We start from the raw sequence: 57,671 nt of genomic DNA, 5'->3' as shown, positions 1-57,671 counted from the left end.
CACGAACCCACGCCGACACGGCCTGTCCATCCGCCTCGGCAGCGGCCTCAATGATGTCGCGCTCATCCTCGGTGAACCGCACCGGCACCACGGCGTTGCGGCGCTGCCCCGCCTCCAAAGGCGGTCTTCCAGGAGACGGCATACGACGATGATAATCGACTACGCAATTCTCATGCACTTACTTGATTAATCGACTACACTAAAGGGTATGAACGCAGCCGACCAAGACGACCGCGCCGTGGGTCGACTTACCGTGACTGACCTTGCTGGCGTGGTCTATTCGTCGGGCAGGGTGTTTGACGGCCTGTCCACTGGCCGTCTGGACACCGAGAACTTCCTGCGGACCGGCAGCCTTGACGGCGTTGCCTCACGCGCGGACCTAGCGCTGCTGGAAGATCTGCGCGACGCGGCCCAATTCGTGATCGACCACGCCTCCCATCGAATCGACGCCGGATTCGTGCGGGCCATCAACGCCACCATCACCCGCAGCGGAGCCCTGCATCCCGGGCAGCTGCGCACTCAGGACCAGGCCATCGGCGTCACGACACCGTACGGTCGGCACTCCCCCGAAGCCGTCACCGACGACCAGCTCCAAATCCTGCTCGACAACGCGACCCGCAGCCCTGAGGCCGAGGAAAACGCACTCGACCTGTTCATCAACCTCGCCAAAGCACAACCGTTTGAGGACGGCAACAAGCGCACCGCCGTCTTCGTCGCCAACAGCCTGCTCATCGGCGCCGATGCCGGTGTCTTGCTCACCATCCCGGTCGATGACAACGACCCCGGTGTTGCGAGAACGTTCAACGACCTGCTGGCCAAGGCCTACCTCTATGACGAACACGAGGCAGTGAAAACACTGCTACGGCGTGCCGGGCTCACCCGGATCAGTCGATAACCCCAGCGCGCCCGTTCCTTCGCCATGCCGAAGGCCGACGCAGCGACTCACACCAACGGAGACAAGGACACTCACGACAATGCGCACCGACGAAGCCACATCACTACTGACCTTTGAAATCGAGGGGCCGGGATATCCCGGCGGCTACTACACCCCGGCCGAGGAATGGGTGCGAGCAGAGCACGCCGCACGGTGGCTCGCGCTGGCGCTTTATGACTTCGGCGCCATTAGAGGTGACCGTGAGGCTGAAACGAAGCGAAAGGCGCAGGAGTTTGCGCCGCTGATCGAGCAGGTGAGCACGACCCATTCCTGGGTTGAGGGTGGCCACACGGTCACCGTGATCCGCATGGATGCCGCAGCGAGCGACCCCACCAATATGGGGACCATGGACGTTCGCCGGCGGATTCGTCAGCGACAACGAGATCTGAGCAGCGCAACCGCCACAGGAAAGGGTGCCGGCAATGGCTAGTAATGCGATCACGCGCGGGTTGGACCAAGCGGAACGATGGACCCAGCGCTGGCTCCACACCCGCATCGGAATGCTCGTTTTCCTCGCGATCGTTACGGCATGGGCGATAGCGTATGCAGGCACGCTCAAAGGCAACTGGAGTCCAGCGGTCATGATCGCCGCGACGCTAATCCTGATCGGGTTTCTGTGGATAGCCGCCTTGCGGCGTATCTGGCGCTCCACGCGGTGGACGCCTGAACCGCACGAACGTCGATCGTAGGTCTGCACCTCCAGGCTCCCGCATGATCGAACCCATAGTCGAAGACTCGTCGCGCCCGGTGGGCGAGCTGATTGAGGACTTCGACGTGATTGCTGATCAACTGATCCCGTACAGCCAGCTCCCACCACGCCTGGCCGCCTACAGCGAGGTATATCGCTACTGGCGAGATATCGGTGCGCACTCTTCGAAAAGCCTTACCGCACAACCAGGCATCGGCCTCAGCGCCCTGGCCGCGATCACCGATACCGCCCGCCGCGCCATTCGTAGCACAACAGCAAGCCACCCAGACACCGCCGTCGGGGCTGCCGCCAAGCTACTCGACCAGCTCGACACCGAGACCCGCATCATCCTCACTACCCGAGTGTTTCCACTGGACCCCACGCCCACCGCCCAGGTGGCAGCGATCCTCGGCTGCGCCAAAGCCAGCGTGTCGCGCGGGACCCGCCGCGCCGAACGCAAACTCGCCGGCCTGCTTACCCACCCCGAACACGAGGCCCTGCACCGTCACGCCGAGCGGATCGCCCAGCGACTCGGCCCCTACCTACCGGCCCAGGTGGCCGCCGCTGAACTCGCCCAGACCGGTCAGACACTGACCTGCGACACCGCAGCGTTACTGTTGCATACCGCCGGTCCCTACCGTCGCCACCTGCACTGGCTCGAAAACACCGGAACACGCGGCCGCGAACACATCGACACTACCGCCGGACACGCCTTGACCGCGGGTGCGGGAGCGCTGCGGACTACCGAACTGACTGCCCTCTTGGCGGCCGCGGGGATGCACCCTGACGCGATCGACACCTACCTCACCCAGACCTACCGCCACAGCACGATCGCGGGCCACCGCATCACCCACACCGCCGCAACCACAGCCAAGATGGCGGCCGCGGTCCTGCACGCCCACCAACGGCCACTGACCATCGAAGAGGTGCGTGCCGATATCGGCCTTGCTGTCTCACCCGGCTCGGTGGCCACCGTGCTCTCAGACCACAAGGAGTTCGCACGGGCCAGCCGCACCACCTGGGCGCTGCGCGTATGGGAGCTACCCGAGTACACCAGCATCAACGAGGCCATCGCCCGCTACATCGATGCCCATGGCGGTCGTGTCCGTACCACTGAGCTGCTCAACGACCTCCAGGCCACATACCCCGACATCAGCGCACGATCGCTGCGCACCTACCTCGCCACACCCCGATACATCACCCGAGATGGCCACAGCCGCCGGCGCACCGCCGCCGACCCCGCCCCGGCAAGCAGACCCCTCAACCAGGCCCGGGGTGTGTATCGCACCAACACCCAAGTCATCCGGCTTGCCCTCCCCGTCACCCCGGAACTGCAGCGCGGATCCGGACGCAGCATTGCCGTGTCCGTCGCGCGGGCCGCGCACATCGCCCTCGGCGGCCAGCAGAGCTTCACCAATCCCGACCACAGACCCATCACCGTCACCTGGGTGACCAACGCGAGCAACAACGCACGCATCGGCTCGCTGCGCACCCACGCCCAACAGCTCAACGCCGCTGTCGGGGACACGCTGATCCTCACCTTCAACACCCACCGCCGCACGTACACGATCGCCACACTCGACACGAGAGCACCGGCCACCGAACAACTCGCCCAACTCACCGGCCGCGATACACGAGACCCGTACGCTGCCATGACCGCCGCACTGGACAACCCGCAGTCAAGCCCCGAGGACATCCTTCGTCGGCGCGGCGACACGGACGTGGCCGACCTCCTCAAGCGAGCATGCGTGGAAGCTGGCACTCACGCCCACCGAATCGAGCCCTCATGAGACCCACCTCCGACGACGCACCCACAGCACCACTTCCCGACCTCACCGAGTTCTTCACCTGGTCTGCCGCCGATGACCCACACCCGTATGCGCCGCCGGCCACCGACCTCGCTGCCAGCGGTACCGCCCGCAGCGAATCCGTCAGCTCCCAGACATCAGACCGGGGCGCGAGCTTCGACCCAACAACCGCGATCACACCGATCCGACGCCCACCGCGAATGCAGCGCCCCCTGGTGATCCTGTGGTCGATCTTCGCCGTCGTTGCCACCATCGCGGTCGTGCTGTGGGTGATCCTGCTGTGGCCCTCACCCGAGCCGCCGGAGGCCACGAACGCCCCGACCGCCTCCGATGACACCACGACAGCCGCAGCGGAACTGCTGCGCCGCAACCTGCCACCTGGATATCGACCATCGGACTGCACGGCGACCACTGAGCCGCCACCGGCCATCGCTGGCGTGCGCTGCGGGCCACACCCCGCCATCGCCGAGGCAACGACCGCGCACTACACGCTCTATGACGCCACCGCAGACCTCAATGCCGCATTTACCGACGTCACCACCTCCACCACCGCGCAGGTGTGCCCAGGGGCCGACGGCGGCTACCAGTCCCCGGGCGCGTGGCGCCGCAACGCCAACCCCGAAATCATCGCCGGAACCCTACTGTGCGGCACCAACCAGGCCAGCCAACCGATGGTCGCCTGGACCACCACATCGACGCTCGTCCTGGCAACAATCCGCGCCGACACACCCCAGACGCCAACCCTGCAACAGCTCTACACCTGGTGGTCCAGCCACTCCTGACCAGCGGCAGCGCTGCCTCAGACCCGAGCTGCCACTCGTGCCGCGTCGTCCAACAGCCCGCACCCGAGGTAACCGACCTGCGCGGCGTTGAACACCCCTGACTCGCCCACTGCCGGGTCGAGGACCACCGCAGCGTGCACGCCAAGGTTCTCAATCCCGGACTGTAGAACCTGATTGCTGGCCGCTGGGGTCACCACCAGTGCGCTCACGCACAACGAACTCCCATCCTCGGACAAGAGGGCTTCACTAATATGGCCCCGCTCCGTGGATTCGTCCAGCCTGCACCACATCTCGGCCGCTACTCGACACAACCAGAACCGACCCGGCAGATTCGAGCGCAACCGTCCGGCAACCGACAGCTCCAGCGGTAGCCGCGCGGCAATATCAGTATGGGGAAACCCCCGCAAACTATGAAGCACCACGGCCACGCTTCCGAGCATACCTCCTGCAGCAGTCAGCAGAAGTGGCGTCGGCGCAAACGGATCGGGCCGCGCCGAGTTTCCTACTCTGCCCTTGGAGATGGTGTCGAAAACGTGTTCCCACGCCACTATTAATCGACTACACTAATTCTTATGAGTACACCGGATATAGCGGTCCTGCAATTGATTACACTTGAACAAGCCGACGACTGGGCAGGTTTCCGGCTCACGTCAGGGCAGCTCGAACGCCTTTCCGTGGCGATCCCCCAGTCATCGATCCCTGATGCCATAGCAACGATCATCGACGGATTCGACATCAGTGACGACGATGCTGCGTGCCGCGACCCGTTCGATGAAGGGTGTCGCGAATCCCTTGATGACGGGCAGGGCTGGGCCGGGTGCTGTGGGGGATGCGCAGACCGCATGGAGGGGTTGCACAGCGAGGACGAGTGGGGCGATGACTGCCAGCCATCCGAGGACCGCAGCCGGTGTATTACGTGTCGCTGAAAGTCTCCAGTCTCAACAAGACCACCGCCCGATAGACGTACTAGGAGAGAACATGATTGACCGCCTGGCCTATCCGCTGGATTCCGTCGTAAGGAACGGCCACCATGCCCTCATGACCGCCCTATCTGCCTCCGGCCGCGTACTCGCTGCACTCCTGGGCGCGGCCGCGATAACCCTCGCCGGATGTCACAGCCCTTCATCGTGGACGGCGAACACTGCCACTTCCGCCACCTATCCGCCGATGCCGGCCACCGATGTGATCGACGGTCCCTTTCCTGTAGTACGTGTCATCGACGGTGATACCATCGTGGTCGAAATCGACGGTACGCCAACGACTATCCGCCTGATTGGCGTCGACACACCTGAACTCGTTGATCCGCGCAAGCCGGTTCAATGCTTCTCGCGTGAGGCCTCCGAGTACACCAAGGCGATGCTCACCGGCCAGTCGGTTTACCTCGAATACGATCCCAGCCAAGACCGCATCGACCGCTACGGCCGCGGCCTGGCGTATGTCTGGACGACCGCCGGGCAACTGGTCAACCTAGACCTCATTGCCGGCGGCTACGCCAACGAGTACACCTTCAACACACCGCACCGCTACCAGGCGGAATTCCAGGCCGCCGAGTTCGCCGCCGCCGACGAGGCCCGCGGCTTGTGGTCACCTGAGACCTGCCCCGCCTAACCCTCACGGACACGGTATCGGGCGGCTACAACCATCCGAAAGGTGGTAGTCTATACCCATCCACTTAGCGAAAGCTGTTGATCCCCACAGCATCCGAGGAAAGGACTGCACTCCATGGACACTCAGCCTGCCCCGGCCGAACACACGGATGCCCTCCATGCACGCATCCGCACCAGCCAGCTCAACGCGTTCGAAAAGTCGCTACGCGACCACCTGGAAAACCCGCCCACGACGTGGACCGTAGCCAAGAAGTCCGACCGCTGCTGGGCCATAGTCGACGTGCACGGGACGCCACGAACCGCCACCCGCTACACCACGAAACGTGCAGCCATCGAGGCCCACGGCGACCGCCAGCACGACCGGCAATGGCAGGACCGCACCCACTGGTATCTCGGAGAGGTCGACGCCCGGTCCAGACCGCTGGAGCCCGACGAGACAGCCATCGTTGACCGGGTGATCTCCGAGACCAGCCCCGACCTCGAATGGGTCGATCGCAACGGCCTGGCCTGCCGCGCCGAAATGACGTGCGCTGGTGCGGCGGCAATCCACCAATTTGACGGGCGCGGATTCGACGTCTGGGGCTACGACCGTGACGGTCGATACGCACCAGCGTATGACCGAGCGCCGTTGCAAGCCAGCCCATTTCCGGTCCGTGACGACACGGTACCCGCGGTACAACCCGCCAGCCACAGGTGGTGAGCACTGTGACTCACCCACGCCCGCTGGTAGCCTTTCACCCACCACCGCGAGTACGCTATCGGCAAGAAGTCGCGGTGGTGAAACCGCACGTGAAAGGACCGCCGTCCATGTCTGCAACCAAGGCCGTTGCCACCACCGCTGAGGAACGCAAGCGCGCCGGCCTGGCCGCTCGCGAGTTGCAAGCGCAGGCCGACCGTGCGCTGCTGGCACGGATCATGCCAGTCGTCGGCCGCAACATCGCGCAGCGACGCGAGACCCTTGGCTTGTCTCAACGCGCACTCAGTGACCAGGCCAGTGTCGACCGTATCTTCCTGCGCGGCGTGGAAGCCGGCGAACGCACACCCACCGTGGTCTTTCTGGCCAAGATCGCGCCCCCGTTGCAGACCACCGTCGCTGCGCTCACCAGAGGCATCGAGCAGGCCATGGGCATGCCGGCGCACGACTCCTAACCACCGGCGACTCCAGGGAGGGCATCACCGCATGGAACCGTTCGACTCTTCCCCACCAGGCCGAAGCGCCCAGTCACCTCCCGCCGCGGCTCCCTACGTAGCGGCCGTCCGACCGTTCCACGCCATCAGCGCCGACGATCAACAGCCCGTCGCACGCGTACGACTGACCAACGGCCTGACCTACCTGAGCTGGCACCACGTGCGACACGACGACCTGGCGGCGGTCACCCACCGACCGGCAACCTACTGGCTTCACATCGACCGCCACGCCCACGACGTTGTTGCCCGCATCCGCACACTGAGCGCTACTGGTGCGCTGCCGCCGATCGCCTGCTTCACCGAGCTGCGCCATCACATCGACCCCCAGGCCGGGTGGACCCCGGAGATCGCCGCGCTCTCACCCGAGGAGTGGACGGCTGTGCAACACCGCGTCACCGACATTCTGCGCAGCAACTAACCACCACCAAGAATTCGTAGGATCTGAATCCCCCACTCGCCGCCACGAAGCCGCTGAGCCCATCATCTCGGGTCAGTTCGACAGCGGGATAGCAGTGCGCCCGCGTCTCTGGCCGACGGGGGACTCGACCGCGCAGGCACACTGCTATCTGCTCAGAATAGCGAGTCGCTATTGACGTTCGCCCACATACGGTCAAATCCTTTGCGCTGCTTGTCCTCTACCACGGCGGGCGCGACCACCCGGAAGTGCTCACAACCCGGCCCGGCGGGCAGGTGATGACGCACGATACCGCCAGATCCCACGATCCGCTGCCCTGGGCTGTTCGCAAGGTATGCATCCATGGCATCCTCAGGCCCCATAGCGAGCACCGCTTATCTGGGGATAATTCAAATATGTTGATCGAAAATACGTGTCTAGCTGCGTATATTTCTACAGAGACATGTATCCTATTAGGTGTGGACGGCCAGAAAAATACGGAGTTTGGACGGCGTGGCGCAACGATCGATGTGGGATACCGGGGTAAAAATTCACCCCATGGAACTACACGACAATCCCCAGCTTTTGGTGGAGACGTTCGTCGAACAGCATGGCCTCGTCTTAGGGGAAACGCATGGCGATCTGTGTGCGCGGTTAGCAGAGGTTCCCGACCGGTTCGTGGATCAGGGCGAGGACCCTCGGGGTATCACGGTGTCGTGCACGTTACTGGAGACGTTGCTGTTCTCCAGGTGGCGGCGGCAGACCGAGGATTCGACGTTAAAAGCCATCAAGGGCAACGGGTTCGGAATCGTTTTGGTCGACGGAAAGGGAACCCGGATTGGGGTGCGCAAGCATCCCCGCAATTGGGACGGCAGTCTGCTCGAACCGGTGCCGTATGTGCCGGGCGGGGATCAGCTGAGCCTCGAGGAGGAGTTGGGTCATCCTATCGGCGGCGAGGATGGCATTCCGGAGCCGCCGGGTTATCGGCAGTACGTGTTGTGGTGGCCGGGCAGTCTGGGCCTGGGGGGTGCGGTGCTGGCTGCGGGTGTGCTCACCGACAAGGTTCAGGTTCTTTACGCCAGTACGCCGCTGCCGGCGCCGATCATGGAGCAGCGCTCCAAGACGGTCTCCATGAGGGATGTACTCGCCATGGCCGCAGGGCAGGGAACGTCTGGAAGGCGTCGCCGCGACGAGGATTTCGCCGGTATCGACGGAGTCACCGAGGACACGCAGGAGGAAGCACCACCGGAATCGTCGTAGCCCTCATGCACAGTGTTGGGTGCATGAGGGGTCCTCAACCGGGTGATGTTGAATCGAGCGCACGATGATTGAGGTTTTTGGTGCACGGGTCCGGCAGGCCCGTCTTTTGCGACGGATGACGGCAACGTCTGTGGTGGGCCTTGCGGGTTGGAGCAACGCCCGGCAGACGAAGATAGAGAAGTCACCGACCATCGTGTTGTCCTTCGATGAGGTAGCTCGTTTGGCGGAGATTTTCCGTTTCCCTGCAAGGTTTTTCAGTTCAGAGCCGCAGTCTCGGGTATCGGCGGGTGAATTGCTTTTCCGGGCGCCGAAGTCGATGACGGTCGGTGAGCAGGACTTCTTGGCGACGTTCGCCTCGCTGGCCGGCGATTTTCTGGGCGACCTGGATGAGCAGTCGAAACTGCCGCCGGTGAAGATCCCCTCGGTGAGCGATGAGGGTCCGCGCCGGCCCAGTGTTGTCCAGGCCGCGGGGCGGCTGCGTGAGGCGATGGGCCTGGAACCCGATGAGCCGCTGGACGATTTGATGTATGAAGCTGAGCGGCTCGGCGCCCCGGTAATCGTGCGGCGCCGGGCTCCCGGGGAATGGGAGAGTGAGTTCGCGGCTACGGCAGGGCGGGCGCGTGACGAGAAGCACCTGGGCTATTCGAGTTGGGTGGGACGACACCGGGACCGCCCGCTGTTGGTGTTGCGTGAAACGGAGTCGTGGGAACGGACCCGATTCACCGTGGCCCACGAGTTGGGGCATTTGGTACTGCACAGTCGCGCGTACTGTTCGGTCAACTCCAGCGAAGAGCTTGAAGCCAACCGGTTTGCCACCGAGTTGTTGGCGCCGGTCGCGGCGATCGCGCCGGAACTGCCGCGGGTGATGTCGCTGTTGAACCTCAAACCGCTCAAGGACAAGTGGGGATTGTCGCTGGGTTCGCTGATCATGCACATGCGGGACTCTGGCTTGATTGATGCCAGTCGCGCGAAAATGCTGACCACACAACTACATTCGCGGATCAACCCTGAGACGGGTCACACCTGGGGCATGACGGAGCCGGGGTGGAACGAACGCGATCCCGAACGGCCCCGGCTGCTGCGCAAGTGGGTGGAACGCTGCTACGGCGGCGCGTCTGTGCCGATGCTGGCCGCTCGCGAGTCGCTAATCTTCCCACCGGATCTGCTCGATTGGTTTCTGGCGACTCAACGCCCTTCCCCTGGGACTGATCGGCACCCGGTGGCCGCAAGCGTCGGCTCCAGCGGCGCGGGCAGTTCTGCGCCTGAGCTCAGGCCGCAGGTGGTCCGGCTCGACGACTTCCGCCGGGGTAAGACCCCGTGAACACCACGGGAGGCTGCTGAGGGTGGCGCGGGTGCAGCGGTTGCGCTTCCCGGACCGGCCAGACACCTACACGGTGGTCGGCGGCGACCAGCTGCCTGTTGGTCCTGCTCGGGAGTATCTGCGGTTCCTCGCCGACCGGGGCGCATCCCCGAATACCGTGCGGGCCTACGCCTACGGGTTGTCGGCGTGGTGGACGGTGCTCGAACACACCAACACCGCCTGGGATGACTTTCCTACGAGCCTGTTCGGGCAGTTCCTGTCGTATCTGCGCACCGGGGATCTCCCGGGCACTGCCCGCATCGGCGACCCCGAGCCAGGGATGGCCGAGTCGTCGCTGCAGCCGCGGGGCGCTGCGGTGTTGTCGATGTACCGCTATTTCGCCGACGCCCACGATTTGGACCGCCCTTATCGTCGCTTGTTTTCCTCCCATGCCCGGACCTCCCGGCGCCGCTACGCTCCCACTCTGACCGGCATCGGGCCTCAACGTGAGTGTGACGTGCCGCTGCACCGCCGTCGCGCACCCAATCGCACCGAGACACCGGTGCTGTTGCCGGTTCAGGTCAACGCCATCCTGGACGGCTGCAGTGTGCAGTCAGCATCCGGTGAGTGGACGGGCAGCGCGGCGGGTTTGCGCGATCGTTTATTCTTCGCTGTGCTGGCCGAGACCGGGATGCGGATGGGCGAGGCATTATCGCTGCGCCACAACGATTTCCATATCAGCGGCGGCGGCACCCCGTCGATTCTGGTTGCCGGCCGTGATGACCATCCGCACGGTGTCCGCGCCAAGTCCGGTGCGCGGCGCATTTACATCGGTGATGACCTGGTCGCTCTCTACAGTGAGTACGTGTGGCAGCTGGTTGGGTGGGGTGCCGATGTCGCGGTCGCCGACCTGGCGGCGCACTTCGTGTTCGTGAACCTGGCCCGCGGCCAGCGGTATGCACCACTGCGCCCGGAGACCATCTACGACAAGGTCGACACCATCACCGCCTCCCGCGCTGATGTGTTGCCGCAGGACTGGACTCCGCACTGGTTGCGTCACACCCATGCCTCCGCCTTGCTGTTATCCGGCGTGCGTGAGCACGTGGTGATGCGCCGCCTCGGCCACGCCGACGTGCAGACCACCCTGTCGATCTATGGCTGGGTGACCGCCGACGCCGAGATGCGTTCGGTCGCTGAGTGGAAGAACTACGTCGCCGGCTGGAAGGTGAGCCATGACACGACCCCATGACAGTCGCACCGTGGCTGCGGACTCAGCGACGGCCACGGCGTGGACTCGGCAATGGCAGCAGGTGCCTGAACAGTGGCGCACCTTGCGCTACCGCATCGACACCGCGCCCGCCGACATGGTTTTTCTGCGCAACCAGCGCTACCTGAACAGCCCACAGGGACATGACTTCACCCCGACCGACGTGCCGCAACGTTTCTGCCAGGAGATGGCGTGGTGGGTGTGGCTGTGCGGCCAGGAAGGCATCCGCAAAATCGAACCGTCGCTTCTGAAGTGGACAGGCCGCGCCCTCACCGACACGGCCGCCGAATACCAGCAGCATCATCGCTGCGCCCCGGTGAGCATCGCCCACCTGGCAGCCGAGGACATCGTGCGCCACGCCGTGCTGCGGTTCGAGCGCCGCAACACTCGCCTGCCCTCACCGGGGGCAAGACGCCAAGTCACCAGCTTCATCGAGCACCTGCATCTTCATGTGTCTGTGCGCTGCACCGACACACCGTGGTGGGCCCACGACATCTGGGACCTGCGGGCCGACCCCCGAATCCCGCAACGCGAACACGAACCCAGCCACGACAAAGTCGTCAAACTTTCGGCGATCCAACCGCAATGGCTACGCGAGGGTGTGCGGTTCTGGCTGCGCACCTCGCTGACCGGTGAACTGCTGCGATGGTCGTCGGTAGCCGAGCGTGCCCGCGACATGGCCAGGCACTTTGGTCCGTTCCTGGCCGACCGCAACATCACCGACCCGCTGCTCACCGACAACCGCGCCACGCTGCGGCTGCTGTTCACCGAGTTCTCCGATTACCTGAAATCCCCAGCCGCAGCGGTCAAACCAGAGAGGCTGCTGTCAGCGTCCGCGGTGGACACGACTCAGTCGCAAACCCAGGTGTTCTACGCATTCATGGTCGATCACGCTGAGGAGGCGGCCGCTGCGACAGGCGATCCACGGTGGGCGCAGATCACCGACACCTACACCCGGCTGTGGGGTGCGGCGTTTCGGACCCGCCGCGCCAACCGGTACCGGGAACTGACCTGGTTCTCCACCTCGGAACTGCAGCAGATGCTGTGCTACCTCGACGTACTGGCCGCCGATCGCGGCATGCCGGTGGCCATCACCCATCCCGATGCCACCATCTCAGTCGTCGCCGGCCTCGGCGACCCGCAGGCCGCGCGGGTGTGGCTGCTGCAAGCGCTGACCGGGCGGCGGGCCTCGGAGATCCTGATGCTCGACTTCGACCCACTGTCATCGATCCCGGGCCAGGAACGCCCCACCGACTCCGACGATCCCGACGCGTTCGTCGCCAAACTGCGCTACCAGCAGACCAAAGTCGACGGAGTGTTGCCCACCATCCTGGTCGAGCAGGCCGTGGTCAACGTGATCAGTGAGCAGCAAGCCTGGATCCGCCGACGCTACCCCGATCTGAGCCCGAAGTACCTGTTCCTCGGACTGCGCCACCAGCATCAGGGGCAGCGGCCCCGCACCTACCAGTCCTACGGCGTGACACTGAACAGACTCGACAACATCCACGGCCTGACCGATTCGGCCGGGCACCCACTACGGTTCAGCCAAACCCACCGGCTGCGCCACACCCGCGCCACCGAACTACTCAACGACGGCGTGCCGATCCACGTCGTGCAGCGCTACCTCGGGCACGCCTCCCCGGAAATGACACTGCGCTACGCTGCGACACTGGCTGCCACAGCGGAATCAGAGTTCCTGCGGCACAAAAAGATCGGCGCACACGGCACCGACATCGCGATCAGCCCCTCCGATATCTACGACATGACCCAACTCGCAGCGCGCACCGACCGGATCCTACCCAACGGTGTGTGCCTGCTGCCGCCGCTGAAGACCTGCGACAAGGGCAACGCATGTCTGTCATGTGGGCATTTCGCCACCGACACCACCCATCTCAACGAACTCGTCGATCAACGCGCCAAAACCCTGACCCTGATCGATGTGCGCCGCGAACAGTATCGACGACGGAGCGGCCGCGAACTGACCGACGACAACGTGTGGATCCACGAACGACGCCGAGAGATCGCTTCCCTGGACGCCATCATCGAACGCCTCCGCGCCGAGACCGGCGCCGCCGAACACGGCACCAGTGTCGCCGGGGCCGGAACCACCAACCGACTACCCCTGTTGCAGATCAAGACGCGCGGCAGCCACGAATCGGTCCTGCGCAAAGCCGACCCCGGCACCCCCGGATGAGACAACGCCCCCCGCCACCGTCGGACAATGCCCGCCAGGCCCTGGCCAAATACCGCGAGACCGTTTCCGAGGACAAGCGCCGCGACATCGAACAGGCCATCAAACACCTACGCAAAATCAACGCCCCCATCAATATCTCGACCGTCGCCGCCCGCGCCGGCGTGCAACGCAAGACCGTCTACAAACACGACGACCTCGTTGCCGTCATCGACGCCTACCGCCACCACCCCTCAACCCCCGACAACGCCTCCACGACACGCGAGACCAGCATCTTGGCCGCACTGCGCGCCCAACTGGCGGCCAAAGATACCGAAATCCGCACGCTGAGAACCAAGCTCGCCGAACAGGAATCGACGATCGCTCTGCTCTACGGACAACTCGACTCCTACACCACCTGACGACGACAACGAAGGCCCGGACGTCCGAACGTTGCGCCCATCATCGAATCAGGTTGGATGTGTTGATCAATGTTGTATAGTGTTATGTATGCCTGATGAAGATTTTCTAAAGGTCGCTGACGCGGCCGCCTACCTGGGCGTTTCTGCGCAGACCCTTCGGCGTTGGGATCGCGACGGCACACTCAGTGCGGTACGGCGGCCCGGCAGCAATTACCGCTACTACCGCCAAGCCGACCTGGAACCCTTTCGGCTGCAGTACCGACGCGCTGAGGAAGCCGCCGCTCGCGGCGGCGACAGCAGTGTGTTCGCCACCGCGAACGCTGACATCGAAGTCAACGTCGCGCTTCGGGAACCGCAGCGGGACGCTCACCGACAGGTGCGGGAGCATTTCGCCGGCGACAGCAGTCCAGCGATCGTTCAAATCCCTGTCGGCTGCGGCAAGACGGGCATCATGGCCACGCTGCCCTTTGGTATCGCCCGGGGGCGGGTCCTGGTCATCACGCCGAACCTCACCATCCGAAAAGGCGTCGCCGACGCTGTCGACATCACCAGCCCGCAGTGCTTCTGGGCCAAGTGCCGGGTGCTGTCCGACTTCACCGCCGGACCCTGGATGGCCGTGCTAGATGGGCCGAACGCCAACCTCCACGACGCGATCGAAAGCGACTTCGTTGTCTGCAACATCCAGCAGCTGGCCAGCCAGGCCGACCGCTGGCTTCCCCAGTTCCCTGAAGATTTCTTCGACATGATCCTCGTCGACGAAGGCCACCACGCCGCCGCAGAGAGCTGGCAGAAGGTGTTCCGGCGGTTTCCCAACGCGAAGGTCGTCAGCCTGACCGCGACACCGTTTCGCTCCGATCAACAGCAACTTCACGGCGAGGTCGTTTACCGCTATCCGTTCACTCGGGCGATGGTCAACGGCTACATCAAGCAGATCCACTCCCGCAACGTCGCACCTGCCGAGATCTACTTCACCTACGCCGACGACAACCGTCGCCACACCCTTGAAGAGGTCCTTGAGTTGCGCGAAGAGGCGTGGTTTCGCCGCGGCGTCGCTCTGAGCCCTGAATGCAACCGACACATCGTCGAGGCCAGCATCCAGCAATGTGACCGCATGAGGGCGCAATCGGGGATCCAGCACCAAATCATCGCCGCCGCATGCTCCGTCGATCACGCCCGGCAGGTCGCCAGCCTTTACAACGAGTGCAACTACCGAGCCGCCGCGATCCACTCGGACATGGACCCCGACGACCAGGACGCCGTCATCGAGCGGCTGCGGCAAGGCCACCTCGACTGCATCGTGCAGGTCCAGATGCTCGGTGAGGGCTTCGACCATCCGCGCCTCAGCGTCGCGGCAATCTTCAGACCCTTTCGCAGTCTCGCCCCCTACATCCAGTTCGTCGGGCGAGTCATGCGCGTGGTCCAGGAGGGCGCCCCTGAACACCCTGATAACCAGGGCCACATCGTCTCGCATGTCGGGCTGAACAATGACGCTCGCTGGTCTGAATTCCGAGAACTAGATCTCGATGACCAAGCACTCGTTCGCGCATGGGTAGACGGACAAACAGACGGAGATGGAGGTGGGCCACGTGCCCGCCGATTCGACGGCGGAATGCTCGTCGACAGCGAGATCCTCACCCACTTCGTCGAACAGACCTACCTTGACCCCACCGATGATCGCGTACTGGACGAGATGCTCGACAAAGACATCGCGTCTGGACTGAAGTTGGGGGACCTCGTCAGCCGAGACCAGCTTCGCGAACGCCTACTTACACAGCAGGCCGCCGCAGAAGCTCCAGTCCCACAAGCAATCCCGGTCTCTCCGCAACGCGCTCGCCAATCAGCCAAGACCCGTGTCAACGAGCGGACCAAGTCAGTAGCCAATCGCATCCTGGCCGACCTCGACCTGCCGCCCCGCGGTTACCAACTGATGGCAGCAACGCCAGGCAGACGACAGTACAACTCCGTCATCGCAATCCGTCGGCTTGCTTCTGCGATCAACGAGCAAGTCGGCATGCCCAACGGCACTCGCGGTGAATGGTCACGCGAGCAACTGACGGCGATCTTTGACCGCCTCGACGAAATCGCCGATTCCGTCCGGGACTCACTGAGAACCGATCTCGCCCAACACAACTGAGCACAGCGCCTTCCCAGACAGGAGTTAACTTGCCGACCAAAGCGGTACTGCGACACGTCCGTGTCGAAACCCCCCGAACCAACCACCAACGCAAGTGTGCCGCACACAAGAGCGGCAAGAACGCCCACTACATCCTCGCCGGCGACACTCACCTCGTCATCGTCGAAGACGACAAGGAGATCAGGTACTGCCCAGCCGCTGCAACCGAGATCCTCGACCGCATCCAAGCCGACCTGGACCATCTCCGAAAACAATTTGGCGTCCTTGAGCAACCGGCGTCAGAAACTTGAACATCCGAATCGCCGCGTCTCCTGAGGCCGTGTCTCATCCGGCAGATCGGGTCATCTCCAAGTAGCGAGCGAACAGGACATCGAGGCGCTGCGCGGCGGTTGTGAGCTTTCGCGGGGCGCCGAATGCGATGTCCACCTCGCGGTCCAGGGCGTCATGCGCTTTCGTCAGCGCCGGATCCATCGAGAGCGGCTTGTATTGGTCTGCGAGCGAACGATTCGGGTGCAGGTCGCGCGCAGCGAGGATCTTCTGGCCCGCTGTGATGATCCGCTTCCGGGTCGCATCGGACATCTCAGGCAGTGGAAAGTTGTTCCACACGATGGTGTTGGCGAAGGAGGGGTCGGACTTGATTCGTCCCCCGACCGCGAACTGCCACGTCAAGAACATCGACGAGGAGAACATCGCAAAGAGGTAGCCGTCCGGGTCCGCCGCGGTGAACAACTTGATCGACGCAATAGTGTCTTCATCCAGCCGAGAGACCGTCGCGTATCGCCTGTCCCTCGTGAACGACTGGGGTATCCCGAGGTATCCACCCTTGGGCTGGCGGTTCTCACCGAACAGGTGTGGCCACGCCGCGGCGCGCAGTGTGGCCGGGCGTCGGGATGCGGCCCGCAGCGCGCGCACCTCCTCTACACGTCGCTTCAGCTCGGGACTCTTTGTCAGATCCTGGGGTTCCAGGTCGACCATCCAGAGGCACCACCGGCCGATGTCGTTGATCAGCTCCTCACCGCCGATGTACAGCCGCAGGTACTTCGCCACGACCGGATCAGCGGACAGTGATTCGTACTCGTCGCGCTCCTCGATCGTGTACCGCCCCCAGTCCACCGCCTTCGACCCCGAGAGAACCGGGGGCAGGGCAGGCGACAACACCTGCATCCGTTTCGTCACCAGCACGTTGGGGCCGTCAACAAGGTATGGATTGATCCCGACCTCGATGGGCACCTCGTGCGCCGGATCATTCACCTTCGTGTAGTCCCACATCCTCTGCCGGACCCCGCGGTCCCGAGTGAACCCGATCACGACGCAGTGCACAGCCGCCCGACCCGAAGCCTCGGACGTCCACTCGAACGTGCGGTGCGCGAACTTGATCCGCCAGCCGGTGTCAACAACAAGTCCGTAGAACGCGGCGACCGGCTGCCCCTGCGCGATGCTGTTGGTCGCGACGTACGCGAACTCGCCGCGCTTGTCCTGCAGGAAGTCGATGGACTTCGCGTGCCACCCGGTGACGTAATCGAGGTACCCGTCGTAGCGGTCGCCCCAGGTAAGCCTCATATCCTCTACCTGATCGGGACTCTTCTCCTTCTGTCCGGCGAATGGGGGGTTGCCGAACACGTAGACGAGCTCCGCGGCGGGGATCTCCTCGCTCCAGTCCATCCGTAGCGCGTTCCCATGGTGGATGTGCGCGGTGATCTTGATCGGTAGCCGCTTCGGTGCATCTCCGACCGCATCGGCCAGCGCGCGGTTGGCTTGGTGATCGACAAGGAACATCGCCGTCTCGGCGATCTTTGCGGGCCACCAGTTGATTTCGAACCCGTGGAACTGGTCGATCGTCAGCTTCTGGTCCAGCGAGATGTCGAACGATGCAGTGGACTGCTTCTGCTTCTTACGCAGCGCGACAATGACCGCCGTCTCGATGGCTCGCAGCTCGCGGTAGGCGACCACCAAAAAGTTGCCGCATCCACATGCTGGATCAAGAAAAGCCATCTGCGCCAGGCGCGCCTGAAACTTGCGCAGGTCAGACTCGGAGGTGGACTTGTTCCTGATTAGGCGCTGGGCTTCGTCTCGAAGCTGGTCGAGGAACAGGGGCTCGACCACCTTGAGGATGTTCTCCTCGGTGGTGTAATGCTCCCCGCCGGCCCGGCGGGCCTCCTTGGACTTGACGAGCTGAAACATCGCTCCGAAGACGGCCGGTGAAATGCGGTTCCATCGGAATCGGCAGGCGGCTATCAGGGCGTCGCGGAACGCCGCGTCGAAGAACTCCGGTGCGAGCGTGTCTGCGAACAGTGAGCCGTTGACGTGAGGGAACCGCGCAATCAGTCCGTCCAGCGCGCCCCGGCGGCGATCGTCGGCGGTGTTGAGTACGTGGAACAGCGCCGCCATCTGCGACCCGAGGTTGTCCGGTCGTGTCTCCTCCAAGACCCACCGGTAGAACAGGTCTGCCTCCCACAGTCCGGCATCGTCACCGAACAGGAGGAACAGCAGCCGGGTCATCCACATGGAGGTGCGCTGGACCGCCGCGTCCTCGTCCTCCGGGTTGCGGGCGGCCTCTTCGCCCACGCCGGAGTCGGCGTCGGCCCCGAGCATCGCGGTGTACATGCCGGCCATGAGCTTCGACGCCTGAATGGATGCGACCACCTCCTCCCGCTTGGTGACCTCCTCCTGTCCGGCCAGGAACTTCAACAGGTCAAGATGGTCGACGACGTCGTCGATCGTGAAACGCCAGGTCTGGGTCTCGTCGCCAAGCCGCGTGAGCCGGAAGTTCTCGAAGTCGGAGACCAGAACGAACCGCGGCCATTCGTGCTGCCCGATGGAGCCGCCCGCGAGATAGTCATGGACCTGCTCGAACGCGGCGTCCAGATCCCCGCCGAGACTCTTCGCCTCCCCAATCACGACGCTGGACCAGAACAGATCGATGAAGCCGAGGTTCCCGGTGGTGGCGCGGCGGGCGTCACGCTCGAACAGGCTGATTCGCTCGGGGATGACGCCGAAGCACTTCAGGAAGTCGGACCAGAACTGTGCGGCGAACGACTTCTCCGTGTGGCCCGCACTAGTCTTCCTCCACTCATCGATCTGCCCGCGCCAGTGACGGGAGAAGTCTCTGAGCTTGCGCTCAGTGTCGGATCGATCGAAGACGGTGTGCTGTGCGCTGGTCACCCGGCTCACAGTAGATGGCAGCGGATCACGCGGTCTCGGGAAACTGGAATGGGCGACGGGTGGTCGCGTCAACCACACCTCAATCAACCACTAATCGGGAACACCCTCTGCCAAACCTGTTTCCGATCAGGCCAAATCGGATCGGCTTGCCTTTGCGGGATCAACAGCACACAACTGAATCTGACCCCAGATAACCTGCGCACAGACCGCGCCGTCACGCCCCGCCGACCGCCCACGCCCGCCGGTGTGACACGACGGACGTCGTACACCGCGAAACCCGACTCGGTGAAGACCCGCCGAAATTCGTCTTCAACAGCGGTCAAGCCCGCCTCCTGGACCATCTGCGCCACACTGCTACCCGCTATCAACGTCTGACGTTCGTTGAGCCGCCGCGCTGTCGCTTCGATGAGCATCGCCCGCGCCCCGGCCGCCGGCTCCTGACGGTACCGCCCAACCATTGCGGCCCGCCCACGGGCACTCGTCAGGGCAAAAACACAGTACGAACAGCACGACTTCTCCCACGCCACACCGAGATTGGCGGATACGTAGTCATGGCAGGCTTGTCGGTCAAATCCTGCCTCTATCAACGGATACCAACCGGTGCGCTGTGTGGTGTTGTACCTACGGTCCTTCTCGGCTCGACCCTGCTCACCGGACTCGAACCCAATGACATGCCGATACGGTTGCCCCGCTGTGAGTTTCGCAATCACCGGGTCCAAGGCCCACCCTTTGGCATGCATACTGCACTTCCGAGCTCCCCCGAGCTGTGGCAGCGTGCCAGCAGAAAGCATCTCATCGGACAGCCGGTATGCGCCCTCTGCATACAGTTTCTGCGGATCCGTCGAGTCATCCAGCACGACAACACCTTCACCGCCCGCCGTTGTCACCCGCTGGTCCCGGGCGCACTGGACGTAGCGGACGCCAAACTCTCGAAACAGCGGCAGCATCAGGGACTCCACCGCGACCGCAGTAGAGCTGAACTCGTCTCCCACCATCGCCGTGACCACCACCATGTCCTCCACGGCGAAGTCACGGGTCGAGGGTTCCCGCAGCCACCGCAACAGCAGGCACGTTGAATCCAGGCCGAGGCCGTAGGACACGACCACCGACGGTGGGCGCGAAGCGTGCAGGCCGGTTAGTTCCAATTCTGGTGTGGCACAGACAATCATTCGTAGATCAGCTCTCCGCTAGGGTGGTCTATAGCCTACCATTGCTGATAGGCTATAGACCACCGTTACTTACGGCCGTGAGCCCAATCTCCGACACGAGAGGTGATGCCCCGCATGAACTCCAGCGCTTCTGACGACTCCCCGATCGCCTACTGCCTCAACGAGGACCACTGCGACGTACCTATCGCTTACACGCTCACGCCAGCGGGCATGGGGGCGGCGACCCATGCAGCTGCTTGGCTCACTTCGGGAAGGTAGGCCGGGCTCAGGATCGCCTCGATACCCGCCCATCCCAGGCTGGACTGCCTCGTAGAACCTGCACTCCCACGTTTTCTGTTGACGCAACCCATCGAAACGAAAGAAACTACAATGCCTCTCATGAGCCAGCTCCAGCGCCGACCGGTGACCTACACCCCAGAGGAGGCATCATCTCTGGCCATCGCCGCCGCCGGCCTCGCCGGGTTCCCCGACAGCGACTCTGTTCGCGACCTCCTGGCCCGTATGGACCGTGGTGAACTCAACGAAGATCAAGCTGCCGCTGAGGTGGTCGCCCGCTTCACACAGCCGGGATTCAGTGACAGGTGACGTCCTACGACACGTGGGATAGCTACTTCTGGCCTGATGCGCCAGGTGTACTCAAGAACAAATTCGGCATCAAGAACTACCCCGACCTAGCGGTTGCAGAAGCGCATGCCGTCGCGCCCCGCATGCGCGGCATCATCCTCGATGACCCCTCCGCGCTTCCCGAGACCGTCGACCTCGATTACTACCGCCGCGTGCATTACCGCATCTTCCAGGACGTGTACGCGTGGGCCGGCGGTGTTATCTGTAACTAAGACCAAGAACTGAGCTGCCCAACTGTTCAGGACGAGCGCTACATGTGTACGCAGTGGAAGGACGAGTCGGATCGGGCTGCACATGTGTAGGACGTGGGTGGGTTTGTCATGCCCTTGACCCCGCACTCATCAGTCCAGTCGTTGGGTCTCATGCCGACCTCGCATGGCGGTATCACCGCCGGAATTGCCCATGGGTCGGCCAATCACGCCACGTTGACGGCGAGATAATAATTTGCCGTGGGCGGCGACTCCTGTGCTGGAAACGCAGATGGCAGTCGTATAGCCTCAGCGAGGCGCAGGAGTTGCCGATAGCTGGGAAGCGTCTCGATGTAGCCCGCGCTCAGCCCCGGGAGATACTGGTGCCGCTGCGGCAAGGCTGAACGGGGGATTGGGGTGCGTGGGGATCTTCGGAGCTTTCGGGTGTTTGGTCGGCTTGTTGGTGAATGGTGGCGAGAACCGGTCGACTACTCCGCGTACGTGCAGTATTTCGCCAAGCGGTCTATGGCCGGCGCTATTCGGGTGATGATCGGCGCCGGCATCGGCCTGATTTCGATCATCACCGTGGCCGCGTTGTTGCCTGCGGCCGAGCCCGCGTTGACGACACCGAAAGTTGTCGTCATCGTTTTCGCAGTCGTGAACTCCTTCTGGGCGGTGATGTGGTGTGTTCGCCCGTGGCCGACGCGTCGGCAGTCACGAGCGTTCATCGTCACCTCAGATGTCGGTATCGCTGCTGTGGCTCTGACCGGATCGAGTTGGCTCATGGGCCTTTTCGCCCTGAACTGCTTTGCGTTGATATCGGTCTATCTGATGTTCTTCGACGGGCCTAAAGCGCTGACGCTGCACACCATCTTCATCCTCGCGACAACGGTGGCGTTTATCGCGCTGGCAAGCGCGGACCACGCCCTCGGCGGAGCTGTCGCCGGCAGGATCCTCGGGGCCGTGGTCCCGGTGATTGCGACACCGCTGGGGATACAGTTCGGTATCCGCACGCTACGCAATGACGCCAACGAGTCCGCAATCGATCCGTTGACTGGTTTGTTGAATCGTCGCGGCCTTCACTTGCACTTCGGTGATCTGCTTGCCTCCGGTGCAGCGGCGAGCGGGGACGCGGTGGTGGTGATTGTTGTCGACCTTGACCGGTTCAAGGAGGTCAACGACACCTACGGCCACACTGTCGGTGACCGTGTGTTGGTGCGATGCGCCCGGTTGATCACGGCGGCCGCCGGAGGGCGGGCCTTGATCGCTCGCGTGGGCGGCGAGGAGTTCGCCGTCGTCGATATCGCCGTTCCTGGCTGTGGCGCACAGAACGCTGAGGCGATCAGGCGTGCGATCGCGGCGGGAGGCTCGCCGGACGTCACTGCCAGCGTGGGGGTCACTAGCGCCGAGCACACCCAGTTCATCGTTGCCAACGAGCGCCCGCAGCTGGTGCTCGACACGCTTATTGCGCGCGCTGACCACGCGATGTTCCACGCGAAACGCAACGGGGGCAACGCAACCCATCAGGTTGAGTGAATCTCTTTGTCCGTGGGCTACTTAGGTTCAATTCGCGTGATTGAATCGCCACCACCACGGGTGATGCGGTGGGCGGTGGGTGTGGTGTTGAACCAGCGTTTGCAGGATCGGGTGAGCACGCTTTGTTCGGAGTAGCCGAGTTGGTTGCATATTTGGTGCAGGCTCAGCTCGGTATCGAGCAGGAGCCGGTGGGCGGTGTCGCGGCGGGATTGGTCGACGAGTCGAGCGAAGGTGGTGCCTTCGGCGGCCAGTCGGCGTTGCAGCGTTTTGGGGTGCAGTCCGAATTGGCGGGCGGCCACCTCGGCGGTGAGGTTCCCGGTAGGGAGCAGTTGGCGGATGACGCTGCACACGGTGCCCGAAAGGCCGCGGGCGGGGTTGTCAAGGGTGGTGGATAGGTAGTTCAGGGCGAGTTGGTGGGCGAGCGGGTCGTGGCTTAGTGGTTGTTGCAGGTCGGCCGCGCGCATCGTGAATCCTGTGGTCGGTTCGTTGAACTGGGGTGGGCAGCCGAAGTAGCGGCGGTAATCGGATCTGGTGCCCAGCGGTGGATGGGGTAGGTGCACTGCCACGGGCCGGTAGGTGGTGCCCAGGAATAGGTGCAGGACTCGCAGGGTGACACCGAGGGCCAGTTCGACTGCCTGGGCGTGTGGGGGTGTCGGGTTGAGTGTGAAGTCGAATTCGAACCGGCTCAGTTCGGGATCGGGATGGGCGCTGATACGGGTGTGGATCCCGGGACTGTAGGCGCTCATGTAGGTGTCGAGGATCGTGAAGGCGTCAGCGACGGTGGCAGCGGTGCGGGCGGCGACGCCAACCGGGCCGAGGATGTCGATGTTCTGTCGTATTGCGAGTTGGCGGCCGAAGTCGGCCATGTTGAGGATGGTGGCGGCGTCTTCGACCGCGGCGATGGCGTTGCGCAGCGGGATGAATCGATCGCGATGTCCGAGGTCGTCGGGGTCGAGGTTGGCCAGTGCCAGCACGGCATCAGGGTCGCCACCATAGGCGGTGACCAGCGAGGTGAAGCCGGTCAGCGACGACCCCCGGATCAAATGCATGTCCACTACAGTCAATAAGTTGTCCATAAATGTCAAGACAAGGAGGGTGGTGGGCAGCAAAGATGGTCGCGGCCCGGTTCGGCACCAATGGTGCCATGGGCGGCCGGTCCGTGGTGATCGACGCGCCAGCGGTGTGTGACGTTCGGAGGCAAGGGGATGTGGTTGAGGATTCACGGTTCGCGGCGGCGTTGGTCGAATATCGTTGCGGTGGTGGCGTTGTCGGCAGCGATAGCGGCGTGCACTGGTGGCGAGGGATCGTCTGAGTCGGCCGAGGATACGGGTGAGGTGAGTGTGCAGCAGATTCGTGAGATCGCTAAGCAGGCCTACATTTATGGGTATCCGATGGTCGACAACTACCGGGTGCAGTACGCGTATTTCGTCGACGAGCACAGCCCACAGTTTGTGGGGCCGTGGAATCGTCTGCATTCCGATGCCCGGGTGTACACCCCGGCCGATACCACCATTCAGACCCCCAACTCCGACACCCCGTATTCCACGCTCGGTGCGGACCTGCGGGCTGAGCCGCTGGTGCTGACTCTGCCGCCAATCGAGAAGGACCGCTATTACTCGATCCAGTTCATCGACGCCTACACCTACAACTTCGCCTATGTGGGCAGCCGCACCACAGGCAACGGGGGCGGCACTTTCTTGCTGGCCGGTCCCGGCTGGAGCGGTGAAAAGCCCGCGGGCATCGATGAGGTGATCCGGTCGGATTCCGAATTCGCGTTCGCGTTGTATCGCACCCAGTTGTTCGGGCCCGATGACATCGACAATGTGAAGATGGTCCAGGCCGGCTACACGATGGAACCGTTGTCGGCATTTCTGGGCCAACAGGCTCCGCAGGCGGCACCGACGGTTGAGTTCCCGGTCCCGCTGAGCGCCGAGCAGCAACGCACGTCCTCGAAGTTCTTCGAGACGCTGGATTTCATCCTGCGTTATGTGCCGGTGCTGGATTCCGAGAAGGAACTGCGCACCAAGTTCGCGTCCATCGGGATCGGCGCAGACAGTGATCTGACCATCGATAGCCTTAGCCCGGAGAAACGCGACGCGTTCGAGGGCGCGATCACCGACGCGTGGAAGGAATTCGACGGGTTGCAGGCCAAGATCGACGCCGGCAAGGTCAGCTCCAATGACCTGTTCGGCACGCGTCAGATGCTCGGCGACAACTATCTGTACCGGATGGCCGGCGCGGTCAACGGAATCTACGGCAACACCGCGGCCGAATCGATCTACCCGATGTTCCCCAACGACGCCGACGGGCAGCCACTCGATGGCGCCAACACCTACATCTACCGGTTCGCACCGGGCCAGTTGCCACCGGTGCGCGCGTTCTGGTCGCTGACGATGTATCGGATGCCCGAGAGCTTGCTGGTGGCCAACCCGATCAATCGCTACCTGATCAACTCGCCGATGCTGGCCAGTCTCAAGCAGGACCCGGACGGGGGTTACACCATCTACGTGCAGCACGAGTCGCCCGGTGCGGACAGGGAGTCCAATTGGCTACCCGCGCCGGAGGGCTCGTTTCGCCTCGTCGAACGCCTCTACTGGCCCGAGCAGGCCGCGCTCGACGGCACCTGGCATGCACCCAAACCCCAGAAGACCTGACGACGACCAGGCAGTATGTGGCGTCAATGTAAGGCGAACCAACACAGGGACCGACATCGATGTCGACTCCTCATGCTTTTGCTTTTCGCGGTGATTGATTGGAGGTCACACGACCATGCCCGGGATTGCTGAGCTGGCAATGGGTGCCGCGCCGATCGCCGGCGGTGTGTTGCTGGGTGCGGTGGCCGGAAACGTGAAAGGCCCCGACATCCGTGCGGGAATCCTCGCCGATTTCGATCTGCTGGACCGAATTCCCGCTGAGCAGGCCGACCGGCGCGCGGCGATGTCGCAGATGATCGGCCAGCGCATCGACACGCTGGTCGAGGCCGGTGAACGCAGCCGTCAACTGCGCAACGCCGCGGCGTCCTATCAGGGCAACTGGCGCGACATTGTCGTGTTCGTCTGCGCGGTGCTGTTCACCATCGTGTGGTGGCACGTCAACCATCACCGCAGCAACTGGCTACCGGTGATTGTCATGTTGATCGTGCTGTCGGTGATCACCGGGATCTATGCCGTACGAGGTGTCGGCCGCGTCCTGACTCAACTGTCGCGCCGCACCGGCAGTACGTCACGGCACCTGGCACCGTAGCGAACTCAGCAAACGGCCTGACCTTATGGACGGCAGAATGGATTACCCCGCCAAGCAGACACCGTGGACAGGTGCGCGCGACGGTACTGGTGACAGCCACCACCCGAAACAAAACAACGAAGGAGTCGCGGAGTATGAGCGAACAAGACGTGGTGAACAGAACGCATCTACCGATTCCGAGTAAGACCCGTACCGGGTTGATCACCTACGACGCGAAGGACCCGGACTGCGCGTTTCCGCCGATCGAGCCGCTGCGGCCACCGGCGGGCGCACCGAATGTGCTGTTGATCCTGCTCGACGATGTGGGTTTCGGCGCGTCGAGCGCGTTCGGCGGGCCATGTCAGACACCGGTCGCCGAACGGCTGGCCGCCGGCGGGCTGAAATACAATCGCTTCCACACCACCGCACTATGCTCGCCGACCCGCCAGGCGCTGCTGACCGGACGCAATCACCATTCCGCCGGTATGGGCGGGATTACTGAGATCGCCACCGGCGCACCGGGGTACAGTTCGGTACTGCCGAATACTATGTCGCCGATCGCGCGGACGCTGAAGCTCAACGGATACAACACCGCCCAGTTCGGCAAGTGCCACGAGGTGCCGGTGTGGCAGACCAGCCCGGTCGGGCCGTTCGACGCGTGGCCGTCGGCAGGCGGAGGTTTCGAGTACTTCTACGGGTTCATCGGCGGCGAGGCGAACCAGTGGTACCCCAGCCTGTATGAAGGCACCACACCGGTGGAGGTCGACCGCACCCCCGAAGAGGGCTACCACTTCATGGAAGACATGACCGACAAGGCGATCGCCTGGATCGGCCAGCAGAAGGCGCTGGCCCCCGACACACCCTTCTTCACCTATTTCGCACCCGGGGCCACCCATGCCCCGCACCACGTGCCCCAAGAGTGGGCCGACAAGTACAAGGGCCGCTTCGATGACGGCTGGGACAAGCTGCGTGAGCAGACTTTCGACCGGCAAAAGGAACTCGGCGTGATTCCGCCGGACTGCGAGCTCACCGCACGGCATCCCGAGATCCCCGCGTGGGAGGACATGCCCGAGGACCTCAAACCGGTCCTGCGCCGCCAGATGGAGGTCTACGCAGGATTTTTGGAGTACACCGACCACCACGTGGGCCGGTTGGTCGACAGCCTCGAGCGCCTCGGCGTGCTGGACGACACCCTGGTGTTCTACATCGTCGGCGACAACGGCGCCTCCGCGGAGGGCACGCTCAACGGCACCTACAACGAGATGCTGAATTTCAACGGCATGGCCGCGATCGAGACCCCGGAGTTCCTCACCAGCAAGATCAACGATCTCGGGGGCCCGGACTCCTACAACCACTACGCAGTCGGCTGGGCACACGCGATGGACACCCCCTATCAATGGACCAAGCAGGTGGCCTCACACTGGGGCGGGACCCGCAACGGCACCATCGTGCACTGGCCCAAGGGCATCACCGCGAAGGCCGAAGTCCGTAGCCAGTTCCATCACGTCATCGATGTCGCGCCGACGATCCTGGAGGCCGCTGGCATACCGGAGCCGGTGTTCGTCAACGGCATCCAGCAACACCCCATCGAGGGCACCAGCATGCTGTACTCGTTCAACGACGGGCAAGCACCCGACCGGCACGAAACTCAGTACTTCGAGATGTTCGGAAACCGCGGCATCTACCACAAGGGCTGGACCGCGGTCACCAAGCACAAGACGCCCTGGCTGCTGATGGGCGAACAGACGGTCGCCTTCGACGATGACGTGTGGGAACTATATGACACCAGCCAGGATTGGAGTCAGGCCAAGAATCTGGCCGAGGAGTTGCCCGAGAAGCTTCACGAACTGCAGCGGTTGTGGTTGATCGAAGCCACCCGCTACAACGTGCTGCCCCTCGACGACGACACCGCGCGGCGGCTGAATTCCGACCTGGCCGGGCGCCCCCAACTCATCACGGGCAACACCCAAGTGCTATTTGCGGGCATGGGCCGGTTGTCGGAGAACTGCGTCCTCAACGTCAAGAACAAATCGCACTCGGTGACCGCCGAGATTGTGGTGCCCGACGTCGGCGCCGAAGGGGTGATCGTGGCTCAGGGCGCCAGCATCGGCGGCTGGAGCCTGTACGCCGCGGGCGGCAAGCTCAAGTACTGCTACAACCTCGGCGGGATCACCCACTTCTACGCCGAATCCACCGAGGCGCTGCCCGCGGGTGAGCATCAGGTGCGCATGGAGTTCGCTTACGCCGGTGGCGGTCTGGGCAAGGGAGGCGACGTCACGCTCTACATCGACGGCGAGAAAGCCGGCGAAGGGCGCGTCGAGGCCACCCTGGCCAACGTGTTCTCCGCCGACGACGGCTGCGACGTCGGGGTGGACACCGGCTCCCCCGTCTCACCCGACTACCCACCGGGCCGCAACGCCTTCAATGGTCGTGTCAAAGGCGTGCAGCTGGCCATCGCCGACGCCGCAGAGGCCGACAATCATCTCGTCTCACCAGCAGATGCGATCCGGATCGCGCTGGCCCGCCAATGACCCCGACCCGAACCGACGAAAGGAAATCACCGATGAGGCTGACACTGAACCGACTCAGGGGCGCCGGAGCGCTCGCGCTTACCGCCGGTGCGCTTCTCGGTGGTGCGGTGGCAGCTGCGGACCCGGCGTCGGATCCGGCCCGCCCACCCCATTGTTCTGCCGCCGATATGGCCGGCATCGCGTCCGGGGTCGCGGCGGCCACCTCGGCCTACCTGTTCACCCACCCCGAGCTGAACGAATTCTTCACCGACCTGCACGGCCAGCCCCACGAGGAGGTGCCCGAATCCACCAGGGCCTACTTCGACGCCCATCCGCAGGAGCACGCAGAGCTGCAGGGTATCCGCCAGCCGCTCGTCGATTTCCGCAACCGCTGCGGATACGGCACCCCGAACGCGTTCGAAGGGCAACAATCGTGAACAGATCCCGTCGGTCGATCCGGGCCCGCGCCATGACGGTGGCGCTCGCGTTCTTGACGTTGCCCGGCGTCATCGTGTTGGCCGCGCCGGCCGGTACTGCCCTTGCCGACGTCTGCGCCAGCGCCGGGCGCCGGATCTCAGTGGGGGGATGTGTCAACATCGCCGACGCGGTCGCACCCTACGTCCCGCCACCGGCCTACTACGCCCCGCTGCCCGAAGACCCGCCACCACCGCCGCCGCCACCGCCTGGCTCGAATGTCAGCGGCTGCATCGGCTACAACGGACGATGGGTCTCCGCCGGGGGCTGCAACTGACCTCGAAGATGGCCACGGCAAATCCCACTCCCACGGACCAGCATGGGAAACCGGACCGCGAGGCCGTAGTCCCCACGACAGCATCGGCCCGGCTCAGGTCGAATCCCCCGGGGTCGTGCAAGCCGTAGGCAAAGGGCGATACAGGTTTGAGTGAGGCGACCTTTCCTGGTGACCGCGCTCGCTGAAATTCCCCACTGACGCTCATCGAAATTCCCCACCCGTGTGGCTCCGCCGAGAAGGGCGGGCCTCCCTCGATGCTGCTGGTGTCTGACGCCAGTAGCTCGGTCGAAGGAGGCCCGCTTTCTCATGCTCACATGGGAGGACGACATGGAAGTACACGCCCTACGAAAACGTGGTTGGTCGATCTCTGCGATCGCCCGCCACACCGGTTTCGACCGCAAAACGGTTCGCAAGTATTTGGCCGGTGACGCTGAGCCCGGGGTGCGGGCGCGGCCGGGCCCGGATCCGTTTGACCCGTTCGTCGACTACGTGTCGGCGCGATTGGTCGAGGACCCGCATCTGTGGGCCCGCACCCTCTACGACGAACTCGAGGTCCTGGGCTTCGGGCTGTCGTATCAGAGCCTGACTCGCAACATCCGCACCCGTGGTTTGCGCCCGGACTGCCAGGCCTGCCGCACCGCCACTGACCGGCCCAACGCGATCATCCCGCATGCGCCTGGTGAGGAAACTCAGTGGGACTGGCTGGAATTGCCCGATCCACCGGCATCATGGGGTTGGGGCAAGAAAGCCTTCCTGTTGGTCGGGTCGCTCGCGCATTCCGGGAAGTGGCGGGCGGTGCTGTCACCGTCGATGGATCAACCGCACCTGGTCGCCGCCATCGACCGCATCGTGCGTGGCCTGGGCGGGCTGACCCGGGTCTGGCGGTTCGACCGGATGGCCACGGTCTGCGATCCGGGCTCGGGGCGGGTCACCGCCAGCTTCGCCGGGGTCGCCAAGCACTACGGGGTCTCGGTGGCGATCTGTCCGCCGCGGCGCGGGAATCGCAAAGGTGTCGTGGAGAAGGTCAATCACACTGCTGCGCAACGCTGGTGGCGCACTCTCGCCGACGACATGACCGTCGAGGCGGCCCAGGTCAGTGTGGACCGCTTCGCCCGGTTGCGTGGTGACACCCGGATCCGGGCCACCGCTGACGGGCGGTCCTCGGTGGCCGTGGTAGCCAAGACCGAGCCGCTGAGCCCGGTGCCGGCGGTGCCGTATCCGGTGATCGTGTCCGAGACCCGGATTGCCTCGCGGCAGGCGTTGGTGTCCTTCCGCGGCAACCGGTACTCGGTGCCACCAGAGCTGGCCTCCGCCCAGGTGCGGGTCAGTCATCCGATTGGTGGTGAGCACCTCGACGTCGCGACCACGGGCGGAATCGTGGTGGCGCGGCACCGCATCGCCACTGACGGGTTGGGGGTGATGGTCCGCGACAGCGGCCACATCATCGCTCTCGATACCGCCGCGATGGCCACCGCAGCGACTGGGCGACCACATCGCCGCAAGGAACGCATCCCACCCGGACCGGACGCCAAAACAGCTGCCGCGCAACTCCTTCAACTCCGCCAAGCAGATTCCGGTGTTGCCGAATCCGACGCGCCACCAAATGATTTCACTGTCATCGACTTGTCCGTCTACGAGCGGGCCGCCCAGAAAAGGACCCTGCAATGACCCCTACCGCACGCACCCCGAAAACCACCACCGGCACCACCGACAAGCAGACACCGACCGGGACGGCGAGCCGCTATCAGCAGCTGCGTTCCCATCTCGCCGAGCTCAAACTCACCGCCGCCGCCGAGGCGCTGCCGTCGGTATTGGATCAGGCCACCGCCGAGGGCCTGTCACTCACGGTGGCCCTGGAACGGCTGCTGGCCGTCGAGGTCGATGCCTCCACCGCCCGCCGTCTGGCGGGGCGCCTGCGGTTCGCGTGCCTGCCCACCCCTGCCACACTGGCTGATTTCGATGTCGATGCCGCCGCCGGTATCGACCGCGCCCTGATCGACGAGCTGGGCGCCTGCCGTTACCTCGAATCAGCGACCAACGTTCTGCTGATCGGTCCGCCAGGGACAGGAAAGACGCACCTCTCAGTCGGATTGGCAAGGGCCGCAGCCCATGCCGGGTATCGCACCTACTTCACCACCGCCGCCGATCTGGCCGCACGATGTCACCGCGCCGCGATCGAAGGACGCTGGGCCACCACCATGCGGTTCTACGCCGGACCGACGCTGCTGGTGATTGATGAACTGGGCTATCTGCCACTGCCCGCTGAGGCTGCTTCGGCGTTGTTTCAGGTTGTGTCCCAACGCTATCTGAAGACCAGCATCGTGATCACCACCAACCGCGGCGTCGGCGCCTGGGGCGACATCCTGGGAGACACCACCGTGGCCGCCGCCATGCTCGACCGACTCCTGCACCGGTCGGTGGTCATCAACCTCGACGGCGAGTCCTACCGGTTACGCGACCACCACGCCGCCGCCGACACCCTCCGCCGAGCCACCACCGGCACCCGCGAACCACTACACAGACCGGTGCTCACAGGTGAGGAATTTCAACGAGCACACCTGAGGATTTTCGGCGAGCGCGATCACCTGGCGCGGAACCCGGCCAAAGACGTATCGAGCGATGTGGGTGGTGTCGCGCCGCACGAGGGGGGTTCGCCCGGCGCGACACCGGCCAGATGGCATGTCCCGTCCCTGAGGCTAGTCCGGCCGTCCAGGACGCCGCGTTGATGAGGCGCTAACGACTAACCGGATCGGCGGTACCGGTCTTGCGCTGCGTGCGGCCCAGGGCCGGTTCGCTCGCCGGCGGCGGGCGCCTGTTGTTGCGACGCAGGCGCGATGACCTCGGTGAGAAGCTGACGCAGACGTGGTTCGGCACCCTGTCCGTGGTAGCAGTCCAGCCAGCTGGCGGTGGTGGCCACCAGGTCGTGGTTGAGAGGAATGGCGTTGCGTGCGATGGCGGTGATCAGGGCCTCGATCGCGGCGAACGTCTCGCCGATACCCAGTGTGATGTAGATGCGGTCGGCGTCGACTCTGCTGAGGTACGGGCGCGCGTTGGCGGCCAATTCCCAGGCCAAGGCGGCATCATCGGGTGCCTGACGCACCGGCGTTTTGCGCGGCGTGGACACCCGGCCTCCCTTTCGCCGACGGTCTGGTCTATCCCGTACCTACGGTAGCGGGTGGGCAGGCCGGGCGCGCGGTACTCGACCCGGGTACCGCGCCGACCAGGGACACCGCATGGGGCAACGCCGATCTGTTTGCCTACCATTCACTTTCCGTACGATTCACTGGCCGCCAGCGTGACCGAGGTGCGCCGGCCGGCGCACGGGTGATCGCACCTGCATTGGCAATCAAGCGCGACACACGTGCACCGGCTCCCGCGCCCGCATCACCCCATGCGTCACTATCGTCACTGTGGTCACAGTGAAGGAACACGCTCTCCGACCCACACGGACCGACGGCAGCCGTGCCAGTCATCGGGACTCGGGGCGGCAGGCTCGCACCGAGATCCAGGTTCAAGCATCGCGCGACACGCATGATATCCGCAGTTCAGGACCACTTATACATGTATAATTTGAGGATGCTAAGCAATGAAACATTGCCGACCCGACACACGGCGCGCCTCCGAAAGGGTGTAGGAAAAACCGTGCAGTATTTCCGCCATGGTGGTTCCGGTGGAGCTGGCGAGACAGCTCGTGGCCCTGCACCGTCTCGCGTTGGCGAGACTGCTCGGCGAGATCGGCGTGGCATTCGACGCGTCGCTGGCGCGGTGGTTCCGCGTATTCCCCGACCCGATGCAGATTCAGGGCGGGACGTTGTGTCAGGACGTACGCAGCCACGTGCTGGCGATGAACGGCATCGACGCGCAGAGCACGAAGGCCCCGACGCCGCGACTGGCGCCAGAGGGTGCCTCCTGCGGACCGGGGTCGACGTTGCGGATGTCGACGGGCCCGAGTTCGTCGGTGCGCATCGGCGATGCGGGGATGGCGTGGGCGCGGGTGCGTCACATCAGCCCGCAACGGGCCGCCGATATCGGTGCGCTGCTCCCGCAGTCGATGCCGCAGTCCAAGCCGGGCAAGCAGATGGCGCTCGACGCCGGCGAGCCCGAGGATCAGCGGGTGTTCGGCCCGGCGGGGATCGGCGACGATTACGAGCTGGTTGTGTACTGGTGGGAGACCCCGGGCCGGTTGTCGGTGGGTGGTGGCATTTTGGCGGTGGTGGCCGATCTGGACACCAACGAGGAGCGGATTCTGGGGTTCGAGCCGTTACCGCTGGCGATTCGGCCGAAGACCGTTGCCGAGCAGCAGAGCGCGGCCGAGGGCGACGACGAGGATGTGCGCGAGGACTTCGAGGAATTCTTGCCCAGAACTGCTCCCGAGACCGGGGAAGCCGAGGCGTAGACGATGAGCTGGTACCGGCCGGGCGCGTGTGGGGACGAGGTGGTCGGTGATGGCGTCGGTAGAGGTGTTCGGCACACGGGTCCGCCAGGCCCGGGTGCTGCGGCGACTGTCAGGCACCGCGGTGATGGATCATCTGGGTTGGCGCTCTCCGCGCCAGACGCGGTTGGAGCAGTCCGAGACCGCGGTCCTCGACGGCGCCGATTTCGATCGGCTGGCGGCGTTGTTGCGTTTCCCGCCAACATTTTTCACGACCGCACCGGCGTCGCGGGTGACGGCGCGGGATCTGTTGTTCCGGGCGCCCAAGTCCACCACGGTCACCGAGAAGGAGTACTTGGCGGTGTTCGCCAACGTCGTCGGTGATCTGCTCGGGCAGCTCAATGCGGTGGCCAAGCTGCCCCCGGTGCTGCTGGAGCCGTTACCGGCGGGCACCGATGTGGTGACTGCGGCCGCGCAGGCGCGGCGCTGGCTGGGGGTGGCGCCAGGGGTGCCGATCAAGTCGCTGACCTACGAGCTGGAAGCTGCCGGGGTGCCGGTGGTGATGCGGATGAAGCACTCACGCTCCACCGGAGTGGTGGACTGGGACACCGATGAGGACGGGCCGGCCGGGTTGTTGACCGAGAAGCATCTGGGTTGCTCGGCGCGGACCGGGGAGTATCGGGAACGGCCGCTGGTGTTGTTGCGGGCGTTGGATTCTTGGGAGCGCACCCGCTGGACAGTCGCCCACGAGATCGGGCACTTGTTGTTGCACCGCTACGGCGATGTCAGCGATGACCAGGAGCGCGAAGCCTCCCGGTTCGCCTCAGAACTGTTGGCGCCAGCCGAAGTGCTCGCCAAAGAGGTGCCGCCGGTTCCCACGCTCAGCGATCTGGTCGATGCGAAGGTGAAGTGGCGTATTTCCCTGGGGGCGTTGATCATTCACCTTCGCGAGTCGAAGCTGATCGATGAGGTCCGCGCCGATACGTTGCAGCGCCAGCTCTACACGCGGATCAACTCCGAGACCGGGCACACCTGGGGCAAGACCGAACCGGGCTGGAATGCCCGCACACCGGAGCGGCCCCGGCTGCTGCGCCGGTGGATGGAGGAATGCTACGGCTCGGTCAGCGTGGAGGCCTTGGCCGCCCACGACCTGATCTACCCCACAGACTTGTTGGCCGACATCCTGGCCGGCCAGCGCGACGCTCCCGCCAAGGTTGCCGCGGCCCCGAACACCGCTTCGACGGTGCTCGATGAGGAGGCGGTCCTGGACCGCGGGGACACGGTGGTGCAGCTACGCCGGCCTCGCCGGCAGGCCTAACAGGGAATTGCGGGGGCGGATCGGGGATGGCACGGACACAACGGATCGCGCTGACCGGCGCCCCGGACACCTACACCGTGCTGGGCCCCGATCACCTGCCGATCGAGGCAGCCGAGGAGTACCTGCAGTTCCTGCGCGATGACGGGTCCTCACCGAACACCGTGAAGGCGTATGCGGCCGGCCTGGCGGCGTGGTGGACGGTGCTGGAGCACACCGGCACCGACTGGCAGGACATCAGTACGAGCCTGTTCGGGCAGTTTCTGGCCTACCTGCGCACCGGGGACCTGCCGGGCACCGCCCGGATCGGCGCACCGGAGGTTTGGCTGGGCACTGCGAGCACCCAGCTGCGGGCCGCGGCGGTGCTGGCGTTCTACCGCTACCACGCAGACGCGAACGGGTTGGCCGGCCCGTATCAGCGACTGTTCACCAGCCGCGGCAAGCGATCACGGTCACGGTATATCCCGATGCTGGCCGGCGTGGGCCGCCCACCACGGTCCAAGGACCGGCCCATCTACACGGTGCGCGGCGGCAACAAGTCCGCCACTCCGGTGCTGCTGCCCACCCAAGTTGCTGCGATCCTTGATGGCTGTGCCACCCAGACCGGACAGGACTGGTCGGGGCCGCCCTCAGGGCTGCGGGACCGGCTGTTGTTCGCGGTGCTCGCCGAGACCGGGATGCGACTGGGTGAAGCGCTGTCGCTGCGGCACCACGATTTTCATATCGGCGCCGGCGGGACACCGTTCATCGACGTGGCCGCCCGACAAGACCATCCGCGCGGGGCCCGCGGCAAGACGCTACTGGCCCGGCGCATCTACATCGGTGACGATCTGGAGGCACTGTATTCGACCTACGTGTGGCACCTGGTCGACCAGGGCGCCGATCTGGACGTGCCCGACCTGGACACTCACTTCGTGTTCGTCAATCTCACCCACGGGCAGCGTTTCCGGCCCATGCGTGCCGAAACCGTCTACGCCAAAATCGATTCGGTGACCAAACGTGCCGGCGGGGTGCTGCCCGATCGGTGGTCACCGCACTGGCTGCGCCACACCCACGCCACCGCGCTGCTGCTCTCCGGGGCCCCGCCGCATGTGGTGATGCGCCGCCTGGGCCACGCCGATATCCAGACCACGCTCTCGACCTACGGATGGGTCACCGAGGACGCCGAGATGCGCACCCTGGCCCAATGGCGCAGCTACGTCGCTGGCTGGAAAGGGCTGCACCATGACCACACCGACTGACCCGCCCGCACCCACGCCGGTCCTCGCCCCCGCACTGGGGTCATGGGCGACTCAATGGGCACAGGTCCCCGAGGCGTGGCGTCGGCCGGTCTATGCGATCTACAGCGCTCCGTTTGATCAGGTGTTTCTGCGCAACCAGTTCTACCTGCAAGCACACCGCGCCGGAGCCGCCCACGATTTCACCCCCGACGCCCCTACTCGGTTCGGCGACGAGATCGCCTGGTGGGTCTGGGTGTGCTGGGACCAGCAGCTTCGCAAGATCGAACCCTCCCTGCTGGCCTGGCTGACCCGCACCCTGCCGGCCGCGATCGCCGAACACCGCACCTGCACCGGAAGGGCACCGGCCAGCATCGCCGACCTGGACCCCAATGCCGTGCTCCGCCAGGCGGTCCTGACCTTTCAGCGCCGCAACATGCGGCTCCCGTCGGCGGGATCGCGGCGCAACATCCGCCATGTCATCGAGCATCTGCACCTGTGGGTATCGGTGCGCTGCACCGATACCCCGTGGTGGGAGCACGATATCTGGGATCTGCGCACCGACCCGCGGATCCCGCGCCGCGACCACGAACCCCGCCACGACACCGCCGTGCGGCTGCGCGATATCGAGCCGGCGTGGCTGCGCGAAGGGCTGCGGTTCTGGCTGCGCAGCGCGTTGACCTACGACCTGCTGGTGTGGTCCTCGGCCGCCGACCGGGCCCGCAACCTGGGCTCGCAGCTGGGCCGGTTCGCCCACGACTACGGCCATCACGATGATCCGCTGATCAGCACCGATCCCGATCAGCTGCGCACCGTGTTCCTCGACTATCTCGGGTATCTGCGTTCCCCGGCCGCGGCCAGCCAGTCTGAGCGCCTCACACCGGATACCGTGGCCACCCTGCAAGCCCAAACCCAGGCGTTCTACACCTTCATGCACGACAACGCCGCCGATGCGGCGACCGCGACGGCCAACCCCCGCTGGCGCGATATTACGCTGACCCACACCGCGCTGTGGTCACCGCTGCACGCGCCCAAACAGCGGCGCCGCGAACGCGAGCTCACCTGGTATGCCACCGCCGACCTGCAGCGCATGCTCACCTATCTCGACGTCCTGGCAGCCCCCGCCGGGCGCAAGGTGGTGCTGACCAAAGCCGACGGCACGATCACCGTCGCCGCCGGCCTCGGTGACCCCCAGGCCGCACGGATCTGGCTGCTGCAGGCCCTGACCGGGCGCCGGGCGTCGGAAATCCTGATGCTCGACCATGATCCGCTGCAGGCCATCCCGGGCCTGGAACGCCCCACCGACGGCGACCCGGACACGTTCGTGGCCCGGCTGCGCTACCAGCAGACCAAAGTCGATGACGTCATTCCCACCATCCTCGTTGAGCAGGCCATCGTTGACATCATCACCGAGCAGCAGAGCTGGCTGAAGGCGACATATCCCGACCTGGCGCCCCGATACCTGTTCCTCGGCGTGAAGAATCAGCACCGCGGTCAGCAGCCCCGCTCCTACAACACCTACCGCACAGCGCTGGCCAAGCTCGACGACTGCCACGATCTCACCGACAGCGCCGGCCGACGACTGCGCTTCACCCAGACCCATCGGTTGCGCCACACCCGGGCCACCGAGCTGCTCAACGATGGCGTTCCGTTCCACGTGGTGCAGCGCTATCTCGGTCATAAAAGCCCTGAGATGACGGCCCGTTACGCGGCCACCTTGGCGGCCACCGCCGAGGCAGAGTTCCTCAAGCACAAGAAGATCGGCGCCCACGGCACCGATATCTCGATCAGCCCCAGCGACATCTATGAGATGACGCAGCTCGGTGCCCGCACCGACCGGATCCTGCCCAACGGGGTCTGTCTGCTCCCGCCGCTCAAACAGTGCGACAAGGGCAATGCTTGTCTGGGCTGCGGTCATTTCGCCACCGATGCCACCCACCTCGATGAGCTGCGTCAGCAGCACGCCGCGACCGAGGCGCTGCTGGCCGCCCGCCGTGACCAGTATCGCCGGCGCAGCGGACGTGAACTCGGTGAGGACAACATCTGGGTGATCGAACGCCGCCGTGAACTGCGATCACTGGAAGCGATCATCGAACGCCTGTCGGCCACCGGAGCCGAAGAGGCGGTATCCGGTGCCGGCACCGGGGCGGGGAAGCGACTGCCGCTGCTGCAAATCCAAACCCGCGGCGCCCACCAGTCAGCCCTCGACAAAGCCCAGCAACCCCGCACCACGGATCAATGACCGCTGCCCGCTCCACCGCCGGACTCAGAAAAGCCAGCACCAAAAGCCGCAACGACGCCCGCCGCAAAATCAAGAAGGCGCTACGCGAAATGCAGCGCGCCGGAATGAATATCAACCCCCACGCAGTCGCCCGCCACGCAGGGGTCGCCCGCAAAACGATCTACAACCACACCGACCTCTTCGACCAAATCCGCGCTGCCTCCGCTACACCACGGCCCCAGATCGCCGACCCTGAACCGACAGCATCAAACTCCCGTTCGCCAGTCGATGCTGCGTTGCGCCAACAACTACGCACCCAGAAACGCCAGTACGACGACTATATCGCCGCCCTCAAATCAGAAATCAGAGACCTTCAACAACAGCTCGCCGCAGCCCACGGCGAGATCCACCGTCTACGCGGCAACGGCAACAGCGGCTGATGAGCCATACCAATCGAATCGCATGGGGTACCCCCAAAAACGGGCTCGCTCGTCAGTTACACCGTTACAGATAACACTGTGTTTCTCGTAGATCCCGCGCATTCAAACGCACCTCGGTAACTGTCTTACACACAGCTATTACTGTTACAGATAAGACTACGGAGCCGATGTGCACGTGTTCGGTCAGGCACTGCTGATCGCGCTGTCGAAGACCTACGCCCTGCGAATGGCAGCGGTGTTCATGATGTCGCTGGCCACCATCTGGCTCAAGACCGGCCTGGTGTCGCGGGGGCTGGTGATCTTCACCTATGTGGTGGCGCTGACGCTGTTGGTGGCCAGTGACGTGTCGGTCTGGCTGACGCTCGCGTTCCCGGTCTGGGTGCTGATCGTCAGCGTGCTCGCGCTGAGCAAGGCCGGGCTGATCGACCTGCACCGCGACGGCGATTGACCCGGCGGACCTCGTTCACACTGCGACCAGCGCGATCTCTACTCACACTTCTTCGCGGTGGGTGCAGTGTCAACGCTCGTTCACTCGACGACGCTCAGCGCTCCGGAGGGGCAGAGCTGCACGGCTTTCCGTGCGTTGTCCTGCTCGGCCGAGGGCACGTCATCGACCAGCAGCACCACGATGCCGTCGTCGTCCTGGTCGAAGACCGCCTCGCTGTTCATCACACAGACCCCGGCGCCGATGCAGACGTCGCGGTCGGCCTGTACCCTCACCAGGCCACCTGCAGCGACTGCAGCCCATAGATGAAGTGGAAAGAGCGGAACGCCACGTCGTCGAAAGGTTCGTCGAGGCGCAGGGTCGGAAAGCGTTGCAACAGAGCCGGAAACGCGATCTTCATCTCCATCCGGGCCAGCGGTGCGCCCAGGCAGTGATGGACGCCGTGGCCGAACGCCAGATGCCCCATGGCGCCGCGGCGGACGTCGAACACCTCCGGATTGTCGATGAAACTCGGATCGCGGTTGCCCGACGGTAGCGAGACGACCACCAGCTGGTGCGCGGGAATCTGCACCCCGGCGATCTCCACCTCGCTGGTGGTGATGCGGGGGATGCCGGAGTGCACGATCGACAGCCAGCGCAGCAGCTCCTCCACCGCCGGACTCACCGCATCGGGGTCATCACGCACCAGGGCCAGCTGATCCGGGTGCTGCAGCAACGCCAAGGTGCCGAGGCTGAGCATGTTGGAGGTTGTCTCATGGCCGGCCACCAGTAGCAGGTTGCAGATGCCCACCAGCTCGTCATCGGTGAGCTCGGACCCGTGCTCGCGCACCAGCATTCCGAGCATGTCGTCGCCGGGGGAACGCCGTGCGCCGCCCACCAGTGCGTGCATGTAAGCACGCCCGGCGCGCTGGAGTTCGAAGCGTTCCTCGATCGGGATCGACAGGTCGAGCTGGCGGCTGGTGCGGTGCTGGAAATCGTCGCGGTCGTCATACGGCACGCCCAGCAACTCGCAGATCACCAGTGACGGGATGGGTAAAGCGAAATCGGTCACGAGATCACTCGGTGGACCGGCTTTTTCCATGGCGTCCAGATGCTGGGTCACGATGTCGGTGATCCGCGGCTCCAGGCGCTTCATCCGGCGGCCGGTGAATTCGCCGGTGAGCATGCGGCGTAACCGGGTGTGCCTGGGTGGGTCCAGGCCCAGCAGGTTGCCGGACTGGGCTGCGCGTTGCTCTTCCTCGGACATCTCGGGTGCCCCGGGGACGAAGAACCCTGGCGGGCGCTCGTTGGAGAACCGTTCCGGATCGGAGAGCACCGTCTTGATGTCGTCGTGGCGGGTCACCAGGTACACCGGCATGCCGAAGGCGTTGATGACGGTGCGCACCCCCTCGTTCTCGCGGATCTCGCCGAGGGTGGGGATGGGGTCGAAGTCGACACGCTGCATGTGCAGCGGAGGTGAGGCAGGTGCCTGGGTCATGGTGTCGACGGTACGCGCGGGGCTCCCGCGCAGGCAAGTCGGTGCTGGTGCTCGAGGCGCGCGACCTCGTGGGCGGCGCCTGCGTCACCGAGGAGCTGATCCCCGGCTCCAAGTGGTCGGAACTCCTGAGTGGGGAATGACGGGGTGAAGATGGTGCTGACGCTGCCCGGTTCCACGAGCTCGTCGAAGCGGGCGACGACGGGTTTGAGCTCGGGTGCGTTGTCGCGCACCTGTTCCCAGTCGGGCCAGGAGGTCACCGTCATCACCTCGACGACCACGCCGTCGTCGGAGAGATAGACGTCGAACCCCAGCACTTCGTCGAACGCGAGGCACACCGGGCGATCGAGTTCAGCGGAGAACTGCTCGAAGTCGGCGACCGGGACACCCGGCCGCAGACGGAACGTGTTGATGGCGCTGACCGTCATGTCAGGCGGTCGCATGGTTGATCATCACGTGCTTGATCTCGGTGTAGGCCTCGAGTGCGTACACCGACATGTCCTTGCCGTGGCCGGACTGCTTGAAGCCGCCGTGTGGCATCTCCGGCGTCACCGGAGCGTGGTCGTTGACCCACACCGTGCCGAATTGGAGTGCACCGGAGGTGACCATGGCACGGCCCACATCGCGGGTGAACACCGAAGCGGCCAAGCCGTATTCGGTGTCGTTGGCCCAGGCGAGCACGTCGTCGTTGTCGCTGAACCGGGTCACCGACGTCACCGGCCCGAACACCTCGGCGCTGATGATCTCGTCGTCCTGCTTGGTGCCGACCACCACGGTGGGGGCGGTGTAGAAACCGGTGCCGGGGTTGTCGCCCTGGAGCAGCTCGGTGTGGCCGGTGGCCTTGGCGCGGGAGACGAAGCCTTCCACGCGGTCGCGGTGCGCGGCGGTGATCACCGGACCCATGACGGTGTTCTCGTCGGCGAGGTCACCGAGATTCAACTCCTTGACTGCCTTCTCGAGTCCGGACACCAGGTCGTCATGCAGGGAGTCATGGACGTAGATGCGCGACGCTGCCATGCAGTCCTGGCCCGCGTTGCCGAACGCACCCTGCATGATCTTCTCGACCGCGAGTGCCACATCGGCGTCCGGGTACACCAGCACCGGTGCCTTGCCACCGAGTTCGAGGTGCAGCCGCTTGAGGTTGGAATCTGCGGAAGCCCGCAGCATCGACCGGCCGGTCTCGACAGAACCGGTGAGCGAGGACATCCGCACCAGCGGGTGCGACACCAGGCTCGCGCCGACATCCTCGCCGTCACCGGTGACGATGTTCAAGACCCCGGCGGGGAACAGGTCGGCGGCCAGCTCCGCCAGGCGCAGCACCGAGAACGGTGTGTGCTCAGAAGGTTTGAGCACCAACGTGTTCCCGGTGAGCAGAGCGGGGGCGATCTTCCAGATGGCCATCAACAGCGGGAAGTTCCACGGGGCGACCGAGCCGACCACCCCGAGAGGATCGCGCCGGATGATGCTGGTGGTACCGGGGACGAACTCGCCGGCGGCACGGCCTTCGATGGTGCGGGCAGCCCCGGCGAAGAACCGAAGATGGTCGGGAATCATCTCCATCTCTTCGAGCGCGCCGCTGATGGGCTTGCCGGCGTTGCGAGACTCGATCTCGGCGAGGGTGCGAGCGTCGGCTTCGATGCGGTCGGCGAGCTCGAGAAAGGCGCGAGCACGTTCGCCGACGGGAGTGCGGGCCCAGTCCGGGAATGCGGCATGGGCGGCGGCGACGGCGCGGTCGACGTCGGCGGCCGTGCCGTGGGCGGCCTCCGCAAACGCTTCACCGGTGGCGGGTGCCAGGATCTGGTCTTTTGCTCCTCCGGAGGCTTCGGTCCAGCTTCCGGCTACGAACATCTTGTCGTGAAAGGTCATGATGGCTCCAGTTCAGTTCGGGCCGGGATTGGCGGCCGTGATCAGCAGGGCGCGTACCGCGTCCTTCGAAATCGGTTGTTGGGCAATGGACATGTGCACCATCAGGCCCTCGACCACGACGTCGATCAGGCGAGCGGTGGCACGATCGAAGTGGTGGGCCAGGGCGTCCTCGGCCCGCTCCATCCACTCCTGCGTGATGCGCTTGGTGTCGGCTCGGCGCACCGCGTCGCCGTACAGTTCGAAGGTGACGGCGAGCTCGTTGGGGTTGGCGGCCAGATCGTCGGTGATGGCCAGGGCTACGCACTCGATCAGGTCTGACTTCGAATCGCAGGCTGCCAGCCGGTTTTCGAAGCGGGTGGCCAACTTGTCGACGTGCGTCCGGAAGGCGAGCTGCACGATGTCGTCGAGTGTCTTGAAGTGGTAGGTGATGGAACCGAGTGGGACGTCGGCAGCTTCGCCGATGGCGCGGTGGGTGATGCCCGCTACTCCGTCGCGGGCCAGGACCGCCAGCGCCGATTCCACGATGCGCTCCTTTCTGTCGGGGTCGTGACGGCGAGCGCGCCGGGGAGCCGTGGCCATGGTCGGACCCTCCTTTAGGAACGTCTGTACGTATCGATAAGGACAAACGTACCTATCGACGCCCCGGCGCGCTCGATTTCGGCGGAACCTGCCTCAGACGGCTTCTGGAGCGGGGTCTTCCAGGTCGCGCTCGTTGAGCGCCTTGCCCACCAGCTCGTAACGATCCGGCGCGAAGAAGCGCAGGTAGAGGCCGTAGGCGACCCCGCCGAGCAAGGCCAGGAACACCAGCGACACCATCAGCACCGCGGTGGCGCCCTGCACACCGAGCAGCACGTCGAGGCTGTTGAGGGTCAGGATGAAGAAGCCGGTGAGCCCGACGATCGCCAGCAGCGGGGCGATCACGGTGTTCCACGGCCGCTTGTCCACGTTCGACTTGCGGAAGAACACGAAGATCGCGATCCCGGCCACCAGTTGCGAGGCGATCACGCCGATGGTGCCGATGCCGGTGGCCCAGGTGAAAAGGGTGGCGAACGGGTCCTGGCCTGCGATGGCGAACGCCACGATGACCACCCCGACCATCAGGCTCTGGACGATGGAGGCCACCCAGGGCGTCTGCCGGCGCGGCAGGGTCCACCCCAGCGGCTTCCACACCAGGTGTTGGCGCCCCAGCGAGAACAGGTACCGCGAGACGTTGTTGTGGAAGGTGACGATCGCCGCGAAAGTGGCTGTGACGATCAGGATCTGGAACAGCAGCGAGATGTTGTGGCCGATGATGGTGTCGCTGGCCACGAAGATGAAGTTGCCGCCGGTCTCGGTGGCGATGGCCACCACGTCGTTCAGGCCGAGGGCGTTCATGATCAGCCAGCCCGACACGGCGTAGAGCACGCCCATGAACGCGATGGACAGGTAGGTGGCCCGGGGGATGGTCCGCGCCGGGTCGCGGGCTTCCTCACCGTAGATGGCCGAACCCTCGAAACCGATGAAGGACGCGTGGGCGAACATCAGCGCCACTCCGAGGGCGCCGGCCAGCACCACACTCGGGTTGAAGGGCTCGAAACTGAACTCCGAGACCGGAACCGCATCGCCGAACAGGCTGAAGACGCTCAGGACGGTGATCATGAGGACTTCGAGGGTCATGAACACCCCGAGTACGCGGGCGCCGGAATGCACGCCCTGCACGCCCAGGCCCAGACACAGCAGCAGCCCGACAAAGGCGTACACCCACCACGGCAGGCTGATGCCCAGGGCCGGATTGAGCAGTTCGGCTGCGTAGTACCCGAATCCGCCGTAGAGGCCCGCCTGGATCGCGTTGTAGGCGAAGATGGCCAGCGACGCCGATCCGAGGCCGGCAACGCGGCCGAGCCCCAGCGTGACGTACGCGTAGAAGGCCCCGGCATTGGTGACATGGCGGCTCATCGCCACGTAACCGACGGCGAAGATCATTAGCACTACCGCGGCGATGACGAAGGCACCGGGCATGCCGACGCCGTTGCCGGCGCCGATGATGATGGGGAACAGCGCCACCACCACGGTCAGCGGGGATGCGGCGGCGATGATGTAGAAGAAGATGCTCGGAACACCCAGGGTGTTCTCTTTCAGGCCGTGGTTACGGCGCCCGCCGGGTTCGGCGGGAGTGACGGGCGCCGTCGTGGTCGGCCGTCGGGAAGGCACAGGTGCGGTGACGTTCTCCATGGTGTTTCATCTCTCGTGGCTTGGGACGATCGTAGGGGGGCGGATCCGCGTTGGATCCGTTTCCAGGTGCCCGGCGACCGATCGCTGAGCACGGTGGAGAAAGCGACTCTTCACCTCCTCATGTCCAGCGCGAGATCGGTGAGCAGGTCTTCCTGGCCGCCCACCATCGCGCGGCGGCCGGCCTCGACCAGCAGGTCCCGGGTGTCGACACCGATGTCGACGGCAACCCGTTCGGCGTGCAGCAGGAAGCTCGAATACACCCCGGCATAGCCCAGCGTGAGGGTCTCGCGATCCACCCGCACCGGGCGCTGGTGCAGCGGGCGCACCAGGTCGTCGGCCGCGTCCATCAGGGCGAACAGATCGCACCCGTGCAGCCAGCCGTTGAGTTCGGCCACCGCGATGAACGCCTCCAACGGGCAGTTGCCCGCCCCGGCGCCCAGCCCGGTCAGGGACGCATCGACCCGATGGGCACCCTGCTCGACGGCGGTGATCGAATTGGCCACGCCCAGAGCCAGGTTGTGGTGCGCGTGCACCCCGATGGTGGTGCTCGGGTCGAGTGCGGCGCGGTAGGCCTGAACCCGGTCGCGCACACCGGCCATGGTGAGCCGGCCGCCGGAGTCGGTGACATACACACAGCGCGCCCCGGCGTCTTCCATGATCTTCGCCTGGGCCGCCAGCGTTTCCGGATCCGTCAGATGCGCCATCATCAGAAAGCCGGCCACGTCGAGGCCCAGGTCGACTGCGGTGCCGATGTGCTGGCGGGCGATGTCGGCCTCGGTGCAGTGGGTGGCGATCCGCACCGACGTGACGCCGAGATCCACCGCGGCGCGCAGGTCGTCGACGGTGCCGATGCCGGGGAGCAGCAGGGTGGTCAGCCGGGCGTTGTCGATGACCTCCGCCGCGGCGCTGATCCACTCGGCGTCGCTGTGGGCGCCGGCTCCGTAGGTCAGGCTGCCGCCGGCCAGACCGTCACCGTGGGCCACTTCGATGGCGGTGACGCCGGCCTGGTCGAGCGCCCGGGCGATCCGGCGCACATCGTCGAGGGTGAACGAGTGCCCGATCGCGTGCATCCCGTCGCGCAGGGTCACGTCCTGGATGTAGAGGCCGTCCTTCACAACGTCACCCCCGCACCGGAGACTGCGTGCTCGGCCACCCGGACCGCAGCCGCCGTCATGATGTCGAGGTTGCCGGCGTAAGGCGGCAGGTAGTCGCCGGCCCCCTCCACCTCCAGGAACACCGTCACGTGGGTGAGGTCAGCTGTCCGATCCGACTCGGGGACAAGTCTTCTGCGCGGATCGGTTGCCGTGACGGTGGAGAACTGGACGTCCTGACGCAGCCGGTAACCGGGGACGTAGTGGGCGACATCGCGCACCATGGCGGTGACCGCCGCGCTGATCGCCGCGTGGTCCACACTCGACACCAGTGCGGCCACGGTGTCGCGCATGATCATCGGCGGCTCGGCCGGGTTCAGTACGATGATCGCCTTGCCGCGCGCGGCGCCGCCCACCGTTTGCAGTGCGCGCGCGGTGGTCTGGGTGAACTCGTCGATGTTGGCCCGGGTGCCGGGGCCTGCCGACCGCGACGAGATGGACGCGACGATCTCGGCGTAGTGCACCCGGGTGACCCGCGACAGCGCGGCGACGATCGGCACCGTCGCCTGGCCGCCGCAGGTCACCATGTTCAGATTGCGCTGACCGGCCAACCCGGACAGGTTGACCGCGGGCACCACGTACGGGCCGATGGCCGCGGGGGTCAGGTCCACGACGAGCCGGCCGGTGGGTTCCAGCCGGGCGTCGTTGTGGCGGTGGGCGTAGGCGCTGGTGGCGTCGAACACGACGTCGACGTCATCGAAGACGCTCATCGCCAGCAGCCCTTCCACCCCGTCAGCGGTGGTCGCCACGTCCAGGCCCGCTGCGCGGGCCAAACCGTCACTGCGCGGGTCGATTCCGACCATGGCCGCGATGTCGAGCACCTCCGACCGTCGCAGCTTGTACATCAGGTCGGTGCCGATGTTCCCGGAGCCGATGACCGCGGCAGCGGGGCGCCTTCGCGTGGTGTGCATCCGTGACGTCAGTTCGTCAGCGCCGCAGCGGCCAGCCGGGGCCGAGGCGAGACGGCCACGTCGGGGGTGCTGGTGGCCACCAACTCGTTGAGGATGGCTGCGTGCCGCACCTTGTGGCGGATGAGTTCCTCGTGGAACTCCGGCCGGACCCAGCCGTTGTACATCACGGCCTCGGACTCACCTGGCTCGATCTTGAAGTAGACCGGGCCGGCGACGCGGGCGATGTCGCCGGCCTCCCAGAGCCGGTTCATCCCACCGAACGACTCGAAGGTCTCGGCCCAGACGTCAAGAGGCACATCGACATTGCGGCGGATGGCGCCCAGCATGGGCCGGCTCAGGTCGCCCACCGGGTTCACGCTGTCGGCGCCGAGTTCCTGCAGGATCTTGATCGAGGCGGGATTGGCGTGGCCGGCGTAGACGGAGATCTTGAATTTCGCGTCAGCGGGAATGTGGCCGGCCGCCGAGATCATCGACTGGTCGCTGACGGGCACCCGCATCGGAGACCGCACGCGCCCGCTGGCCGACAAGACGATGGCCCGCATCGCCGCCGGAATCGAACGGTTCTGGACCCCGATGCTGGTCCCCGTCGAGGGACGCGATGGCAAGACCGCCGTCCCGGTCGATCAACCGGCCCGCACCATGACCACCCGCAACGAGACCGGCCTGCTGGTCCCGACCGGCGGCACCTGGCGCACCGAAGCCGTCCCGACCAGCGAGCCGATCCCGACCCGCACCACCCGCGAGAACGACGGAATCGCCTTCCCCGCCTTCGTCGCCGAGCTGCGCGGCGGATCCAGCGATGCCCGCTCCGTGGCCGAGCCGCTGGCCACCGTCACCGCCTCGGGCAACCACCACGGCCTCGTCTACGCCGACGCCCCCCGACCACTCATTACGAGCTTCTACGGCTCCGGCGGCAACAGCACCGTCGACCAGCCGCTGCCGACGGTCACCACCCTCGAACGCCACGGACTGCTCAACCGCGGCCCCGTCCCCACGCCGCCACCGACCATCGACATCAACGATGTCTACTTCCGGATGCTGGAGCCCCGCGAGATCACCGCCGCGATGGACTTCCCGACCGGCTACCGGATGGTCGGCACCAGGCGCGAGCAGGTGCGGCTGGCAGGGAACGCCGTCACGCCGCCAGCCGCCCGTGACCTGGTGGGTCTGGTCGTCGAAACCGTCACCGGCGAAACGCTCCAACCCACCGCCTGAGAAGCCACCCGGTGGGGTGCTCCCCCCACCCCCCACCGGGCGCCGACCCCACAGCCCAGCCACCGCAGAAACGAAGGACCGCCGCCATGAAGTACTTCTATCTCGGAACCAGCGAGGTGCGCTGGCTCGGCCAAGCCAACGTCCCGCTGTTCATCTCCCACCGCCGCCTGGCACCCCGCAAGAGCTTCCCGCGTGCGCTCACCGGATGGGCGCTGGACTCCGGCGGATTCACCGAACTATCGATGTACGGGCAATGGCGCACCACCGCCCGCGACTACAACGCCGCGGTCTGGCGCTACGACCAGGAGATCGGCAACCTCCAATGGGCCTCGCCCGGCGACTGGATGTGCGAGCCCGAACAGATCGCCCGCACCGGACTGAGCGTGCGTGAACACCAGCGCCGCACCATCGACAACTTCCAAGAATTGCAGGACCTCTGGCCCGGCCCCGACTGGGATGTGCCCTACGTCCCGGTTCTGCAGGGCTGGACGCCTGACGATTATCGCCGCTGCGTCGACATGTACTACGCCGCCGGCGTCGACCTGTCCGACTGCTTCCTCGTCGGCGTCGGCACGATGTGCCGCCGCCAGGCCAGCGCCGAGATCGACGTGATCCTGTCCACCATCCAGCGCCACGACCCCGACATCCCACTCCACGCGTACGGCTTGAAGCTTTCGGGCCTCAAGCGCTACGGCCACAGAGTCCTCAGCGCCGACTCAATGGCGTGGAGTTGGGCAGCGCGAATGAGCGAGCCGCTTCCCGGGCACACGCACGCCGCGTGCAACAACTGCCTGCCCTACGCCCTGGCCTGGCGCGAACGCGTCCTGGACATCACGCCCTCCGGACAGATGAGCCTGTTCGACGCCGCCTGAACCACCACCGAATCGGAAGGAACCCTCCCATGACCATCCCGCCTGCGACCGCCGCCAACGCGGCCGATGAACCCGCACGGCACACCCGAGAGAACGACACGAGCAGTGTCAAGCTGGCAGCATTCGTCGCCAAAGGCGACGTACTCGCCGACGGGCGGGTCGTCCGGCGCCGCTGGAGTATGCCAGTCCCGGATGCCACGTACTCGACAGATTTGAGCTTCACCGACGGCACTCACCAGTGGTATGACCACGGCGCGACTGTCACGGTGGTGGACCACATCAACGAGTGGCGCATCCGATAATTGCCGATCCACCACCGTCGCCTCCGCGCCGCGAACCGCTGTCACTCGCACAACTCCGATGACCCCCTGCCGGTGACTCTCACCATGCAAACGCCGACGGGTGCAGAGTCTGACCCTGCACCCGTCGAATGCTTGAAACCCGTTCCCGGTCACCACAACCGTGGCTGACCTCCGAGCATGGCCGCCTCCACTGCGGCCGAGTCCCACCCTGACCGCACCGCCTCCCGCAGCGCCAGCGCACGCTCGCGTCGGGCCCGCAGACCCGCGCCCCGCGCGATCACGCGCGGCCGGCCACCGCCGCGGCCCCGCGCCGCCATCTGTTCCATGTTCTCCTGCTGGGTGCCCGCGGTCACGTGCGCACGCACCCCGGCCGCGATCTCCTCGGCGCCCACCACTCGCACACACAGGGTGACGTCGCATTCGTGCAGTGCCCGCACATCCCCCTGTAGCGGTTGCCCCGCCCGTGCGACCGCCAGCGCATAGCGCGGCGGCCGCACCATCATCACGTGCCGCCAGCCGCCACGCCGCAATGCGAAGCGCCCGTACCCATCTGATCCGATGGCGCCCGTCCATAGCCAGCAGTCCTGTCGCCCCGGACCACGCACCACGTGTGCGAAGAACCGTGCGATCTCACTGCCATGACGTATCGGGTCGACCACCAAGTCGCGGCCCTGTCGCCGCCGACTGGGGGTACTCACGCGACTGCCCGTCAGGCGCTCAGCGCCTCGGTCGCCGGATCATCCACCGCCGCGACCCCCTCACTCATCTGCGCCGCTTCGCTGAGCGACGCCGGGGTATCGGCGCCCCCATTGGGGACCGTCGCCGAATTCTCGGCGTGCGCGTCCTGCGGTGTCTGTTCGCCGGCGTCGTGCTGCTCAGTGTCGGCCAGGCGCAACAGTTCTCGCACCTGCGTCTGCGTCTGACCACTCTGTGCGGCGATGCTGGCGATTGTTTCGCCGTTGGTGCGCATCACCTGTGCTGCCGCGCCGGCCGTCCGCCGAATCGTCGTCGCCTTCTCCTGCGCGCTCTGCCGGATCCGCTCCAGCCGTTCGTTCAACTCACTTTCGATCCGGGCGATCTGTTCCTCGGCCCTGGTCCGCGCCGCCGCCTCATCTTTAGCTGCGGACTGCTCGGCGTGCTCCAGCTTGTCCAGCTCGTCGAGGAACTCCTTGAGCGATTGCACGATCGCGCGCTCCCGCGCCTCCCTCTCAGCATTCGCGCGACGCCGCGCCTCCAAAGCCCGTTGCAGATTCCCTGATTTCGTCGTTGCTTTGCCCATGGTTGCGGACTCTAACCAGCCCTGCTGACGTAATCACGCCTCCAACTCCCCCTTACCCCATCACGTCTCACTACAGCCCACCTTCCGCCCCACACCCCTTCCCACCAGCACCTCCATCTGCCAGCCCACGTTTGTCCCACACACCTCTTGCACTTAGGTCACGGTTTGGTCACGGCCCGTTCGGGGGCGGCGGAAAGCAGCCTTGGATTCGTCGTGAGAAATCGGTGCGCTGGGCAGGTGAATGCGGGCATCCACAAGCTCACCGCTGGCTCCGGGTACTTGTACCTGGTGCGGCAGGTGGCTGCCCACGACCGCACGCACGGCCCGGAATCGTTGGGCGACTACTACTCCTCCAAGGGCGAGACACCGGGCCGCTGGGGCGGACGCGGACTGGCCGGACTGTCGGCCGGGTCAGACAACTGGACACGCACCGACGCCGGGGACCGGCTGTGGTCGGTGACCGAGGGCTCCGAGGTCACCGAAGACCAGATGAAGGCCCTGTTCGGGCTGGGAGTTCACCCGAACGCTTCGGCGTTGACCAAGCAACTCATTGCCCAAGGGGCACGCAAGAACTCGGCGCTGACCGCGACCACCCTCGGTCGCCCGTTCCGGGTCAACGCCGGCGAAACCGAGTTACAGCAGCGCCTCGCTGAGGCGTATCGCGACCACAACCTGTCGGTCGGTGCGCACTGGAACGCCGCCATTGACGAGTCGGTACGGGCGCAGATGCGCACCGACATCGCCACCGAAATGTTCGAAGAACAGCACCGCCGTGCACCCTTGGACGAGCGTGAACTGACCGGGTTCATCGCCCGCGGCACCCGCGACCAAACCACCTCGGTCGCTGGCTATGACATGACCTTCACCCCGGTCAAAAGTGTGTCCGCGCTGTACGCGCTGTGCCCCGAGCCGATCGCCAAACAGATCGAGGAATGCCACAGCAAGGCCGTCCAAGACGCCCTGGACTTCCTGCAAGATCAGGCCGCCTACACCCGCATCGGCGCCCAAGGCGTCGCCCAAGTCGACACCGAAGGGTTCATCACCGCCGAGTTTCTGCACCGCGATACCCGCGCCTCGGACCCCGGTCTGCACACCCACGTCGCGATATCCAACAAGGTCCGCGCCCGCGGCACCGACGGCATCGCGCGCTGGTACGCCCTCGATGGCCGCCCGCTGTATGCCTCCACGGTCGCGGCATCGGAGTTGTACAACTCACGCCTGGAGGCCTACCTGGGCCAAGTGTTGGGGATGCGGTTCGCCGCCCGCGGCGATGCCCGCGAAGGCAAACGCGAGGTCCGCGAAGTCGTCGGCGTCAGCCGCGAACTCAACGAGCTATGGTCCTCGCGCCGGGCCGCCATCGACGCCGAGTATGCGGTGCTGGCCAAGAAGTTTCAGGCCGCCCACGGCCGCGAGCCGACCACCCCGGAGTCGATCGCGATGTTCCAACAAGCCACCCTGGCCACACGCGACGCCAAACACGAACCCCGCTCGCTGGCCGAGCAACGCGCAGAGTGGCGCACCCAAGCCGTCGGCCTGCTGGGCAGCGACGAAGCGGTCAACGCGATGATCGCCCGCTCACTGGCCGGGCGCACCACGACACCGGCCGAGGTCACCGCAGGGTGGATCAACGCTCGCGCCGCCCAGGTGATCGCCACCGTCTCCGCGGCGCGGGCCACCTGGAACCGCACCCATGTACTGGCCGAAGCATTGCGGGTGGTCCGCGTCACCGGGCACGCCGGAATCGACGGCATCGCCGAACTCATCACTGACGCCGCCCTGAGCGAACCGCTCAGCGTCCGGCACGCATCCAGTCCCGATACCGACCTCGGTGAGCCCGCGGTGTTGCGCCGCCGCGACGGGTCCAGCGTGTATCGCCAAGCCGGATCGCAGACCTACACCAGCCCCGAAATCCTGGCCGCTGAGCGGCAAATCCTGGCCGCCGCGACACTGCGCGACGGCCGCACCGTGCCCGCCGCCGATGTCGAAATCGAACTACTGGCCCAGGCCGCGCACCGACGCGAACTCAACGCCGGCCAAGCCCAACTCGTCCGCGAAATGGCGTGCCGCGGGCAGCGCGTCATGCTCGCCTTGGCCCCGGCAGGATCGGGAAAAACCACCGCCATGGCCGCACTCGCCCGGTCCTGGGAAGGTGCCGGGGGCACCGTCATCGGGTTGTCCCCCAGCGCCAGTGCCGCGCAATTGTTGCGTGAAGAGATCGACGTCGAAGTCGGTGACACCCTCGATAAGTTCAACTGGCTCACCGACAATCCCGACATCTCCCCCGGCGACCCAGCCCGTCAGTGGTACGACGCGATCGATGAGAACACCTTGATCATCGTCGACGAAGCCGGCAAGGCCGGCACGTTGGCGCTGGCGTCGATGATCGCAGTCGCGCTGGCGCGCGGCGCCAGCGTGCGCCTGGTCGGAGATGACAAACAGTTGTCCTCGATCAGCGCCGGCGGTGTGCTGCGCGACCTGGCCCACCTACATGGCGCGATCACCTTGTCCCAGGTGATGCGGTTCGCCTCAGCCTCCGAAGCCCAAGCCGGTCTCGCGCTGCGCGACGGCGACCCGTCAGGGATCGCGTTCTATCTCGATGCCCAGCGCGTGCATGTCGGCACCCAAGCCGCCGCCTCCGATATGGCGTTCCAAGCATGGCAAGCCGACATCGCTGAGGACAAGCACTCGCTGCTGTTGGCGCCGACCCACGAGCTGGTTTCTGAACTCAACGACCGAGCCCGGCTGCACCGGCTGACCGAACTCGGTGGCCGCGCCCCCGGCATCGAAGCGGTGTTGATGGCCGGGGCCCGCGCCAGCGTCGGGGACCTCGTGTTCACCAAACACAACGATCGCACCCTGGCCCTCGGCGCCACGGATTTCGTGCGCAACGGCTACCGCTGGGAAGTCACCGAGGTCGACCCGGACGGCTCGATCACCGTCACGCACTTGGAGTCGAACGCTCACCTGCGGCTGCCCGCCTCCTACGTCCGCTCCCACGTCACGTTGGGCTACGCCCGCACCATCGACGCCACCCAGGGCGCGACCGCCCGCTACCGCTGCCACACCGTGGGCTCCGATCAACTCACCCGCCAGCAGGTCTACACCGCACTCACCCGAGGGGTGCACGGCAACCACATCTACTTCTCCACCGCCGAGCACGACCCGCACCGGGTGCTGTCCCCGAAAGCCACCCACCCCGACACCGCCGTGGACGTCTTGACCCGTGCCCTGGGGCGCGACGCCGCCCAAGTCTCGGCCACCAGCGCGGCGCGGGCCGCCGCCGACCCGGCTGCCCGACTGGCCGCAGCCACCCAGATGTACGCCCACGCCGTCGGCACCGCCGCCGAATCACGCCTGAGCCCCGCCCAGCACGCCGAGCTGGATTCCCACGCCGAAAAACTCGTTCCCGGGCTGACCACCGCTACCGCCTGGCCGGTGCTACGCCAACACCTCGCATTGATCGCGGCCGCCGGTATCCACCCCCTCAAACGGCTCGAAAAAGTGGTCGCCGCCGGCGGATTCGACAACGCCGCCGACCCGGCCGCGGTCATCGACTGGCGCCTGGACCCGACCGGCGCGCACTCCGGTGGTGCCGGTCCGCTGCCCTGGCTTCCTGCCATTCCCGAGCGCCTGGCCGCCGACCCGCAGTGGAACGCCTACCTGTCCGCCCGTGCGCAGCGCGTCACCGACCTGGCCGCCGAACTCGCCGCCACCGCACGCCAGTGGAGCGCGGCGACCGCGCCGCGTTGGGCACGACCGCTGGTCGGCACAGACCTCGAATTGGCTGCCGATCTGGCCGTCTATCGCGCCGCGACCGCCGTCGAGGACAACGACACCCGCATCGCCGGCGCCGAGCAATACCCCGCCCGCACCCGCGCCGCCCAACGCGGACTCGAACACCGCGCAGCCGAACTCATCGGCGCTGATGCCACCACCAACCGCTACGACACCCTCATCGACTCCATCAACCCCCACATCCGCCACGACCCCTACTGGCCCCAACTGGCGCATCACCTGGCCGCGGCCGCACGCACCGGAGTCAACATCACCCAACTCGTGCGCACCGTCGCCGCTGAGCGTCCGCTGCCCGACGAATTGCCCGCCGCCGCACTGTGGTGGCGACTGTGCGGCACCCTCACACCAGCGGCGCTGGAGACCGCCAACGGTGGGCTGCGCCCGGACTGGCTACCCGATCTGCACACCGTGTTCGGCACCGAACTGGCAGAAACCATCGCCGCCGATCCCGCCTTCCCCGCACTGGTGTCCGCGATCGGCAACGCCGACCCCGACCAGTGGACACCGCGCGATCTGCTGCACGTTGCCGCCGAACACCTCTATGACGCCGACGCCCACCTGACGCATCATTTACGGCCCGACGAGTACGCCCGCCTGCTCACCTACTCGATCGAGGTGTTCACCACCGCCGACCCCTACGACCATGACATTCCGCTGCCCGAGCACGAGCCTCTGACACCGGAAGAACACGAAGAACTCACCCATCTGCACCCCGACATCGAGGACACACCACCGAGGCGACAGCACGCCCACGACGACGTGTTGGCCGACCCCAACAACCTTGCCGCCGCACTCGGACTAGACGACTACGACCTCACCGAGCCCACCGCCCCCGACGAGCAACTTCCCCCACCCGAGCACGCCGACGACTACTTCAACCCCGATACGGGGATCGACTTCGACAGCCTGAGCACCGTTCGGCCCAGCCCCGCCGCCGCGCTGGCCGCCCACCGCGCCGACGTCCACGCGCTGCGCGCCCGCTACGCCGCCGCCGACGCCCAGGTCCGCACCTTGGCCGCCCACGTGACTGCCGGTGGCGGCCCCCACGTCCTGGCCGCCACCGACGAACTGCGGCGCATGCGTGCCGCGGCCGACGCCGACCGGCCCTTCCTGGCCCGCGTCGAAGCCGTGCTCGACCAATGGCATCAGGCCGAAGCCACCTACGCCGAAGCCCTCGAACTCATCAACCACGCCCGCACCGAACTCGACACGGTGCGTGCTGACCCCGACGCCGACCCGCTCGATATCGCCTCGGCCACTCAGAATCTGAACTTCTTGACCAGCTACCAGTTGCCCCCGACCAGCCCCGCCGAGCAGTTCCATCCCGCATTCACTGAAGCCACCGCCGCTCGCGCCGCGGCAGCCGGAGGCAGCGAGCACATCGTTACCCACGCCGACGCCGACGCACTGCTGCGTCGATGCCGCGCCGACGATGACACACTGCTGGCTCGCCACCGCGCCGACCGCGCGGCGCTGCGCGACCAGCTCCACCGCGCCGAGCTTGCCGCCGCGCAGGCATTCGCCCGCGCACAGCGCAGCACCGCCGAACACATCACCGAGCTGTTGCCCCGCATCGACACCGAACTGCGGGTACTCGACGCTGCCGGCCAACACGCCTTCCAAGAACGACTGCCGATCAGCGAGCACCCCGACATCGACACCGACCGCCTACGTCGGCTCACCGATGCCCCGTTCGTGCTGACCGCCGCGCACGCCTCCGACCGCACCACCCTGCTGCCCATGATGAGACATCTCGACCGCGCCGCCCACGACGCCGGACGCCCGTTGATCTGGGCCGCGCCCGCCACCATCTGTGACAATCCCGACCTGTCACCGATCGCCACCACTGTCATCGACGCCGCCAACCTGGAGCTGAACGACAGCGCACCCGGCACCATCGTCGTGATCGACCGCGCCGAACACCTGTCCCCCGAAACCATCGCCGAACTCACCGAAACCGCCGCCACCGCCCACGCCCGGATCATCCTGCTCGACACCAACACCGCCACCTGGCCACCACCACCGGCAGCCCCACTACTGAAATTGCTGCACACCGAACTGCGCTGGTCACCAGTGCTCACCGCCGCCACCGGCCGCGTCAACCACTACGACGCCAGCCCCGACAGCAACGCAGCCCTCACCCAAGCCGCCGGACTGAACCCCGACCAGCACACCCCCGCCATCACCGCCGCCCTGCAACGACACCGAAAAGCCCAGCAGCGCAACACCACCGCCCATGATCTCCACACCCGCATGTGGAACGCTGCTCACCGAGACGAGGGATTCAGCCGAGGTGGGTAGGACCTGTGAACACGCAGCTCGACGTCGTGAACGTCCCAGCTGCTATCGCGGAATCACCGCGCCGCTATATGGCTGGTCCAGGTCGTACCGTTCCACCAGCGCCAGTAGCGCGGATTGTGCGGATCGACGTGCCATCCCGCAGGCGGCAATTCCGAGATCGTCTCGGTCTCCACACTGAACGCAGTGAGAGGACGGTTCGGTTCACCATCAGCCCGGATCGGGTTACGTTGGTCTACGGCGCGGTACAGGTCGACCGTCTCGACGGGACTGAACCGCGTCGCTTGACTGATATCGGGGGTGGTCGCCAGATGGAATACCGGCATCGGATTACCTGTCACTGGCTGCGTGCCGGTCCTGCTCGGGTCGTACTCGACCACATACTGGCCGTCGAAATCGGTTGGCGTCCCGTCAACTAAACCCAGAATGCGAATAACACACCGGTTGCTGTTGTTCTCGTTCATGTACCCCATCGTCCGCTGCGGGTACGACATGTGCGGAAGCCCTATTCTCCGCTGATTGCGGCGCGTCGGTGTGCACGGACCCGGCATGCTGGCGAGCAGTAGATGCGCCGTCGACCCGTCGCGGCCTGCCGAAGCGTTCCAGCGCAGACCGGGCAGCGCGTTTCGTTACATACGGCGTCGTTGGTGGACGTTTCGTTACGCGCGGCACCTTTACCGCGAACGACGACCGTGGAGCTAGTCCTACGCAGGGGGCGATTGGACCACAGAACTTCAGTGCGGACCTCGTACGATCCTCCCTGGCTCGTCGCAGCTGCCAGTTCGACCCGGTACCAGTCCCGAAAGAGTACCTCGTCATACAAGCGTGAGGCGTAGCCCGACAGAACCACGGTGGCAACGCACTCATGCAAGGTGGATGCCAGTTCACGGTGGCCATCCTCAGACAGCATCTCCCTGCGGTAGTTGCGTTCTCGGACTTCACCAAGATAGGGAGGGTCCACATACATCAGTGTTCGGCGGCCTTTGCCGTATGCCGCAATGACATCGAGTGCCGGTCGGCACTCCAGAGAGACCGAGCGCAACCGAGCGGTTGCTGCCTCCATCCGACGGATATAGCTATCTAGCCGGCGAGGCATTGACGTGTGCGCAGAGTCCGCCGCGTCGAAGCGCCAGCCTGTCCGGCGAAGGGTGCCTGTCCGGCCTTGCGCCAG

At 65.4% G+C, this 57,671-nt stretch carries 53 protein-coding genes and 2 pseudogenes (2 of these 55 cut by a window edge); 36 read left to right on the top strand and 19 right to left on the bottom strand.

The features are described from left to right. Window positions 1-142, bottom strand: the 5' portion of a protein-coding gene (locus KXD98_RS27215; RefSeq protein WP_260758495.1) for a plasmid mobilization protein. It extends 56 nt beyond the left edge of the window; 142 of the gene's 198 nt are visible here — the first part of the coding sequence; its start codon is at window positions 140-142; the stop codon falls past the left edge of the window. A 66-nt stretch (window positions 143-208) separates the two neighbouring features. Between KXD98_RS27215 and KXD98_RS27210 the strand changes: the two genes are divergently transcribed. From KXD98_RS27210 to KXD98_RS27195, 4 genes are all read left to right on the top strand, one after another. Then, window positions 209-895 (top strand): Fic family protein, encoded by a 687-nt coding sequence (locus tag KXD98_RS27210; protein WP_260765533.1) that lies wholly within the window; start codon window positions 209-211, stop codon window positions 893-895. A gap of 79 nt (window positions 896-974) precedes the next feature. Next, window positions 975-1,364 carry a hypothetical protein gene (locus KXD98_RS27205; protein ID WP_260758491.1) on the top strand — a complete coding sequence of 130 codons (390 nt, stop codon included), beginning with the start codon at window positions 975-977 and terminating at the stop codon, window positions 1,362-1,364. A gap of 281 nt (window positions 1,365-1,645) precedes the next feature. After that, on the top strand, window positions 1,646-3,412 hold the full coding sequence (locus KXD98_RS27200) for a hypothetical protein (protein WP_260758490.1): 1,767 nt from the start codon (window positions 1,646-1,648) through the stop codon (window positions 3,410-3,412). Then, window positions 3,409-4,212 (top strand): hypothetical protein, encoded by an 804-nt coding sequence (locus tag KXD98_RS27195; protein ID WP_260758488.1) that lies wholly within the window; start codon window positions 3,409-3,411, stop codon window positions 4,210-4,212. The genes KXD98_RS27200 and KXD98_RS27195 overlap by 4 nt, the downstream gene beginning before the upstream one ends. A 17-nt stretch (window positions 4,213-4,229) precedes the next feature. Here KXD98_RS27195 and KXD98_RS27190 read toward each other — a convergent pair whose 3' ends face one another. Next, window positions 4,230-4,421 carry a hypothetical protein gene (locus tag KXD98_RS27190; RefSeq protein WP_260765532.1) on the bottom strand — a complete coding sequence of 64 codons (192 nt, stop codon included), beginning with the start codon at window positions 4,419-4,421 and terminating at the stop codon, window positions 4,230-4,232. Between the two features lie 363 nt (window positions 4,422-4,784). Between KXD98_RS27190 and KXD98_RS27185 the strand changes: the two genes are divergently transcribed. From KXD98_RS27185 to KXD98_RS27130, 12 genes are all read left to right on the top strand, one after another. After that, the gene (locus KXD98_RS27185; RefSeq protein WP_260758486.1) at window positions 4,785-5,138 is read left to right on the top strand and encodes a hypothetical protein; all 354 of its coding nucleotides are present in this window, start codon (window positions 4,785-4,787) and stop codon (window positions 5,136-5,138) included. A gap of 52 nt (window positions 5,139-5,190) precedes the next feature. Beyond that, window positions 5,191-5,820 carry a thermonuclease family protein gene (locus KXD98_RS27180; protein WP_260765531.1) on the top strand — a complete coding sequence of 210 codons (630 nt, stop codon included), beginning with the start codon at window positions 5,191-5,193 and terminating at the stop codon, window positions 5,818-5,820. Window positions 5,821-5,934: 114 nt separating this feature from the next. Continuing rightward, entirely contained in the window at window positions 5,935-6,519 is a 585-nt protein-coding gene (locus KXD98_RS27175; RefSeq protein ID WP_260758483.1) for a hypothetical protein, read from the top strand. Window positions 6,520-6,626: 107 nt separating this feature from the next. Next, window positions 6,627-6,968: a helix-turn-helix domain-containing protein gene (locus KXD98_RS27170; protein ID WP_260758481.1), complete on the top strand. Its 342-nt coding sequence runs from the start codon at window positions 6,627-6,629 to the stop codon at window positions 6,966-6,968. A gap of 31 nt (window positions 6,969-6,999) precedes the next feature. Next, complete coding sequence (locus KXD98_RS27165) at window positions 7,000-7,425, top strand: hypothetical protein (protein ID WP_260758480.1); 426 nt, start codon at window positions 7,000-7,002, stop codon at window positions 7,423-7,425. Window positions 7,426-7,905: 480 nt separating this feature from the next. Beyond that, window positions 7,906-8,661 (top strand): hypothetical protein, encoded by a 756-nt coding sequence (locus KXD98_RS27160; RefSeq protein WP_260765530.1) that lies wholly within the window; start codon window positions 7,906-7,908, stop codon window positions 8,659-8,661. Between the two features lie 316 nt (window positions 8,662-8,977). Then, complete coding sequence (locus tag KXD98_RS27155) at window positions 8,978-9,982, top strand: ImmA/IrrE family metallo-endopeptidase (RefSeq protein ID WP_260765529.1); 1,005 nt, start codon at window positions 8,978-8,980, stop codon at window positions 9,980-9,982. Window positions 9,983-10,004: 22 nt separating this feature from the next. After that, window positions 10,005-11,210: a site-specific integrase gene (locus KXD98_RS27150; RefSeq protein ID WP_260765528.1), complete on the top strand. Its 1,206-nt coding sequence runs from the start codon at window positions 10,005-10,007 to the stop codon at window positions 11,208-11,210. Continuing rightward, window positions 11,194-13,422: a tyrosine-type recombinase/integrase gene (locus KXD98_RS27145; RefSeq protein WP_260765527.1), complete on the top strand. Its 2,229-nt coding sequence runs from the start codon at window positions 11,194-11,196 to the stop codon at window positions 13,420-13,422. Before KXD98_RS27150 ends, KXD98_RS27145 begins: the two co-directional genes overlap by 17 nt. After that, complete coding sequence (locus KXD98_RS27140; protein WP_260765526.1) at window positions 13,419-13,820, top strand: transposase; 402 nt, start codon at window positions 13,419-13,421, stop codon at window positions 13,818-13,820. The genes KXD98_RS27145 and KXD98_RS27140 overlap by 4 nt, the downstream gene beginning before the upstream one ends. 31 nt (window positions 13,821-13,851) lie before the next feature. Beyond that, complete coding sequence (locus KXD98_RS27135; RefSeq protein WP_260765525.1) at window positions 13,852-15,954, top strand: DEAD/DEAH box helicase; 2,103 nt, start codon at window positions 13,852-13,854, stop codon at window positions 15,952-15,954. A gap of 29 nt (window positions 15,955-15,983) precedes the next feature. Further along, the gene (locus KXD98_RS27130; protein ID WP_260765524.1) at window positions 15,984-16,244 is read left to right on the top strand and encodes a hypothetical protein; all 261 of its coding nucleotides are present in this window, start codon (window positions 15,984-15,986) and stop codon (window positions 16,242-16,244) included. 34 nt (window positions 16,245-16,278) lie between these two features. Here KXD98_RS27130 and KXD98_RS27125 read toward each other — a convergent pair whose 3' ends face one another. Continuing rightward, window positions 16,279-19,125: a DNA methyltransferase gene (locus KXD98_RS27125; RefSeq protein WP_396883396.1), complete on the bottom strand. Its 2,847-nt coding sequence runs from the start codon at window positions 19,123-19,125 to the stop codon at window positions 16,279-16,281. Between the two features lie 74 nt (window positions 19,126-19,199). Then, window positions 19,200-20,216, bottom strand: coding sequence for a hypothetical protein (locus KXD98_RS27120; protein WP_260765523.1), 1,017 nt, complete (start codon window positions 20,214-20,216; stop codon window positions 19,200-19,202). 447 nt (window positions 20,217-20,663) lie between these two features. Between KXD98_RS27120 and KXD98_RS27115 the strand changes: the two genes are divergently transcribed. The 3 genes from KXD98_RS27115 to KXD98_RS27105 all read left to right on the top strand — a co-directional run bounded on the left by KXD98_RS27115 (window position 20,664) and on the right by KXD98_RS27105 (window position 22,633). Beyond that, on the top strand, window positions 20,664-20,870 hold the full coding sequence (locus KXD98_RS27115) for a hypothetical protein (RefSeq protein ID WP_260758477.1): 207 nt from the start codon (window positions 20,664-20,666) through the stop codon (window positions 20,868-20,870). Continuing rightward, entirely contained in the window at window positions 20,867-21,121 is a 255-nt protein-coding gene (locus KXD98_RS27110) for a hypothetical protein (protein WP_260765522.1), read from the top strand. The genes KXD98_RS27115 and KXD98_RS27110 overlap by 4 nt, the downstream gene beginning before the upstream one ends. Window positions 21,122-21,622: 501 nt before the next feature. Next, the gene (locus KXD98_RS27105) at window positions 21,623-22,633 is read left to right on the top strand and encodes a GGDEF domain-containing protein (RefSeq protein ID WP_260760787.1); all 1,011 of its coding nucleotides are present in this window, start codon (window positions 21,623-21,625) and stop codon (window positions 22,631-22,633) included. A gap of 17 nt (window positions 22,634-22,650) precedes the next feature. Here the strand turns inward: KXD98_RS27105 and KXD98_RS27100 are convergent, their stop codons facing one another. Continuing rightward, a complete protein-coding gene (locus KXD98_RS27100) occupies window positions 22,651-23,682 on the bottom strand; it encodes an AraC family transcriptional regulator (protein ID WP_260760788.1) in 1,032 nt (343 codons plus the stop codon). A 156-nt stretch (window positions 23,683-23,838) separates the two neighbouring features. Here KXD98_RS27100 and KXD98_RS27095 point away from each other — a divergent pair, with 156 nt between their 5' ends. The 7 genes and pseudogenes from KXD98_RS27095 to istB all read left to right on the top strand — a co-directional run. Continuing rightward, the gene (locus KXD98_RS27095) at window positions 23,839-25,287 is read left to right on the top strand and encodes a DUF1254 domain-containing protein (RefSeq protein WP_137148702.1); all 1,449 of its coding nucleotides are present in this window, start codon (window positions 23,839-23,841) and stop codon (window positions 25,285-25,287) included. Between the two features lie 115 nt (window positions 25,288-25,402). Then, complete coding sequence (locus tag KXD98_RS27090; RefSeq protein ID WP_260760789.1) at window positions 25,403-25,876, top strand: hypothetical protein; 474 nt, start codon at window positions 25,403-25,405, stop codon at window positions 25,874-25,876. A gap of 134 nt (window positions 25,877-26,010) precedes the next feature. Then, entirely contained in the window at window positions 26,011-28,386 is a 2,376-nt protein-coding gene (locus KXD98_RS27085; protein WP_137148700.1) for an arylsulfatase, read from the top strand. Window positions 28,387-28,418: 32 nt separating this feature from the next. Beyond that, window positions 28,419-28,802, top strand: a complete 384-nt coding sequence (locus tag KXD98_RS27080; protein ID WP_137148699.1) for a heme-binding protein — start codon at window positions 28,419-28,421, stop codon at window positions 28,800-28,802. Window positions 28,803-28,834: 32 nt separating this feature from the next. Next, window positions 28,835-29,116 (top strand): hypothetical protein, encoded by a 282-nt coding sequence (locus tag KXD98_RS27075; protein ID WP_074362286.1) that lies wholly within the window; start codon window positions 28,835-28,837, stop codon window positions 29,114-29,116. Between the two features lie 306 nt (window positions 29,117-29,422). After that, entirely contained in the window at window positions 29,423-30,784 is a 1,362-nt protein-coding gene (locus KXD98_RS27070) for a Mu transposase domain-containing protein (protein ID WP_260760790.1), read from the top strand. Continuing rightward, window positions 30,781-31,635: pseudogene (gene istB / locus KXD98_RS27065) on the top strand (IS21-like element helper ATPase IstB); the annotation flags it as partial. The gene KXD98_RS27070 and the pseudogene istB, both read left to right, overlap by 4 nt. A 221-nt stretch (window positions 31,636-31,856) precedes the next feature. Here istB and KXD98_RS27060 read toward each other — a convergent pair. Further along, window positions 31,857-32,240 (bottom strand): hypothetical protein, encoded by a 384-nt coding sequence (locus tag KXD98_RS27060; RefSeq protein ID WP_137148698.1) that lies wholly within the window; start codon window positions 32,238-32,240, stop codon window positions 31,857-31,859. Window positions 32,241-32,774: 534 nt separating this feature from the next. Here KXD98_RS27060 and KXD98_RS27055 point away from each other — a divergent pair. The 6 genes and pseudogenes from KXD98_RS27055 to KXD98_RS27030 all read left to right on the top strand — a co-directional run. After that, complete coding sequence (locus KXD98_RS27055; RefSeq protein WP_137148697.1) at window positions 32,775-33,512, top strand: hypothetical protein; 738 nt, start codon at window positions 32,775-32,777, stop codon at window positions 33,510-33,512. Window positions 33,513-33,561: 49 nt separating this feature from the next. Then, window positions 33,562-34,806, top strand: a complete 1,245-nt coding sequence (locus KXD98_RS27050) for an ImmA/IrrE family metallo-endopeptidase (RefSeq protein WP_137148696.1) — start codon at window positions 33,562-33,564, stop codon at window positions 34,804-34,806. Window positions 34,807-34,832: 26 nt separating this feature from the next. Further along, window positions 34,833-36,044: a tyrosine-type recombinase/integrase gene (locus tag KXD98_RS27045; protein ID WP_137148695.1), complete on the top strand. Its 1,212-nt coding sequence runs from the start codon at window positions 34,833-34,835 to the stop codon at window positions 36,042-36,044. Next, window positions 36,028-38,262, top strand: a complete 2,235-nt coding sequence (locus KXD98_RS27040; RefSeq protein ID WP_260760791.1) for a tyrosine-type recombinase/integrase — start codon at window positions 36,028-36,030, stop codon at window positions 38,260-38,262. Before KXD98_RS27045 ends, KXD98_RS27040 begins: the two co-directional genes overlap by 17 nt. Further along, complete coding sequence (locus KXD98_RS27035) at window positions 38,259-38,681, top strand: transposase (protein ID WP_137148693.1); 423 nt, start codon at window positions 38,259-38,261, stop codon at window positions 38,679-38,681. Before KXD98_RS27040 ends, KXD98_RS27035 begins: the two co-directional genes overlap by 4 nt. A gap of 166 nt (window positions 38,682-38,847) precedes the next feature. Next, window positions 38,848-39,129: pseudogene (locus tag KXD98_RS27030) on the top strand (hypothetical protein); the annotation flags it as partial. Window positions 39,130-39,209: 80 nt separating this feature from the next. Here the strand turns inward: KXD98_RS27030 and KXD98_RS27025 are convergent. From KXD98_RS27025 to KXD98_RS26985, 9 genes are all read right to left on the bottom strand, one after another. Continuing rightward, complete coding sequence (locus KXD98_RS27025; protein WP_024447868.1) at window positions 39,210-39,401, bottom strand: ferredoxin; 192 nt, start codon at window positions 39,399-39,401, stop codon at window positions 39,210-39,212. Next, window positions 39,398-40,603 (bottom strand): cytochrome P450, encoded by a 1,206-nt coding sequence (locus tag KXD98_RS27020; RefSeq protein WP_029372483.1) that lies wholly within the window; start codon window positions 40,601-40,603, stop codon window positions 39,398-39,400. Before KXD98_RS27020 ends, KXD98_RS27025 begins: the two co-directional genes overlap by 4 nt. Then, window positions 40,600-41,043 carry a hypothetical protein gene (locus tag KXD98_RS27015; RefSeq protein WP_260765567.1) on the bottom strand — a complete coding sequence of 148 codons (444 nt, stop codon included), beginning with the start codon at window positions 41,041-41,043 and terminating at the stop codon, window positions 40,600-40,602. Before KXD98_RS27015 ends, KXD98_RS27020 begins: the two co-directional genes overlap by 4 nt. Further along, the gene (locus tag KXD98_RS27010; RefSeq protein WP_024447873.1) at window positions 41,030-42,466 is read right to left on the bottom strand and encodes an aminobutyraldehyde dehydrogenase; all 1,437 of its coding nucleotides are present in this window, start codon (window positions 42,464-42,466) and stop codon (window positions 41,030-41,032) included. The genes KXD98_RS27015 and KXD98_RS27010 overlap by 14 nt, the downstream gene beginning before the upstream one ends. 12 nt (window positions 42,467-42,478) lie before the next feature. Next, entirely contained in the window at window positions 42,479-43,045 is a 567-nt protein-coding gene (locus KXD98_RS27005) for a TetR/AcrR family transcriptional regulator (protein WP_024447874.1), read from the bottom strand. 93 nt (window positions 43,046-43,138) lie between these two features. After that, entirely contained in the window at window positions 43,139-44,677 is a 1,539-nt protein-coding gene (locus tag KXD98_RS27000) for an APC family permease (protein ID WP_024447875.1), read from the bottom strand. A gap of 110 nt (window positions 44,678-44,787) precedes the next feature. Next, window positions 44,788-45,747, bottom strand: a complete 960-nt coding sequence (gene dmpG / locus KXD98_RS26995; RefSeq protein WP_051226818.1) for a 4-hydroxy-2-oxovalerate aldolase — start codon at window positions 45,745-45,747, stop codon at window positions 44,788-44,790. Window positions 45,748-45,788: 41 nt separating this feature from the next. Beyond that, window positions 45,789-46,739: an acetaldehyde dehydrogenase (acetylating) gene (locus KXD98_RS26990; protein WP_024447876.1), complete on the bottom strand. Its 951-nt coding sequence runs from the start codon at window positions 46,737-46,739 to the stop codon at window positions 45,789-45,791. Window positions 46,740-46,747: 8 nt separating this feature from the next. Then, a complete protein-coding gene (locus KXD98_RS26985) occupies window positions 46,748-47,209 on the bottom strand; it encodes a hypothetical protein (protein WP_024447877.1) in 462 nt (153 codons plus the stop codon). Here KXD98_RS26985 and KXD98_RS26980 point away from each other — a divergent pair. The 3 genes from KXD98_RS26980 to KXD98_RS26970 all read left to right on the top strand — a co-directional run bounded on the left by KXD98_RS26980 (window position 47,166) and on the right by KXD98_RS26970 (window position 49,128). Further along, window positions 47,166-47,954 (top strand): hypothetical protein, encoded by a 789-nt coding sequence (locus tag KXD98_RS26980; RefSeq protein WP_260765520.1) that lies wholly within the window; start codon window positions 47,166-47,168, stop codon window positions 47,952-47,954. The two genes, KXD98_RS26985 and KXD98_RS26980, sit on opposite strands and share 44 nt — an antisense overlap. An 86-nt stretch (window positions 47,955-48,040) precedes the next feature. Next, a complete protein-coding gene (locus tag KXD98_RS26975) occupies window positions 48,041-48,826 on the top strand; it encodes a hypothetical protein (protein ID WP_024447879.1) in 786 nt (261 codons plus the stop codon). 29 nt (window positions 48,827-48,855) lie between these two features. Then, window positions 48,856-49,128, top strand: coding sequence for a hypothetical protein (locus tag KXD98_RS26970; protein ID WP_024447880.1), 273 nt, complete (start codon window positions 48,856-48,858; stop codon window positions 49,126-49,128). A 149-nt stretch (window positions 49,129-49,277) separates the two neighbouring features. On the opposite strand, the gene KXD98_RS26965 is transcribed toward KXD98_RS26970, so the two are convergent. Then, window positions 49,278-49,826, bottom strand: a complete 549-nt coding sequence (locus KXD98_RS26965; protein ID WP_081660076.1) for a hypothetical protein — start codon at window positions 49,824-49,826, stop codon at window positions 49,278-49,280. 11 nt (window positions 49,827-49,837) lie between these two features. Beyond that, window positions 49,838-50,407 carry a hypothetical protein gene (locus tag KXD98_RS26960; protein WP_051226815.1) on the bottom strand — a complete coding sequence of 190 codons (570 nt, stop codon included), beginning with the start codon at window positions 50,405-50,407 and terminating at the stop codon, window positions 49,838-49,840. Between the two features lie 237 nt (window positions 50,408-50,644). Between KXD98_RS26960 and mobF the strand changes: the two genes are divergently transcribed. Next, window positions 50,645-56,503: a MobF family relaxase gene (mobF, locus tag KXD98_RS26955; protein WP_260758456.1), complete on the top strand. Its 5,859-nt coding sequence runs from the start codon at window positions 50,645-50,647 to the stop codon at window positions 56,501-56,503. Between the two features lie 53 nt (window positions 56,504-56,556). Here mobF and KXD98_RS26950 read toward each other — a convergent pair whose 3' ends face one another. Then, the gene (locus tag KXD98_RS26950; protein WP_260765561.1) at window positions 56,557-56,964 is read right to left on the bottom strand and encodes a DUF2510 domain-containing protein; all 408 of its coding nucleotides are present in this window, start codon (window positions 56,962-56,964) and stop codon (window positions 56,557-56,559) included. Between the two features lie 41 nt (window positions 56,965-57,005). Further along, on the bottom strand, window positions 57,006-57,671 hold the 3' portion of the coding sequence (locus tag KXD98_RS26945; RefSeq protein WP_304118589.1) for a DNA adenine methylase. 366 nt of this gene lie beyond the right edge of the window; 666 of the gene's 1,032 nt are visible here — the last part of the coding sequence; its start codon lies off the right edge, out of view; the stop codon is at window positions 57,006-57,008.

The sequence above is a fragment of the Mycobacterium sp. SMC-4 genome (assembly GCF_025263265.1).
Lineage (GTDB): Bacteria > Actinomycetota > Actinomycetes > Mycobacteriales > Mycobacteriaceae > Mycobacterium.
The sequence above is the reverse complement of the archived record's forward strand: the minus strand, read 5'-3'. Positions and strand labels throughout refer to the sequence as shown.

Excerpts from the sequence above, each read along its gene's own strand:
- KXD98_RS27210 (WP_260765533.1), top strand. The coding sequence starts at position 209 with ATGAACGCAGCCGACCAAGACGACCGCGCCGTGGGTCGACTTACCGTG.
- KXD98_RS27205 (WP_260758491.1), top strand. The coding sequence starts at position 975 with ATGCGCACCGACGAAGCCACATCACTACTGACCTTTGAAATCGAGGGG.
- KXD98_RS27200 (WP_260758490.1), top strand. The coding sequence starts at position 1,646 with ATGATCGAACCCATAGTCGAAGACTCGTCGCGCCCGGTGGGCGAGCTG.
- KXD98_RS27195 (WP_260758488.1), top strand. The coding sequence starts at position 3,409 with ATGAGACCCACCTCCGACGACGCACCCACAGCACCACTTCCCGACCTC.
- KXD98_RS27185 (WP_260758486.1), top strand. The coding sequence starts at position 4,785 with ATGAGTACACCGGATATAGCGGTCCTGCAATTGATTACACTTGAACAA.
- KXD98_RS27180 (WP_260765531.1), top strand. The coding sequence starts at position 5,191 with ATGATTGACCGCCTGGCCTATCCGCTGGATTCCGTCGTAAGGAACGGC.
- KXD98_RS27175 (WP_260758483.1), top strand. The coding sequence starts at position 5,935 with ATGGACACTCAGCCTGCCCCGGCCGAACACACGGATGCCCTCCATGCA.
- KXD98_RS27170 (WP_260758481.1), top strand. The coding sequence starts at position 6,627 with ATGTCTGCAACCAAGGCCGTTGCCACCACCGCTGAGGAACGCAAGCGC.
- KXD98_RS27165 (WP_260758480.1), top strand. The coding sequence starts at position 7,000 with ATGGAACCGTTCGACTCTTCCCCACCAGGCCGAAGCGCCCAGTCACCT.
- KXD98_RS27155 (WP_260765529.1), top strand. The coding sequence starts at position 8,978 with ATGACGGTCGGTGAGCAGGACTTCTTGGCGACGTTCGCCTCGCTGGCC.
- KXD98_RS27145 (WP_260765527.1), top strand. The coding sequence starts at position 11,194 with ATGACACGACCCCATGACAGTCGCACCGTGGCTGCGGACTCAGCGACG.
- KXD98_RS27140 (WP_260765526.1), top strand. The coding sequence starts at position 13,419 with ATGAGACAACGCCCCCCGCCACCGTCGGACAATGCCCGCCAGGCCCTG.
- KXD98_RS27115 (WP_260758477.1), top strand. The coding sequence starts at position 20,664 with ATGAGCCAGCTCCAGCGCCGACCGGTGACCTACACCCCAGAGGAGGCA.
- KXD98_RS27105 (WP_260760787.1), top strand. The coding sequence starts at position 21,623 with ATGGCCGGCGCTATTCGGGTGATGATCGGCGCCGGCATCGGCCTGATT.
- KXD98_RS27100 (WP_260760788.1), bottom strand. The coding sequence starts at position 23,682 with ATGCATTTGATCCGGGGGTCGTCGCTGACCGGCTTCACCTCGCTGGTC.
- KXD98_RS27095 (WP_137148702.1), top strand. The coding sequence starts at position 23,839 with ATGTGGTTGAGGATTCACGGTTCGCGGCGGCGTTGGTCGAATATCGTT.
- KXD98_RS27090 (WP_260760789.1), top strand. The coding sequence starts at position 25,403 with ATGCCCGGGATTGCTGAGCTGGCAATGGGTGCCGCGCCGATCGCCGGC.
- KXD98_RS27085 (WP_137148700.1), top strand. The coding sequence starts at position 26,011 with ATGAGCGAACAAGACGTGGTGAACAGAACGCATCTACCGATTCCGAGT.
- KXD98_RS27080 (WP_137148699.1), top strand. The coding sequence starts at position 28,419 with ATGAGGCTGACACTGAACCGACTCAGGGGCGCCGGAGCGCTCGCGCTT.
- KXD98_RS27075 (WP_074362286.1), top strand. The coding sequence starts at position 28,835 with ATGACGGTGGCGCTCGCGTTCTTGACGTTGCCCGGCGTCATCGTGTTG.
- KXD98_RS27070 (WP_260760790.1), top strand. The coding sequence starts at position 29,423 with ATGCTCACATGGGAGGACGACATGGAAGTACACGCCCTACGAAAACGT.
- KXD98_RS27055 (WP_137148697.1), top strand. The coding sequence starts at position 32,775 with ATGGTGGTTCCGGTGGAGCTGGCGAGACAGCTCGTGGCCCTGCACCGT.
- KXD98_RS27050 (WP_137148696.1), top strand. The coding sequence starts at position 33,562 with ATGGCGTCGGTAGAGGTGTTCGGCACACGGGTCCGCCAGGCCCGGGTG.
- KXD98_RS27045 (WP_137148695.1), top strand. The coding sequence starts at position 34,833 with ATGGCACGGACACAACGGATCGCGCTGACCGGCGCCCCGGACACCTAC.
- KXD98_RS27040 (WP_260760791.1), top strand. The coding sequence starts at position 36,028 with ATGACCACACCGACTGACCCGCCCGCACCCACGCCGGTCCTCGCCCCC.
- KXD98_RS27035 (WP_137148693.1), top strand. The coding sequence starts at position 38,259 with ATGACCGCTGCCCGCTCCACCGCCGGACTCAGAAAAGCCAGCACCAAA.
- KXD98_RS27020 (WP_029372483.1), bottom strand. The coding sequence starts at position 40,603 with ATGACCCAGGCACCTGCCTCACCTCCGCTGCACATGCAGCGTGTCGAC.
- KXD98_RS27015 (WP_260765567.1), bottom strand. The coding sequence starts at position 41,043 with ATGCGACCGCCTGACATGACGGTCAGCGCCATCAACACGTTCCGTCTG.
- KXD98_RS27010 (WP_024447873.1), bottom strand. The coding sequence starts at position 42,466 with ATGACCTTTCACGACAAGATGTTCGTAGCCGGAAGCTGGACCGAAGCC.
- KXD98_RS27005 (WP_024447874.1), bottom strand. The coding sequence starts at position 43,045 with ATGGCCACGGCTCCCCGGCGCGCTCGCCGTCACGACCCCGACAGAAAG.
- KXD98_RS27000 (WP_024447875.1), bottom strand. The coding sequence starts at position 44,677 with ATGGAGAACGTCACCGCACCTGTGCCTTCCCGACGGCCGACCACGACG.
- dmpG (WP_051226818.1), bottom strand. The coding sequence starts at position 45,747 with ATGCACGCGATCGGGCACTCGTTCACCCTCGACGATGTGCGCCGGATC.
- KXD98_RS26990 (WP_024447876.1), bottom strand. The coding sequence starts at position 46,739 with ATGCACACCACGCGAAGGCGCCCCGCTGCCGCGGTCATCGGCTCCGGG.
- KXD98_RS26985 (WP_024447877.1), bottom strand. The coding sequence starts at position 47,209 with ATGATCTCGGCGGCCGGCCACATTCCCGCTGACGCGAAATTCAAGATC.
- KXD98_RS26975 (WP_024447879.1), top strand. The coding sequence starts at position 48,041 with ATGAAGTACTTCTATCTCGGAACCAGCGAGGTGCGCTGGCTCGGCCAA.
- KXD98_RS26970 (WP_024447880.1), top strand. The coding sequence starts at position 48,856 with ATGACCATCCCGCCTGCGACCGCCGCCAACGCGGCCGATGAACCCGCA.
- KXD98_RS26960 (WP_051226815.1), bottom strand. The coding sequence starts at position 50,407 with ATGGGCAAAGCAACGACGAAATCAGGGAATCTGCAACGGGCTTTGGAG.
- KXD98_RS26950 (WP_260765561.1), bottom strand. The coding sequence starts at position 56,964 with ATGAACGAGAACAACAGCAACCGGTGTGTTATTCGCATTCTGGGTTTA.